The 56936-nt window shown below is 67.9% G+C and carries 49 protein-coding genes and 5 pseudogenes (1 of these 54 running past the window's edge); 27 read left to right on the top strand and 27 right to left on the bottom strand.

Translation table 11 applies throughout. The features are described 5' to 3' along the window. Positions 1-160, bottom strand: the 5' end (the start) of a protein-coding gene (locus ACFVYF_RS16280) for a DUF1360 domain-containing protein (protein ID WP_389455863.1). 242 nt of this gene lie to the left of the window's left edge; the window shows 160 of its 402 coding nt (coding positions 1-160); the start codon lies at positions 158-160; its stop codon lies off the left edge, out of view. Positions 161-914: 754 nt separating this feature from the next. Here ACFVYF_RS16280 and ACFVYF_RS16275 point away from each other — a divergent pair. From ACFVYF_RS16275 to ACFVYF_RS16250, 6 genes and pseudogenes are all read left to right on the top strand, one after another. Further along, positions 915-2285: an APC family permease gene (locus ACFVYF_RS16275; RefSeq protein WP_389455862.1), complete on the top strand. Its 1371-nt coding sequence runs from the start codon at positions 915-917 to the stop codon at positions 2283-2285. Between the two features lie 578 nt (positions 2286-2863). Then, positions 2864-3262 (top strand): DUF4440 domain-containing protein, encoded by a 399-nt coding sequence (locus tag ACFVYF_RS16270; protein WP_389455861.1) that lies wholly within the window; start codon positions 2864-2866, stop codon positions 3260-3262. A gap of 91 nt (positions 3263-3353) precedes the next feature. Next, the gene (locus ACFVYF_RS16265; RefSeq protein ID WP_389455860.1) at positions 3354-3497 is read left to right on the top strand and encodes a hypothetical protein; all 144 of its coding nucleotides are present in this window, start codon (positions 3354-3356) and stop codon (positions 3495-3497) included. Between the two features lie 536 nt (positions 3498-4033). Then, a complete protein-coding gene (locus ACFVYF_RS16260; protein ID WP_389455859.1) occupies positions 4034-4579 on the top strand; it encodes a phosphatase PAP2 family protein in 546 nt (181 codons plus the stop codon). A 271-nt stretch (positions 4580-4850) separates the two neighbouring features. Continuing rightward, positions 4851-5795, top strand: a complete 945-nt coding sequence (locus ACFVYF_RS16255; protein ID WP_389455858.1) for a magnesium and cobalt transport protein CorA — start codon at positions 4851-4853, stop codon at positions 5793-5795. A 403-nt stretch (positions 5796-6198) separates the two neighbouring features. Next, positions 6199-6641, top strand: a pseudogene (locus ACFVYF_RS16250) (fibronectin type III-like domain-contianing protein); the annotation flags it as partial. Between the two features lie 203 nt (positions 6642-6844). Here ACFVYF_RS16250 and ACFVYF_RS16245 read toward each other — a convergent pair. Further along, positions 6845-7678, bottom strand: coding sequence for an oxidoreductase (locus ACFVYF_RS16245; protein ID WP_389455857.1), 834 nt, complete (start codon positions 7676-7678; stop codon positions 6845-6847). Positions 7679-7781: 103 nt separating this feature from the next. Between ACFVYF_RS16245 and ACFVYF_RS16240 the strand changes: the two genes are divergently transcribed. Then, on the top strand, positions 7782-8687 hold the full coding sequence (locus tag ACFVYF_RS16240) for a LysR family transcriptional regulator (RefSeq protein WP_389455856.1): 906 nt from the start codon (positions 7782-7784) through the stop codon (positions 8685-8687). A gap of 549 nt (positions 8688-9236) precedes the next feature. Here ACFVYF_RS16240 and ACFVYF_RS16235 read toward each other — a convergent pair. The 4 genes from ACFVYF_RS16235 to ACFVYF_RS16220 form a co-directional block, all read right to left on the bottom strand. Beyond that, a complete protein-coding gene (locus tag ACFVYF_RS16235) occupies positions 9237-9806 on the bottom strand; it encodes a GNAT family N-acetyltransferase (RefSeq protein WP_389455855.1) in 570 nt (189 codons plus the stop codon). Between the two features lie 137 nt (positions 9807-9943). Further along, entirely contained in the window at positions 9944-10924 is a 981-nt protein-coding gene (locus ACFVYF_RS16230; RefSeq protein WP_389455854.1) for a transposase family protein, read from the bottom strand. A gap of 79 nt (positions 10925-11003) precedes the next feature. After that, positions 11004-11354, bottom strand: a complete 351-nt coding sequence (locus tag ACFVYF_RS16225) for a hypothetical protein (protein ID WP_389456241.1) — start codon at positions 11352-11354, stop codon at positions 11004-11006. Positions 11355-11494: 140 nt separating this feature from the next. Beyond that, on the bottom strand, positions 11495-12448 hold the full coding sequence (locus tag ACFVYF_RS16220; RefSeq protein WP_389455853.1) for a zinc-binding dehydrogenase: 954 nt from the start codon (positions 12446-12448) through the stop codon (positions 11495-11497). A 76-nt stretch (positions 12449-12524) separates the two neighbouring features. On the opposite strand from ACFVYF_RS16220, the gene ACFVYF_RS16215 reads away from it, so the two are divergent. Further along, on the top strand, positions 12525-12923 hold the full coding sequence (locus ACFVYF_RS16215) for a winged helix-turn-helix transcriptional regulator (protein WP_389455852.1): 399 nt from the start codon (positions 12525-12527) through the stop codon (positions 12921-12923). A gap of 511 nt (positions 12924-13434) precedes the next feature. Here ACFVYF_RS16215 and ACFVYF_RS16210 read toward each other — a convergent pair. Together ACFVYF_RS16210 and ACFVYF_RS16205 are read right to left on the bottom strand one after the other, a co-directional pair. Beyond that, on the bottom strand, positions 13435-13878 hold the full coding sequence (locus tag ACFVYF_RS16210) for a hypothetical protein (protein ID WP_389455851.1): 444 nt from the start codon (positions 13876-13878) through the stop codon (positions 13435-13437). A gap of 391 nt (positions 13879-14269) precedes the next feature. Beyond that, a complete protein-coding gene (locus ACFVYF_RS16205; RefSeq protein ID WP_389455850.1) occupies positions 14270-14818 on the bottom strand; it encodes a helix-turn-helix domain-containing protein in 549 nt (182 codons plus the stop codon). A 53-nt stretch (positions 14819-14871) separates the two neighbouring features. On the opposite strand from ACFVYF_RS16205, the gene ACFVYF_RS16200 reads away from it, so the two are divergent. Both ACFVYF_RS16200 and ACFVYF_RS16195 read left to right on the top strand, forming a co-directional pair. Next, positions 14872-16179 (top strand): alpha/beta fold hydrolase, encoded by a 1308-nt coding sequence (locus tag ACFVYF_RS16200; protein WP_389455849.1) that lies wholly within the window; start codon positions 14872-14874, stop codon positions 16177-16179. 211 nt (positions 16180-16390) lie between these two features. Continuing rightward, a complete protein-coding gene (locus ACFVYF_RS16195; RefSeq protein ID WP_389456239.1) occupies positions 16391-16594 on the top strand; it encodes a DUF6415 family natural product biosynthesis protein in 204 nt (67 codons plus the stop codon). A 131-nt stretch (positions 16595-16725) separates the two neighbouring features. Here the strand turns inward: ACFVYF_RS16195 and ACFVYF_RS16190 are convergent, their stop codons facing one another. Next, positions 16726-17580 (bottom strand): sulfite exporter TauE/SafE family protein, encoded by an 855-nt coding sequence (locus ACFVYF_RS16190; RefSeq protein ID WP_389455848.1) that lies wholly within the window; start codon positions 17578-17580, stop codon positions 16726-16728. A 461-nt stretch (positions 17581-18041) separates the two neighbouring features. Here ACFVYF_RS16190 and ACFVYF_RS16185 point away from each other — a divergent pair. Both ACFVYF_RS16185 and ACFVYF_RS16180 read left to right on the top strand, forming a co-directional pair. Then, positions 18042-18533: pseudogene (locus tag ACFVYF_RS16185) on the top strand (nucleotidyltransferase domain-containing protein). A gap of 251 nt (positions 18534-18784) precedes the next feature. Beyond that, entirely contained in the window at positions 18785-19315 is a 531-nt protein-coding gene (locus ACFVYF_RS16180; RefSeq protein WP_389455847.1) for a hypothetical protein, read from the top strand. Between the two features lie 222 nt (positions 19316-19537). On the opposite strand, the gene ACFVYF_RS16175 is transcribed toward ACFVYF_RS16180, so the two are convergent. Both ACFVYF_RS16175 and ACFVYF_RS16170 read right to left on the bottom strand, forming a co-directional pair. Further along, positions 19538-19831, bottom strand: a complete 294-nt coding sequence (locus ACFVYF_RS16175) for a transposase family protein (RefSeq protein ID WP_389456237.1) — start codon at positions 19829-19831, stop codon at positions 19538-19540. A 215-nt stretch (positions 19832-20046) separates the two neighbouring features. Further along, entirely contained in the window at positions 20047-20298 is a 252-nt protein-coding gene (locus tag ACFVYF_RS16170) for a hypothetical protein (RefSeq protein ID WP_389455846.1), read from the bottom strand. Between the two features lie 1648 nt (positions 20299-21946). Here ACFVYF_RS16170 and ACFVYF_RS16165 point away from each other — a divergent pair. The 3 genes from ACFVYF_RS16165 (at position 21947) to ACFVYF_RS16155 (ending at position 24228) form a co-directional block, all read left to right on the top strand. Further along, complete coding sequence (locus ACFVYF_RS16165; RefSeq protein WP_389455845.1) at positions 21947-22576, top strand: hypothetical protein; 630 nt, start codon at positions 21947-21949, stop codon at positions 22574-22576. Between the two features lie 87 nt (positions 22577-22663). Next, positions 22664-23269, top strand: a complete 606-nt coding sequence (locus ACFVYF_RS16160; RefSeq protein ID WP_389455844.1) for an SdpA family antimicrobial peptide system protein — start codon at positions 22664-22666, stop codon at positions 23267-23269. Further along, positions 23263-24228: a sporulation-delaying protein SdpB family protein gene (locus ACFVYF_RS16155; RefSeq protein WP_389455843.1), complete on the top strand. Its 966-nt coding sequence runs from the start codon at positions 23263-23265 to the stop codon at positions 24226-24228. The genes ACFVYF_RS16160 and ACFVYF_RS16155 overlap by 7 nt, the downstream gene beginning before the upstream one ends. On the opposite strand, the gene ACFVYF_RS16150 is transcribed toward ACFVYF_RS16155, so the two are convergent. The 3 genes from ACFVYF_RS16150 to ACFVYF_RS16140 form a co-directional block, all read right to left on the bottom strand. Further along, positions 24141-24497, bottom strand: a complete 357-nt coding sequence (locus ACFVYF_RS16150) for a GntR family transcriptional regulator (RefSeq protein ID WP_389455842.1) — start codon at positions 24495-24497, stop codon at positions 24141-24143. The genes ACFVYF_RS16155 and ACFVYF_RS16150 overlap by 88 nt on opposite strands. A gap of 1 nt (position 24498) precedes the next feature. Then, entirely contained in the window at positions 24499-25473 is a 975-nt protein-coding gene (locus tag ACFVYF_RS16145) for a DUF1648 domain-containing protein (RefSeq protein WP_389455841.1), read from the bottom strand. A gap of 896 nt (positions 25474-26369) precedes the next feature. Continuing rightward, a complete protein-coding gene (locus ACFVYF_RS16140) occupies positions 26370-26621 on the bottom strand; it encodes a hypothetical protein (protein ID WP_389455840.1) in 252 nt (83 codons plus the stop codon). Positions 26622-26789: 168 nt separating this feature from the next. On the opposite strand from ACFVYF_RS16140, the gene ACFVYF_RS16135 reads away from it, so the two are divergent. Both ACFVYF_RS16135 and ACFVYF_RS16130 read left to right on the top strand, forming a co-directional pair. Next, the gene (locus ACFVYF_RS16135) at positions 26790-27215 is read left to right on the top strand and encodes a hypothetical protein (protein WP_389455839.1); all 426 of its coding nucleotides are present in this window, start codon (positions 26790-26792) and stop codon (positions 27213-27215) included. Positions 27216-27298: 83 nt separating this feature from the next. Further along, on the top strand, positions 27299-28021 hold the full coding sequence (locus tag ACFVYF_RS16130) for a DUF6766 family protein (RefSeq protein WP_389455838.1): 723 nt from the start codon (positions 27299-27301) through the stop codon (positions 28019-28021). Positions 28022-28139: 118 nt separating this feature from the next. Here the strand turns inward: ACFVYF_RS16130 and ACFVYF_RS16125 are convergent. Next, positions 28140-28422, bottom strand: a pseudogene (locus ACFVYF_RS16125) (aminoglycoside phosphotransferase family protein); the annotation flags it as partial. A 471-nt stretch (positions 28423-28893) separates the two neighbouring features. Here ACFVYF_RS16125 and ACFVYF_RS16120 point away from each other — a divergent pair. Together ACFVYF_RS16120 and ACFVYF_RS16115 are read left to right on the top strand one after the other, a co-directional pair. Then, positions 28894-29634 carry an alpha/beta hydrolase gene (locus tag ACFVYF_RS16120; protein ID WP_389456236.1) on the top strand — a complete coding sequence of 247 codons (741 nt, stop codon included), beginning with the start codon at positions 28894-28896 and terminating at the stop codon, positions 29632-29634. A gap of 478 nt (positions 29635-30112) precedes the next feature. After that, positions 30113-30292, top strand: a pseudogene (locus ACFVYF_RS16115) (transposase); the annotation flags it as partial. Between the two features lie 248 nt (positions 30293-30540). Here the strand turns inward: ACFVYF_RS16115 and ACFVYF_RS16110 are convergent. The 3 genes from ACFVYF_RS16110 to ACFVYF_RS16100 all read right to left on the bottom strand — a co-directional run bounded on the left by ACFVYF_RS16110 (position 30541) and on the right by ACFVYF_RS16100 (position 34105). After that, positions 30541-32079: a glucosidase gene (locus tag ACFVYF_RS16110; RefSeq protein WP_389455837.1), complete on the bottom strand. Its 1539-nt coding sequence runs from the start codon at positions 32077-32079 to the stop codon at positions 30541-30543. Between the two features lie 151 nt (positions 32080-32230). Continuing rightward, a complete protein-coding gene (locus tag ACFVYF_RS16105; RefSeq protein ID WP_389455836.1) occupies positions 32231-32482 on the bottom strand; it encodes a hypothetical protein in 252 nt (83 codons plus the stop codon). A 792-nt stretch (positions 32483-33274) separates the two neighbouring features. Continuing rightward, the gene (locus ACFVYF_RS16100) at positions 33275-34105 is read right to left on the bottom strand and encodes a DinB family protein (protein ID WP_389456234.1); all 831 of its coding nucleotides are present in this window, start codon (positions 34103-34105) and stop codon (positions 33275-33277) included. On the opposite strand from ACFVYF_RS16100, the pseudogene ACFVYF_RS16095 reads away from it, so the two are divergent. Beyond that, positions 34050-34318: pseudogene (locus ACFVYF_RS16095) on the top strand (hypothetical protein); the annotation flags it as partial. The gene ACFVYF_RS16100 and the pseudogene ACFVYF_RS16095 overlap by 56 nt on opposite strands. Positions 34319-34796: 478 nt before the next feature. On the opposite strand, the gene ACFVYF_RS16090 reads toward ACFVYF_RS16095, so the two are convergent. From ACFVYF_RS16090 to ACFVYF_RS16080, 3 genes are all read right to left on the bottom strand, one after another. Further along, the gene (locus tag ACFVYF_RS16090) at positions 34797-35780 is read right to left on the bottom strand and encodes an SDR family oxidoreductase (RefSeq protein WP_389455835.1); all 984 of its coding nucleotides are present in this window, start codon (positions 35778-35780) and stop codon (positions 34797-34799) included. 183 nt (positions 35781-35963) lie between these two features. Continuing rightward, positions 35964-36881 (bottom strand): alpha/beta fold hydrolase, encoded by a 918-nt coding sequence (locus ACFVYF_RS16085; protein WP_389455834.1) that lies wholly within the window; start codon positions 36879-36881, stop codon positions 35964-35966. Between the two features lie 220 nt (positions 36882-37101). Further along, a complete protein-coding gene (locus tag ACFVYF_RS16080) occupies positions 37102-38016 on the bottom strand; it encodes an SDR family oxidoreductase (protein ID WP_389455833.1) in 915 nt (304 codons plus the stop codon). A 349-nt stretch (positions 38017-38365) separates the two neighbouring features. On the opposite strand from ACFVYF_RS16080, the gene ACFVYF_RS16075 reads away from it, so the two are divergent. Both ACFVYF_RS16075 and ACFVYF_RS16070 read left to right on the top strand, forming a co-directional pair. Next, a complete protein-coding gene (locus tag ACFVYF_RS16075) occupies positions 38366-39799 on the top strand; it encodes a PP2C family protein-serine/threonine phosphatase (protein ID WP_389455832.1) in 1434 nt (477 codons plus the stop codon). Next, positions 39796-40167, top strand: a complete 372-nt coding sequence (locus tag ACFVYF_RS16070; RefSeq protein WP_389455831.1) for an STAS domain-containing protein — start codon at positions 39796-39798, stop codon at positions 40165-40167. Before ACFVYF_RS16075 ends, ACFVYF_RS16070 begins: the two co-directional genes overlap by 4 nt. Before the next feature lie 232 nt (positions 40168-40399). On the opposite strand, the gene ACFVYF_RS16065 is transcribed toward ACFVYF_RS16070, so the two are convergent. After that, positions 40400-40678 (bottom strand): hypothetical protein, encoded by a 279-nt coding sequence (locus ACFVYF_RS16065; RefSeq protein ID WP_389455830.1) that lies wholly within the window; start codon positions 40676-40678, stop codon positions 40400-40402. A 159-nt stretch (positions 40679-40837) separates the two neighbouring features. Here ACFVYF_RS16065 and ACFVYF_RS16060 point away from each other — a divergent pair, with 159 nt between their 5' ends. Continuing rightward, on the top strand, positions 40838-40999 hold the full coding sequence (locus tag ACFVYF_RS16060; protein ID WP_389455829.1) for a hypothetical protein: 162 nt from the start codon (positions 40838-40840) through the stop codon (positions 40997-40999). A gap of 557 nt (positions 41000-41556) precedes the next feature. Here the strand turns inward: ACFVYF_RS16060 and ACFVYF_RS16055 are convergent. Next, the gene (locus tag ACFVYF_RS16055) at positions 41557-44652 is read right to left on the bottom strand and encodes a glycoside hydrolase family 2 TIM barrel-domain containing protein (protein WP_389455828.1); all 3096 of its coding nucleotides are present in this window, start codon (positions 44650-44652) and stop codon (positions 41557-41559) included. Positions 44653-44718: 66 nt separating this feature from the next. Between ACFVYF_RS16055 and ACFVYF_RS16050 the strand changes: the two genes are divergently transcribed. Beyond that, the gene (locus tag ACFVYF_RS16050) at positions 44719-44970 is read left to right on the top strand and encodes a hypothetical protein (RefSeq protein WP_389455827.1); all 252 of its coding nucleotides are present in this window, start codon (positions 44719-44721) and stop codon (positions 44968-44970) included. A gap of 85 nt (positions 44971-45055) precedes the next feature. On the opposite strand, the gene ACFVYF_RS16045 is transcribed toward ACFVYF_RS16050, so the two are convergent. The 4 genes from ACFVYF_RS16045 to ACFVYF_RS16030 are packed head-to-tail and all read right to left on the bottom strand — an operon-like array spanning position 45056 to position 51036. Then, positions 45056-47839, bottom strand: a complete 2784-nt coding sequence (locus ACFVYF_RS16045) for an alpha-mannosidase (RefSeq protein WP_389455826.1) — start codon at positions 47837-47839, stop codon at positions 45056-45058. A 41-nt stretch (positions 47840-47880) separates the two neighbouring features. Further along, positions 47881-48687 (bottom strand): carbohydrate ABC transporter permease, encoded by an 807-nt coding sequence (locus ACFVYF_RS16040; RefSeq protein WP_389456232.1) that lies wholly within the window; start codon positions 48685-48687, stop codon positions 47881-47883. 47 nt (positions 48688-48734) lie between these two features. Further along, positions 48735-49691, bottom strand: a complete 957-nt coding sequence (locus tag ACFVYF_RS16035; protein ID WP_389455825.1) for a carbohydrate ABC transporter permease — start codon at positions 49689-49691, stop codon at positions 48735-48737. A gap of 7 nt (positions 49692-49698) precedes the next feature. Continuing rightward, positions 49699-51036, bottom strand: coding sequence for an ABC transporter substrate-binding protein (locus ACFVYF_RS16030; RefSeq protein ID WP_389455824.1), 1338 nt, complete (start codon positions 51034-51036; stop codon positions 49699-49701). Positions 51037-51354: 318 nt separating this feature from the next. On the opposite strand from ACFVYF_RS16030, the gene ACFVYF_RS16025 reads away from it, so the two are divergent. From ACFVYF_RS16025 to ACFVYF_RS16015, 3 genes are all read left to right on the top strand, one after another. Continuing rightward, positions 51355-52356: a LacI family DNA-binding transcriptional regulator gene (locus ACFVYF_RS16025; RefSeq protein ID WP_389455823.1), complete on the top strand. Its 1002-nt coding sequence runs from the start codon at positions 51355-51357 to the stop codon at positions 52354-52356. 313 nt (positions 52357-52669) lie between these two features. After that, the gene (locus ACFVYF_RS16020; RefSeq protein WP_389455822.1) at positions 52670-54145 is read left to right on the top strand and encodes an alkaline phosphatase PhoX; all 1476 of its coding nucleotides are present in this window, start codon (positions 52670-52672) and stop codon (positions 54143-54145) included. 705 nt (positions 54146-54850) lie between these two features. Then, entirely contained in the window at positions 54851-56815 is a 1965-nt protein-coding gene (locus ACFVYF_RS16015) for an RICIN domain-containing protein (protein ID WP_389455821.1), read from the top strand. The last annotated feature ends 121 nt before the right edge of the window (positions 56816-56936 follow it).

Below are 56936 nucleotides of genomic sequence, written 5' to 3'. Positions count from 1 at the left end.
CCTGACGACGGGTGAAGGGGGCCCGAAGGAAACTCGTGACTTTTCCCTTGGTCACCAGCCGGGAGATCTTGTACGTGGCTGTGCCGAGCACCAGCAGGTCCCACGGCGGGATGCCGGGGGGCAGCGGACGCCCCGACCTGCGCAGGGACAGTGCAGCCACACCTGTCGCCGCGCAGTAAACGCCCGCAAGCACGGCATAGCCACCGAGAGGAACAGCCTCGCCCGGCGCGTACGTATGACCGCCTTTCTCCCCGCGCACGCCGTCTACTGGTTGCGCACGGGATGTGGACGGACCGTCGCCGGTTTCGCCGTCGTTTGTCGAGCCGGAATACATGGGTTCTCTCCAGGTTCGCTATGCGCCGCCCGACGCCGCAGAAGGGGAACGCGGACGGAAGTAATGCCTGCCAGGTGTCGAGTACCCGGATCGGCACAATGAAGCAGGCTCCATGCAGGGACTGATCGCGGGAGCGGTGGGTGCGGCGCGCTGACGCTCTGCGAGAAGACCGGGAACCAATTCGCCCGCCGACCCGAATTCATACGTCCCGGGTCGGACCAAGCAGCGGCTACGACCGTGGCGGCGAAGTGGACCATGCACGTGGGCCAGGCCGTGGCGATGAGCCTCCTACGGTCGGTCTTGGCCCACGCGGGCGTGCGCGTGCCGCTGTCCTCGGGCGACTTCGCGGTCGTTTTCGGGGTGCTGCCAAAGGGCCGTCGGGCTGGGCGTGGCTGTTCTTCTGTCGTAGGCGCGACCTGGGTGTGCCGCTCGGTCCGGAATGCGCCCGTTGGCCATCGGGCCACGCCGCGCGGGTTCCGATCGCCGGCGGCAAACTCATCATGAGTCGGCCCGAGTGTCGGCTCGCTCATCCCAGCTCCAGGTGAGCGTGGTTTTCGTCCAGCGGGGGACTTGATGCGCTATGTCGAGAGTCATTGAACCAACGCCAGTGGAGGCGGGCGCCCCGGGACTCAAGCGCGTCCTGACCACACCGCTCCTGTATTTCTTCATCCTGGGCGACGTGCTAGGCGCTGGAGTGTACGTTCTGGTGGGCCAAGTGGCCGCCGACTCCGGTGGGGCGGTATGGGTTCCGCTGCTCGTCGCGCTGCTCCTGGCGTTGCTCACCGCCGCCTCCTACGCGGAACTGGCGACCAAGTACCCGAGGGCCGGCGGAGCCTCCCACTACGCCACACGCGCATTCGGACCGTTTGCAGGATTTCTGGCGGGCTTCTGCATGCTCGCCGCCGGTATCGTCTCGGTGGCCGCACTCGCCCGTGCATTCGGAGGCGACTATTTGTCGGCCTTCGTGACGCTGCCCGTTGGGCTCGTCGCCGTACTGTTCCTCTTTCTGCTTGCGCTGCTCAACGCGAGGGGTATCGAGGAGTCGACACGCGCCAATGTCGTCGCCACGATTGTCGAGGTGGGCGGACTGGCCGTCGTCATCGTACTGGGGGCGTGGCTGCTGCTGCGCGGTGACGGCGATGTCGGCCGGCTCACTCAGCTCGGCACTCCTGACAAGGGTGCGGCGACAGCCGTGCTGAGCGGGTCGGTGCTGGCGTACTACTCCTTCGTCGGGTTCGAGACGTCCGTGAACGTAGCGGAGGAGGCCCGTAACCCCCGGAAGTCTTACCCCTGCGCCTTGTTCGGCGCGCTGGCCACCGCAGGCACCGTCTACGTACTCGTGGGCCTCGCCGCGTCCGCAGCCGTACCGACCCATCGGCTCGCTGAGTCGAGCGGTCCACTGCTGGAGGTGGTGCAGGCGGCCGGCGGCGTACCGGCCCGGCTGTTCAGTGCCATCGCGCTCGTCGCCGTCGCGAACGGTGCGCTGCTCACCGGCATCATGTCCTCTCGCCTGGCCTACGGTATGGCCCGGGACGGACTGCTGCCCGGTGCCCTGACCAGGGTGCTGCCCGGCCGCCGAACCCCTTGGGTGGCGATCGCGGCCACCACCGTTCTGTCGATGCTCCTGACTCTCACCGGGAGCGTCGCCACCTTGGCGTCCACCCTGGTCCTGCTGCTGCTCGTAGTGTTCTTCATGGTCAACGTGGCTGTGCTCGTCCTGCGCAGGGAATCCAGCGATATCGACCACTTCCGGGCTCCAACTGCCCTCCCCGTGCTGGGCGCCCTGTCGTGTGTCCTGCTCGCCACACAGATCGAGGCGCAGGTGTGGCTGCGTGGGCTGGTGGTCCTGGCCGTCGGTACCGGCATTGCGGCCCTCGTCGCCGCTCGGCGGACCCGCGCCACTGGGGGCAGCGGGGAAGGGCGGGGGGCGGACACCGGTCGAGCGCAATAGGACGATAAGGCGGCAGCCGCTGGGAGAGAGGCGATGCGTAAGGCGGGCCGAACGGGAAAGGTGACGCCCGCAGTGTTCATGTGACATAAGTGAAGGACCGGTATGGGAGACCGGCGTTTCGCCGCCCACCTTTTCGCCGCCCATGTTTTCGCCGCTACGAACGACAGAGCAATTCTGTGGCAACAGCTGTTCTTTCGTCGGCCATCTCGGGTGGCGGACCTGCCTCCCGGTGTGATGAGGCATCGCGAACTCGACGGCACGGTGCGGTGAAGCGGATGAGCGCAATGCCGACTCGTCCAGAGCAGAGCATCAGGTCTTGGTCATGGGGGGCGCTCGTAGATGTGCTGTTTCCGGTATCGATGTTCCAGTCTCGGGCTGAAGCAGTGACTGCGTGCGTGCGTGCCGCCGCCGTCGAGCTCGGCAGCCGGGCCGGTGAACGGCTATGTCACAAAATCCAGATGGGTATCCTTCCGGCTCCTCCGCATCCGGATCCGCACCCGGCCACGAGGTTCACGGAACTCCAGACAGAGCCAAAATTCGAGATCCGCACGGCGGCCCCTCGCTGTTACTGTCGCGCCATGTCCAAGGTCGAGATAGATGTCGTGACCGCCGAGTTCTTCGGTGCCTTTGACAACCGGGGTGGCAAGGCTGCCGACGTGGCCCGGATCCGCCGGCTGGTTCTTCCGGGTGGTGTGATCGTCAAGGCCGGCCCGGAGTTCACGGTGTACACCGTGGACGAGTTCATCGAGCCTCGCCGGCGGCTGCTGACCGACGGTCGGCTGGTCGAGTTCTCCGAGTGGGAGACCTCTGAACGGACAGAGATCGCGGGCGATATCGCGTCGCGGTTCGGCGAGTACCGCAAGTCCGGGGTCTTGGATGGTGAGCCGTTCGAGGGAGGCGGGACCAAGACCATCCAGTTCGTCCGCACCTCCGAGGGCTGGCGGATCGCAGCGTTTGCCTGGTACGACCAGCCCTGAGCTTGTTCTTTTCTTCCGGCCTCGAACAGCATCCCGAACTTGATCGCACAGGAGGGGGGTCCAGGCCCTTGAGGGGAGGGGCTTCGAGGTCGTGGGAAATTTCTCCTGCCGGGCGTATGACACGTGGACCCCGCTCAAGCTGGTCGGGGGGATCCGCAAGGGGCGGCCCAACGCCGACGACCTGGCCGCAGCCCGCGCATTCGCCGAGGGCCTGCGGACGCAGGTCGGATCCTGAGCTTGTTGTCTATCTACCAGGACCTGCCCGGTTTACCGATGGCCTTGAGGTTCTCGGGGCGTTTGACGGTCTTGTCGATGTCGTAGTGGGGGAGGGGCGGCGTGCCCTGTCTGAGGGCTGGGTGGCGCTGACTTTACGCCAGATGCAGTCGTCGCCGTCCCTGAGCAGCGGTTGAAGCCGCGGGTGTCGACGAAGAACCCGTCATCGTCCAGCAGCCGCCACACGCTGGGGTGGAGCTTGCTGAACGCGCCCTGGTTCTGCGCGGAGTCGATCGCCGCCCGTCCGCAGCGTTCGGGGCCGTCGGGGCCGTTCGTCGCGGTGCGGTGTCGGCGAACAGACCGAACGCGTCGACCCGTCACCGACGCCGTGGAACGCCCAGTCCGTGCACAGCTGGGCGCACTTGCTGCCGTCGGTGACCTGGTTGACGCCACCGGGGAATCCGCCGCTCTCGTGGGTGGACGCGCGGCGCCGCCTCGAATCAGGTAAATGCCGAGGTCATCGAGTTAGGTGCTGCTCAGGCCGGGAAGTCGCAGGTCATGAGAGTGCTGGCGGATCTTCGTGAGGGTGACTACCGGCTGACGCGGTGGGTGGCGTCGTGGCCGTCGACCTGCGTACGCCGGGTGCTGCCGGCGGTGGAAGAGATGGCCGAGCACACCAAGTTGTGGTGGGGCTGCGCTGCGGCCCTGTCCGCCGCCGGGTGGCGGGGGCGCAGGGCCGCAGCCGCCGGCCTGGCGAGCATGGCCGTGGCGGAACTGTCCTCGAACTGTGTGCTCAAACAGGTGTGGCAGCGGCGTCGGCCGCCGAAGGAATGGATCTCGCACGAGGAAGTCCATGACCGCCCGGACTCTTCCTCCTTCCCTTCTGGGCACACCGCCGCGGGGGTGGCGTTCAGTGCCGCGGTGGCAGCGGTGTGGCCGTTGGCGGGCGCGGCGTGTGCGGTGCCGGCCGCCGTGGTGGCGGCCGAACGCGTACACACAGGCGCCCACTACCCCTCCGACGTCGCCGTGGGCGCCGCGGTCGGTCTGGCCGCAGCCGCCGTGGTTCATCGTGCTCCCCGCCTGGCCCGGCGCTTGCTGCTGTGACAGCCACAAGCGACCGAAAGCGCGGGTCCCTGGGTGGTGTGTGCGCTTCCGGGTACCCGGGGCGCTTTCGTGCCGGGCAGCCGAACCGTCCGGGTAGCCCCGCCCGGCCAGACGGAAAGCCGGGCGGCGTGGAGGAAGTGTGGCCGTCAGGTGCGGGCGGCGTGCCAGCGGCTGGCTGTCGGTGGACGGCAGGCATGTAATCGCCGCGGCGGTGCAGGCGGGAAGTATGAGGTGCGTCATCTACCGTGAGTCAGCGGGCGAGCCCGAGCAGGTGGACTTCCGACAGGTCGATGGTGGCCGTACGGCGGTGCTGGACAGCCTGAAGCGGGTGGGGGAACGCGAGTTCTGCTGGGTCCATCTGGACGACCCGGGCCCACGTGATCTTGAAGAACTGGCGGACCCTCTGGGTCTGCATCCGCTGGCGGTCGAGGACGCCGGCGAGGCGCACCAGCGGCCCAAGCGGGAGCGGTACGGGGACGTGCTCGCGGTGGCGTTGAAGACACTGTGGTACGTCAAGGACGGCTGCGAGGTGGAGACCGGCGAGGTGATGGTCTTCACCGGTCCGCGTTTCGCCCTGACCGTCCGTCATGGCCCGGCCGATCCCACCGGCGAGGCTGCCCGGCGGCTCGGTGAGGATCCGCAGATGCTGCGGTTCGGGCCCGTCGCCGTGCTGCACGCCGTCCTGGACACGGTCGTCGACTCCTACACCGAGGCCGCCGTCCAGGTCCGTACCGACCTGACCGCGCTGGAGCGGGGCGTATTCTCCACGGAACGCGAAGACTTCACCGAGCCGATCTACTCCCTCAAACGGGAGGTCCTGGAATTCCGCGACGCCGTCCAGCCCTTGGTCCCGGTGGTGCAGGACTTCACCGGCCCCCACGCCGGGTGGCCCGAGGAGATGCTGCCGTACTTCCGCGATGTCGCCGACCATCTGCACCGCACCGACACCGAGGTGCGGTCGCTGGACGAGTTGCTCAACTCTGCCCTCGACGCCCACCTCGCACGGGTGGGAACGTGGCAGAACGACGACATGCGCCGCATCTCCGCCTGGGCTGCGATCCTGGCCACCCCGACCCTCGTCGCCGGGATCTACGGCATGAACTTCGCTCACATGCCGGAACTGAGCTGGACGTACGGATACCCGCTCGCCGTCGCGGTGATGGCAGGTGCCTGCGCCCTGCTGCACCGGACCTTCCGGCGTAAGGGTTGGCTGTGAACGCCGGGCACCGCCTAGGCCGACGGCCATGAGGTAACACCACTGTCGGCGCCGCCCTCAAAGCGGTCAGCCCGGGACGAGCTGATCGGCCAGACGGCGGGCCTGGGCCGGCAGCGCGCCGTGCCGTCGCCAGTGCCTCAGGATCGTCGGTCACGGAATCGGGTAGCCGCCGGTGGAGTTCGTCCAGGCTGCGCGCAGCTGCTTGACAGCCTCGTGCAGGGCCCCGTCGGTGGACTGTTCAGAGCCACTGCCTGTGAACCTGGCGCGCGGGATCAGGCCGGCGCGGGCCGCCGAGCTGCGCCCCTCGACGGCCACCTTGAACCTGATCGGCGGTCAGGTCGGATCTCCTCGAGCACCTCGCGGCAACCGGCAAGACCGTGATCGTCGTCGTGATCAGCTCGACTACAACCAGATCCGTGGTCAGCACGGAGACCGCTATGCGGATCTCACCCAGGCCCCCGGTCCGCCTTCGGTGAGGGGCTCTCGCACACCGACATCTTCTACACGGACCTGCGGATCCACACCCCGGAACTCGGCTCTGCAGACCAGGTGCGCGCAACCGTCACCCTCGCCAGCACCGGCCGTCGCCCCGCCCGCGAAACCGTCCAGGTCTACCTCCGCGACCTGGTCACCTCCGCGGCCTGGGCCGACAAGGAACTCAAGGCCCACCGCGAGGTCGAGCTACCCCCGGGCGAGAGCATCGACGTGGAACTCGCCCTGCCCGTCGCCGACTGCACCCTCGTCATCACGGACGGCCGCCGGGTCGTGGAACCCGGTTCGTTCGACCTCTTGGTCGGTTCCTCGTCCCGCGACCGGGGCCTGCTGTCCGGCGGCTTCACGATCCGTTGGCCAGGGGCAGTGGCGATGACGAAGCCGATCACCGGTGGTGCTCGTGGGACCGGGCGTCGGGCCCCGTGCCACGAGCCGCTGGGAGGGCTGCCGTGGCAGCCGACGCTGGTGACGCCGTCCCGGCCGGCAGCCCGGGTACGGACGGCTGCCGCCAGCGCTTCGGATACGTGAAGACGTGGCCGTTCACGCCGATGGAGGTGTCAGTCCTCGAAGTCGGTGGAGCGGGTCAGCTTTTCCCAGGAGCGGAGTTCGGTGCGGGCGCGGTCGAGGTGGTCGGTCATCGCGTCTGCGGCGTCGTTGCCGAGCGGCAGACGCAGCGGCGGTTCGTCGGCGTCGAGAGCGGTGAGGATGGCGGCCGCGGCCTTGGCGGGGTCCCCGGGTTCCTCGCCGCTTCCGCCCGGCAGCCCAGAACGGACGGGGCCCACGGTGTCCTGGTAGGCCTCCATGGTCGGAGCGAGCTGCAGTGCTGCGGCGCCGGCGAAGCCAGTACGGAACGCGCCGGGTTCGACGATCAGCACCCGAATACCGTGCGGGACGACCTCTGCGGCCAAGGCCTCGGAGAGCCCCTCCAGGGCGAACTTGGTGGCGCAGTAGGCGCCGACTCCGGCGAAGGCGAACCGCCCACCCATGCTGGTCAGTTGCACGATGGCGCCCGAGCCCCGGCGGCGCATGTGCGGCAGCGCGGCCCGGGTGAGCGCGGCCGGGCCGAAGAAGTGCAGGTCCATCAGGTCCCGCAGCTCCGCGTCGGTGGTCCCCTCGACTGCCCCCACCATGCCTCGTCCGGCGTTGTTGACCAGGACGTCGATCCGGCCGTGCCGGGCTGCCACGCCGTCGACCGCGGCTTGGACGCCGGCGATGTCTGTGACGTCCAGCGGTAGCGCCTCGACCTGGTCCGGGTGCGCGACGACCAGGTCGTCGAGCAGCGTGGTGCGGCGGGCGGCTGCGACCACGATGTCGCCCGCAGCCACCGCCGCCTCGGTGATCGCGCGGCCGAACCCGCTGCTCGCCCCGGTGACCAGCCATACCTTGTTCACGTTCTTCTCCTCGCGACGGGTGATCCGCTGCTCTTCGCGGTCCGTGTGTGAACTACCGTGCGGGACACACCGGTTGCCCGTCCAAGATCTGCTGTGATAACCGATGGTTGTGGACGTTCACGGACGGGACCTGCGGTACTTCGCCGCAGTGGCCGAGGAACTGCACTTCACGCGAGCTGCCGAGCGGCTGTACGTCTCTCAGCCCGCGCTGAGCAAGCAGATCAGAATGCTGGAGAGACAAGTGGGGGCCGCGTTGTTCGAGCGCGACCGGCGCCACGTGCGCCTGACCGCAGTCGGTACAGCGCTGCTGCCGCATGCGCAGCGCATTCTCGCCGAGTGGGAGGCAGCCCAGGCGACAGTCGCCCGGGTCGTGGCCGACCAGGCGGCCGTCCTCGTCGTGGGGATGAGTACCAGCCCGGGACGCGGCGGTGTGCTGCCGGCGATCCGCTCCCGCTTCACCGCCGCGCGCCCCGGTGCCCGCATCAGACTTCGCCAGGTCTCCTGGCACGACCCGACCGCCGGACTCGCCGACAGAACGTCCGACACAGCGTTCGTATGGTTACCGCTGCCCGATTCAGACCGCTACCGGTGGGTGGTGGTCGCCGAGGAACCCCGCCTCGTGGCCATGGCCGATAGCCACCCGCTCGCCGACAGGGAGATCATCGACTTCACCGACCTGCTGGACGAGCCTTTCCTTGCGCTGCCTGACAGCGCCGGGCCGCTGCGGGACTACTGGCTCGCCACCGACGCACGCGCGGGGAAGCCGGCACTTATCGGCGCGGAAGTGGCAAGCACCGAGGAGACGTACGAGGCGCTCGTCGCGGGTCTCGGCGTGGTCCTCCTGGCAGCCGGGAACACCCCGCTGATCACCCTCGGCGGAGTCGTCACCCGAGCGGTGACGGGCATCTCGCCCAGCCGCTTCGCCCTGGCCTGGCGCGCCGACGACCGTCGCCCGCTGGTGGAGGAGTACGTGCGCGCGTGTGAGCTGGCGACCAAGACAACGGACTGAGCCGGGGCGCTGCCCCTGACGGGTCGGGAAGGTTCGGTGGCGCTACGAACAGTCCGGACAGCTCACGCAAGAGCGCGTACAGCAAGTCCGCTTCCGTAGTTGGCAAGTTGGCAGGTTGGCGATGCGCAGGCCTTCGTGTTCCCAACGCCCATTCGGCGTCCACACCCGCGGTCCCCGCGCCACCGCTTCGGCCAGCGCCCTAGCAGGGCCGGATTCGCCGTGTCTTCCGCCAACAGGTCGCCGGACTCCTCGAACGCTCACAGCTCGCATGATCGCCGAACCCGAACTGTCAGTTCGCCCGAAAGTACAGTTCGGGTTGGTCGGCCCGAGTGGGTCTACGGTCGCGGAACCAATCTGCGACGACGAGGTTCGGCGTGTTCGACGACGCAACAACCATGCAGACCGCGGCCGGCATTCGGCTCGCACAGTGGCCTTCCTGGACCGGGTGTTGAAGGTTTCGGTGCACGAGCCGGACAGTGCAGGTGCGGGCGGAGGTTCCGAAACTCCCGGCGGACACGAGCCGGGGTGACGAAGCGGAGGGAACATCGCTCAGTCAACCGCGTCGACGAAGCCCATCTTCCGATTCATGGCAATCGCGCTCGAGTTGGCCGGATGATGAAAGGTACGGACCCTGCTCGCTCCGCACTCCTCTACGAAAGCCATCCCGAACGTCTTCATGGCAATCGAAATGCCCTGACCTCGATACCCGGCTCTCACACCAGTCATCTCGTTGAACATGAAATCCTCATGCCTCGACGTCGCCGCCATACCGACCCAGGCCTCGCCGTCCAAGGCGATCACGACGCCCCGCGGGTCGTAGGACGCCACCTCAAAGCGCCGCTTGGCATACTCATCAGAGGAGTAGAAATCTCCTCTTTCCGGTATATCGGCAGAGCACTCCTTGTTGAGCTCATACAGCGCCCTACGATGCTCCGGCGTGTCTCCCAGATCTGCGAGAGTCGTGAAGCGTAAGCCCTGAGACTGGCACTTCGTCACATACCGCTCGAAGCGGTCCTGATCGAAACCGGTAACGTCAAGTTCGAGTTTCACCCAATGAACAGCCATAATTGCCCGCCCTCCGCTGAACTCTGCCAGGCCCATCCTGCTGGCAGTCTTCAACTGGCACAAGATCGCTGATCCTCAGCGGTGCCCTCGTCAGGCTTTCCTCTCGGCGCAGGATCAAAAACACCTACTTACGAGGTTGTGAGCGAATGCGTTCGGGGCGTGCTGGCCTGAGCGTTCGGCTGATGGGCGGTTCAGCAGGCCGTCATGCTGACGGGTACGAGTTCGGTGCTCGGCTTGCGTCGGGTGGCGCGCTGGGCAGCGCGGTCGGAGACCAGGGCGGCGATGGCACGGTGGGTCGCTGGGTAGTGCTCGCGCCGTCCGAGGAAGCGTTGCAGTGGGCGCCATTGCTTGTGCTCGGCGTTGGCGTGCTCGACGCAGATCCGCGCTGATGACTGGCGGCGTCGCATCTCGCGGCAGGCGTACTGCTCGCCGAGTGGGGCGCCCTCCTTCGGTTCCTTCGGCGGGGCGCTGACCTGGTCGGGGAACTCGTTGGCCAGCCCTCGGTAGCCCTCGTCGACCTCCGCCTTCACCTGCGAGTGCAGGCGGAGCTGCTCGGCGATGCCCTCGGTGCGCATCGCGGTCTGGTCATGCATGCGGCCGGGCGGGTCGGCCCCGGACCACAGGGTGCGGCCCTGGGAGTCGCTGACGGTGGTGGTCTTCATGGTGTTCTGCTTCCTGTTGCCGGAGACGAACGCGCACCGGCCAGGCCGGTGGGCCTTCGGGCGGCGGACCTGGGTCTCGGTGCCGTCGATCCGCAAGGTGACGTTCTCGGCGGCGGCGTAGGCGAACACGTCTGTCAGCGTGCGCAGCCGCACCCCTGGCCGGTCGGGGACGGCGAAGCCCCGCTCGGCGAGCAGCGGGCGGATCTCCGCGATCGCCCGGGTGATGGTGGACCGCTCCAGGCCGTAGAGCTCCGCAAGAGCGGCGTGCGGGAGCTGGTGACGCAGGTGGACCATGGTGACCAGCACCCGGTCGGTGAACACCAGATCGCGCTTCGGCCCGGCGCCCGGCTGCTGCCTGCGCTTTCCGCCTCGCCGCTCCTGCAGCGCGGACTGACGGCGTGCAGTCCATGGAGCGGCCAACTCCTCGATCAAACCGCCGAGATGCGCATGAGAAATACCCGTGAAGGTTGGATGGGACAAGGCCGCACGGGCCCATTCCTTCGTCGTCACACACGAGGAACCCGTGCGGCCGCCTCCACGTCGCGCCCGACTTCTACCCCATCTCAGTTGATCTTTGCCGGGCTGGGGATCATAGCCACCGCATGGCTGCCTCGACGCTGTCGTCGATGCTGGTGTTGAACGCGATAGCGGCCCCCGGTGCATGCTGCCGGACCAGGTTCACGACCTGCTCGAAGAACGTCAGCAGAGGTTCAGGCTTGCGTATCCCACCCCCGATGACGACGACGTCCCAGTCTCGTTCGGACAGCGCCGCGACCACCATGGACTCGGCTGATTCGTCCGGCGCAATCAGCGTCATGGAAGCATCGACGGCATGTTCGCCAAAACGGGCCAGTTCCTCGTCCAGGACTGCGCGCATGGCGTCCCCGTCCATACCAGGCACTGCGTGCGGGTCGAAACCAAGAATGTGAGCAGAAGGCATGCTCTGCATGACGATCAGCTGCCCGTGCCGGTTCCCGTTGCATGAAGCTGCCATCTGGGTGGCGACATCACCTGAGACTCCAGGCCCTACCCACGTCGGCGACGACCCCGCGTGAGCCGGGAACTTCGCTCACAGCCTCGTTAGTCCTGAGGAGAAGGTACCGGGGTGTGCAGTTCACCGGATCCCAGCTCCAGGATCGCTTTTCCGGGGATCCGACGTCCGCGAAGCGCCTCGGCTGCCTCGTCGAAGCGCTCCCACGACCCTTGCCAGCCGATCTCGACGATGAGGGCTCCCTCTGCAGCCAGCTCGGTGAGAATGGCCAGGTCCGCGCCGACATCGCCTTCGATGACGAAGGAGGTCAGCGACTTGGCAGGCCCGACGGTCGCATACGGCGGAAAGACCGCCGGCTCCCCGGATGTCCAGCCGACGCTCTGCACGCTGCCTCCGGGAGCGAGCAGGTTCCATGCCGCGACCAGCTGAGGGCCGCCGATGCTGTCGATGACCACGTCGACCGGTCGCCGGAGTCCTGCCAGCCCGATCAGCACCTCGTCGGCGCCGAACTCGGCCAGCCCCTCGCCCCGGGCGGTCGAGCCCACGGACGCGATCACGTGGGCACCGGCCCGCGCCGCCAGCTGGACGGCGAACCGGCCGACCCCGCCGGAGGCCCCGGTGACCAACACCCTCTTGTCCGGTCCGAGCCCGGCCGCCCGCAGCGAGCGCAGCGCCGCTACTCCGGCGACCGGCAGCGCCACCGCCTGCGCCAGGCGCAGTCCCTTCGGCACCTCGGCAAGCGCACCCACGTCGATTGCGGCGCGCTCGGCGAACGCCCCCGCGGTGAGGGCCACCACCTGGGTGCCCACCGCCGGGCCGGTTCCGTCCGCTGCGGCCTGAATGACCACTCCCGCGGCGTCCGCACCGAGCACCGCCCCCACAGGGACCCGACCGGAGCGGGCATCATTGAGGTCGCCATAGTTCAACGAGGCGTGGGAGACGTCCACCAGAACCTGCCCATGGCCGGGCACGGGATCGGGCACCTCGGCGAGGCGGACGGCGGCGGATGCGGACGGATCGACGACGAGAGCGCGAACAGGCATATCTCCCCCTTGGGTTACGACTTGTTACAGCAGCCATCATCGATAACCTTGCCGCTCATCGGAAGGAGGCACCTTCATGTCACGCAGTCACACCCGTGTTACCGAAGCACTGAGGGACGAAGCCTGCCCGGTCACCGAGGTGCTCGACCGCGTGGCGGGCAAGTGGAGCATCGGGATCCTCATCGCCGCCGCCCACGGCCCGGTCCGCTTCACCGAACTCGAACGCGCCATCAATGGCATCAGCCGACGCATGCTCACCCTCAACCTGCGCAGGCTGGAGCGGGACGGACTACTCGTTCGCACTGTGTATCCGACCGTGCCACCCAAGGTCGAGTACGGCCTCACGCCCATAGCCCAGGAGCTCCACGCGTCGCTGACCGGTCTGGTGGGCTGGGCCGAGCGGCATCGGTCCGCCATCACCGAGGCCCGCGCCGCCTACGACACCGCGGCGGAGCAGAGAACCGACACCGACTGAGAGGACGTTAAGCCCGTTTCTGGTAGCGGCCTCATCCGGGTTGGGCGAGGAAGCCTTGGCGGATGGGCGTCCGAAGCAGCTGCGGGTGACGTTGATGGATGGTTTCGTCGGTGCGGCGGACGACCTCGACATCGAGTTGCCGGCAGGGCGCCGTGGATGACGACCTCGTCCTTGAAGCCTGGTCCACGAGAGCTACGGCGGCCGGGGCGAGCTGGCGGCGGAGGCGATCTGGCTGGGACGTGTGCTCGCCGAGCTGATATCTCCAGCTCTAGTGCCTGACGCTGTCGGGGATCTTGATTGCCTGCTGCTCAAGCCCCGGGGCCGTGCGCTCCGCCGTGTGTGATCTTGATGAGTGGGGTGGGCATGGCCCGGTCTTCGGCGGGTAAAGGACGGAGGCTGGCCGGGGAGGCGGCGGGACACCTGGGGAGGTCGACCGCCTCCTCCTCGTCCAATTCAGATCCGGCGTGTCGCAAGAGGATCCGGACTCGGTCCGTACCTTCGCCGTATCGCGTCAGCGCACCTCTGGTTGGATTCCGTACTCGGCCAGCCACGCCACCAAGTCCTCCCGTGAAGCCCCGACCAGTCTCCCGCCGGTGAAGCGAGCGTCGTCCGTGACCTCCGCCACGCACTCCGCAGGAGGCACGAATGCCAGTGCCTCTTCATCGCTGGTGAACTCGGCCTCCGCCAGGACCAAGCCCTGCAGAGGACCGTCGAAGACATCAACGCCCAAGGGAGGCACGCTGAACCGCGACTTGGACAACACCGCGGCCGACAACGAGGCAAGCAAGTCGTATTCGGCTGGAGACAAGTACGTATTCGTGATCAGCCCTTGCACGGCACCCGGCCGATCGGCGGGGATTTTCTGGGTGAGTTTGAGTTCACAACCACCGACGTCCGCGCGCTCGGCCCGTCGCAGACGCAGACGTGTCCCCACGAGATACCGGTCAGTGATCACACGGGTGACAGTGACCGACGAAGGAGTCGGAGGGCCGGCCAGCAAGAACCGTCTCTCCCGCTCGACACGCGCATACTTCCCCTGGCTGACGACCTCACCTTGCACACGACCGGCCCGCTCCATCATGAGCCCAGCTTCTCAGCCCGCCCTGATTCGCACAGGATGTCCACGATCATTTGAGACAGGTACCCGCGCTTGTCTCATCCGATCGTGGGTACCCCAGGCCAACGGCCCGCTCTGCCCACGATCGCTTGAGACAGGACAGGCCACAAAGCCGAACTCCCTGAGCGCGCCTGTCCCGTCTCTGTCGACCTGGCCCCCGTCCCAAGTGATCTGGTCTGATTCGCTCGTCATCTCAGATGATCTGGTTCATGGTGATCGGCGGTGTCGGCTACAGCGAGTCTTGCTGTTCGGCCTGTTCGGCGGGGAACAGGATGGGGCTGAGGAGGTATCGGGTACGTTCGCCCGACGCTTCGTTGGCGAGGAGAGGCGCGATGGCGGCTTGCATCGCGCCGATCAGTGCTACGAGCTCGTCCTTGCTGAGCCAGATTGCGTGCTGCCGATAGCCGACGAGGTCGTCTACGGGATTGCTGCCTTCGCGCTCCAGGTAAGCGCCGAACTCCGCGACCAGGGCGGCCATGGCGGCAGCGAATGCCCGCTCGTGGTGCTGCGGGGTGAGCGCACGCGCGGTTTCCGCGTCGATGCCCGCGCGTTCCTGCCGCAGCCGATATCGGCGTTCGACGGCGCCCCGCACCCGCCGTTCGTCGGCGACGTCGAGGATGCCGCCCGCGGCGAGAAGGTCGACGTGCCGGTAGACGGTCGCCTTGGACACGTCCGGGATCAGAGCGCACAGCTGCCCGGTGGTCAGGACCCGCCTGCCGCGCAGTGCGTGGACCACGCGGAGGCGGACAGGATGCGCCAGGAGTTCCAAGGTGTTCATCCCCTCACTTTCTCATGCATGCTACCTTTCTCAAATCTAAGAAAGGTGAGGGGATGCAGACTGCGGAAGCGACCGCCGTGATGGTGGTCGCGTGGGCGCGCGATGGCCGTTTCAGAGAGATCGCTGCGTTGTTCGCCCCGCTATTGCGTGCTGCGCTGACCGCCGAGACCCTCCAGGCGGCCTGGCTCGCCGAGACCGCGGGAACCGGTCCGGTCACGGACCTCGGCGAACCGTCGAGCGAGAGCCTGCGGCCGGACCTGATCCGTGTCAGTGTTCCCGTGGTCTGCGAGCGGGGACAGTTCACCGCCGTCATGTCGGTCGACTCCGCTGGCCTGCTGAACGGGCTGCGCCTCGCGCCCCCTGTCGGCGAACCGTGGGCGGCGCCCTCCTATGCGGATCCGGACGCCTTCGAGGAGCGCGACGTCAAGGTCGGAGCCGGTGCTCTCTCAGTGGCCGGCACCGTCACCGTTCCGCGTGGCGACGGCCCGTGGCCCGGGGTCGTGCTGCTGAGCGGCGGAGGTCCCTTCGACCGGGACGCGACCAGCGGACCCAACAAGCCCCTCAAGGACCTCGCCTGGGGTCTGGCCAGCCGCGGCGTGGCGGTGTTGCGCCACGACAAGGTGACCTTCACGCACGCGGCGGAAGTGACTGCCGCGGACGACTTCACAATGACACGCGAGTATGTCCCCTACGCCGTTGCCGCCGTGCGTCTGCTCCAGGAGGAGACGCACGTCGATGTCGGCCGGGTGTTCGTCGTCGGGCACAGCATGGGGGGCAAGGTCGCCCCGCGGGTCGCCGAGACCGAGCCGTCCGTCGCGGGCGTCGTGATCCTGGCGGGTGACGCCGAGCCCATGCACCGGGCGGCCGTCCGGGTCGTGGGCCACCTCGCCGCCCTCGACCCTGGCCCGCACTCCGAGGCGGTCCTTGAGGAGATCACCCGTCAGGCCGCGACCGTCGAGACCGCCTTGTCACCTCGTACGCCCCGTGAGGACCTGCCCTTCGGCCTTCCTGCCTCGTACTGGCTGGACCTGCGCTTCTACGACCCGGTTGCCACCGCCGTCCGCCTGGACAAGCCGCTCCTGATCCTTCAGGGCGGCCGCGACTACCAGGTCACCGTCGAGAATGACTTGTCCCTCTGGCGAGAGGGACTGGCCGGGCGTCCGAACGTCACCATCCAGATCCACGAAGCCGACGACCACCTCTTCTTCCCAGGGACGGAACCGTCGACGCCCGCCGGGTACATGGCACCTCAGCACGTCGACGCGGCGGTCATCGCGGACATCGCCGCATGGCTGGACTGCCAGCTTCAGCACGGACCCTGCATCCGGGTGGAAACGCCCCAGGCGAACCAGATCAGCTGAGACGGACACAAGTATCTGCTCTCCCCGGACCAGATCATCCGAGATTTTCAATGCCGCCGCGTCTCACTTGAACTGGTCAATCCAAGCAAGAGCAGGTCTCGGAGACCAGATCCTTTGCGACGGGACAGCGCCGACCTGATGAGTCGCATCACGCAGTTACGCGGACACCTGATGCTGCTGATCCCGCGGGTCGAAGACCTGATGCGAGCTCCTGCCCAGAGAGGCTGACCTGCGTACCGCTGCCTTCGCTGCGATCGGAGAGGCGCGCCGGCGCCTGGACCTCGCTCCCGGAGCTCGATACATCAGCGAAATCAAGTACGTCCAGTATCTGGCGCGCTCGGTGATGGCCCTGTCCGCCCATCTCGACGGCCGCTCGCCACGTGGCTCCGCGAAGACGTCCAGCCCGGCGGGCTGATCGGTTCGTGAACCTTGATCGCTGCCGATGATGATGCGGCAGGCGGCCTCGAATGGGGGTGCCCTGGTCGACGAGTTCGCAGGCGCGGGCGGCGATGCGAGGGGTACTCGCATCCCCACCTCGTTCTGAAATCAACTGGGGCCGGGTGCGGCCGGTCGTGGAGTATGTGCGGCGGCGGCGTGGCGGGCGGTCTTGAACGCCGAGACGAGCAGGATCACCGCGAGGGCGGGGATGAGCACGACATCGGGGACCGCACCGAGAAGCAGTCCGCCGAGTAGCGCCCCTGCCATGGAGCCGGCCGCCAGGACGAGGGTGAAGCGGAGGCTGGACCGCAGGACAGTGAAGCTGCCATCCCTGCTGTAGCGGGCGAAGGCAACGAGCATCGTCGGCAATGACACCAGCAGTGACAGGCTGCCCGCGGTCTTGATGTCCACCACGTACAGCAGCACGATCGTGGGGATCAGCAGCTCACCCCCGGCCACGCCCATGATCGCGGCGACCACACCGATCCCGAAGCCGGCCACCACTCCAGCCACGATGCGCGCTGCTCCACTCAGCCCTGCACTGCCCAACTCCAAGGTATGGGTGGCCACCAAGGCGGCGGCCATGAGGACCATCAGTACGGCGAGCACCCGGTAGAGGGTGGCGGTCCGCATCCGGACCGCCCACGACGCCCCGACCCAGGCCCCGAGCAGGCTCCCGGCCAGCAGGTTTACCGCGATCGACCAGTGCGCGCCCAGGTCGGAGAAGGACACCGAGGCCAGCCGGGCAGGCAGCGCGGTCAGCACCACGATCAGGCTCATCGCCTTGTTCAGAATGACCGCCGACAGGGCCGCGAACCCGAACACGCCGATGAGTAGCGGCAGCCGGAACTCCGCTCCGCCCAGGCCAATCATGCCGCCCAGCACCCCCACCGCAGCCCCGCAGGCGAACGTCAACGGCAGCGAGCGCACGGCTCGGCCAGGCAGAGCATCGGTGGTGGTCATGACGAACGAACCCTCTCCACGGCGGCCCCCTGTGCGTCGGCCGGTCGAGGCCAAGCATGTCCGCCCCGCCCCCGCATGCCCACCCCGAGCGTCTTGGATCTCAAGTTCCTCCAAGAGCTCCGTACTGCTCTCGTCGGTTCGACCGACACGGGGGCGAGGAGGGGAATCGAGGTAAGCAGGTCTGGTGGCTGTGTTCGTGAGTGGTGACACCGTCTGTCGGTCAGCGACGACACAGCCGCTCTCATCGGGAAGCGGTATTGAGGGCGCGATGGCCGGCTGCCGGGTGAAGTACGTACTGGCTACCAAGACCTCCACCGACTCCTTCCGCCTCGCCCAGACCCGGGCCAGGACCGAACAGGCCACTCACTGACGATCGCGGCGGCCCCTCCTCGCCTGTCCTTGTCTCATCCGAGGGAAATCGTTCGCAGCCCGGGTCAGGCGCTTCTAACCTGCGTCGGGTGATGACAGCTGATGACGTGTTGTTCGTCGTGGCCCTGTTGAGGCAGGCGAAGGCAGATGTCTGGATCGGCGGAGGATGGGGGATCGACGCGCTGATCGGCGAGCAGAGCCGAGACCATCGCGACCTGGACTTGATGCATCGCCAGGACCAGGAAGCCGCTGTGCTGACGGCCCTCTCCGCGGCGGGTTTTGCGGAGAGCCTGAACTGGAGGCCCATCCGATTCGTCGTGACCGCTCCGGACGAACGGGAAATTGACCTTCATCCGCTGGTCTTCGCTGATGACGGCTCAGCAGTGTAGGTGTCACCCGAACCACAACGTCCCTTCACTTACCCCTCCGCGTGTTTCGTGACGGGCACCATCAAGGGGACGCCTGTCCCATGCCTTTCCGCCGAGCAGCAGGTGTACTTCCACCAGGGATACAAACCATCGGAACGGGATCGGCACGACATGGCAGAAATCCGCCGCGTCTTCGGGATCGCCACACACTTCTGACCCACCCTGGCGGATCGAGACCCCCGATTCCCAAAAGTCCCCCAGCAAACCGAGGCGGTGTCAAAACTCACCGAAATTCCCGGACTCACGAAGCAGAAACCGCTGTCAGAACTCATCGGCAGGTGCGGTTCGTAGTCAGGCTCTGGCCCCACTTCTGTGGAGCGGTAACGCTCAATGTTGCTGAACAGCTTCTGTGCCTGGTGCCACCACGACCGCCGGTGGTGTCGGTGGGGCGGTCGATAATGTCGGACGTGGCAGATCGCAGTTCGCTCCTCCGGATCATCACCTCAGCGGCGCGGGAGCCCCTGAAGCCGCTCGGACTGGCCCAACGCGGACGGTCGCGGCTGTGGATTGATGATCACGGGTGGTGGCTCGGGGTTGTGGAGTTCACCCTGCCGCGGACGAGCGGCAGCGGTCTGTACGTCGGTGCAATGCGGTTGTGGCGCTACGTGGTCCACCTGGCCTTGCACGTGGACGCAGTCCACACCGCCCCCGAGCTCTTCCGCACCGAGGGCCAGTTCACACCGCTGGCGCTCGACCTCAACCGCCAGGCGGCTACGAACGTGACCGCGCTCAGGGAGAAGGTGCCGGCTCTGCCGAACGTTGCCCGATACCTGACGTTCAGGCCGGTGCGGCGGGGATTCCTCTGGGACAGCTGCGACGCGGGGATCGTATCCGCCCTCACCGGGGACCCGGACACGGCCCGCGATCACTTCGAGCGAGTACCTAGGAGAGGGCGCGTTGTCGCATTGGATTGTCGAAGCCCAGGAGAAGACCCGTGAGCTGCACGCGATCGCGGCAGATCACGACGCCGTGACCGCCTGGGTAACGCGGGCCGTCGATTCATGCCGACCCAAGCTGGGCTCGATCCCTTGGTGCTTGTGATCAGCTGAGCGGACAGCGAGTGCCAGCACCGGCCGGCCAGGGCGACGCCGACCTCGGCCACCACCGACCGCATTCGCGCAGTGCGTTGGCTGCGTCGGCACGTTAGTCGCGTCACCTGTTCAACAAACGTCCGCTGCCCGCACGAAACGTTCCTCGCAGGTGAATCGTCGGACACGAAGCTGCAGCATTACCCGCCGTCCCACCACGGGGAGGCCCGCAGGAAACCTCAGATAGGAGTCGTGCACCCGCCCCGACCAGCTCCCGCAGCCCGGATACCCAGCCCGGACCGTCCGACATCTGAGACCGACTCGGATCACCTCGCCGTCGTCCGTACCAACACCGCCGTGATCTCCGGAGCAAGCCAGCTGCGATACCACGTCGATCTCGTGCGCGAAGACTCTCTTGACGGTCATGCCGTTCTGGAACAGGCACGCCTTGTACACCGTCTCTAACCCTCTTGATCCTTGCGCTCAGGGGATCACGACATCTGGAAAGACCATCAGAAGTCAGCTACCTCGGCATCACGCGATCCCAGCCTGGCACCTGGGGGCAACCTGGGACAGCTGCTGCCTTTGCGAGTGCGCGTAGCGACCCGCCGTGCGTCATGGCTGCGGTGAGCATTTGCCGCTCATTCGTAGTTCCTCGCCGCTTGAAGGGCTCGCGCAAAATAGGTCCAGTCTCCAGCAGCAGGCAACTCCTTGCCAAAGTTTCGATACCAGCCCGCCGAGCCGTGGAGCCACCCGACGAGCCCTTCCAGGAAGGCATCGAGAGTCTGGTTCTCCCACTCACTGCCATCGCGGAGGTATTCCTGGTGAAGCGCGCTGACGAACGCGACCAAGTCCTCGCGACTGTGGATCTCGTCATCTGGGCTAAGTGACATGTCGGCAACCTATCCCTCTAGCCGCGCTCCATGAACGGTCGTTCTTCAGTGGGATGTTGGGCCGTCCGCGCCGCTGTCCCGTTTGCGCCACCCTCTCCCGTGTTTCGGGACGTTGCCAGTGGCCGGCGATACGTTCCGCATCATGACGGCCATCCCTCCTCCGAATACCGTGCGGTGGCTGCTGGAGGCCATCGTCGCCGCCGCCCGCAGACTCCGCCACCGTCGAAGCGCAGAGGCAACTGCTGCGATCCGTCGCCGCATTCGACCCCGACTCGCGGACACGGTTTACGTACGTCGGCGCGCTGGACGTCCGCGCGCTCGGGAAGCCGCAGCACCTGTACGAGGCCGCGTGACGGTTCGGAACTCAGGTACGGGTACAGGCAATCGTCGCCCGAGACAGCCGGAAAGGTCCCTGCTTCACCAACGCCGGCGAACCGGCGGCCGTAGCGGCCGCGTAGGCAGACCGGGGCCGGAAGTTGGGACACTTCCTGACGCGGGCGCGGATCGTCGGGGTTGTCGGACGCCGCCGCCCGAAGTGGAGGAGGCCAGGTCAAAGGGGGCTGTCCCGAGGGAGGAAACGGGCAGGGGGTGGTGCCGCTCCTGAGCGGGACGAACGCCGATACGTCCGACGCCGGCGCAGGGTCCGACTGAAGGCCGCTCTGTTGAGGCGCTCACGGGGCGGGCAGACGTCAAAGGTCCATCTGCCGCCGTGGACGCCTTTGTTTCCCCTGAGGCGCCGCCCAAGGTTTACGGACAGCTCAGAAACGATTCAGCGGATAATTCGCATCTCGAATCTGTGGTTCCGAGGAGCGGCAGCTGGCCTAGGACAACCTCTCAACCAGGGCATATTTTTTCAAGTTTACTCAATTATCTCCAAGGCCGGGGAATTACAGTCGAGGCCATCGGGCCCGTCATGGCTCGGCAACCCCAGTTCAGGGAAGTCCGGTTCGCGGACCATGTAGCTGTGGAAATCCTGTGAGATTGAGGTTGCTAATACCCGAAGTGCGGGCCTGCCGTAAGGGGTTGCTGCCGCCCCTGAGACAACTTTGCCAGGAGGCGCCCCTCGGGCAAACTCGCAGGTCATCCAAGCTAAAGGGTTACTATTCTAGCGTTGAAGTGGGTCCGATGTTGTCTGAAAATGCGCGGCTCATGAGTGCAGGCGTCGAGAATTTGCCGTTGATCGGATAATTTCAGTCAGTGCAATATCCAAGAGTAGTTCACGGAATGAAAAATTCCACCCATTGCGTGGGTCGACTCGCGCATTGATGTCCGTATTCATCCCCGGAAAACGGTGGGGCTGATTCCTGCTCATGCACATATGCCGCCCGTGTGACAGCTTGTGAGGCCTCGGTAACCGCTGAGGTCGCTGACTCGTCTTCCGTGGGGGGAAGCTGATGCAACGCGTGTTACGTGCACGCCGTTTTGGCCTGCTCGTAGAACCCGCGAATCCGCTTTCTCGGTGCCGATACGGCCGCTGCGGTGGTCGCGACGGCACCTGGCCTGGCGGCGACTGCGGAATCCGGGATGCCCGCGCCTGACCACCCGCTGAGGACGCCGTCGGACATCTAGCACCGTGCGACACCGACGGAGTCAACGGCAAAGGCCGGGCCGATCACAAGGCGACGATCCAAGGAGAAAGGTACGCAACGTGAAGAGAGCCATTCTGGTCTCGGTGGCCGCAGGGTCACTTCTGGTCGGCGGTGCTTTCACGGCAGCCCACGCGGCTGACGCGCCCGCCGGCTCGACAGTGCACGCCTCGGCCCCGGTGCACGTGCCCGATGCTCGAGCAGACGGCAAGGCGCTGTTCACCGGCCTGTACTTCGGCCAGGGAACCGTCGGCGAGAAGCTGTTGAAGAGTGACGCCTTCATCGGGGATCGCAGCGGTCAGCTCAAGAAGAACAACACCCCTGAAGCACGCAAGGCGATCGCCGAGCTGACTACTGCGGTCGAAAAGGCTTCACCGGGATTCTTAGCCAAGTTCTCGGCGGACGTCCGCAGCGGCAATCCGTTCCGGGTCAAGGACGCTGTCGATGCCGGTACGGCCCAGATCGAGAAGATCAGCAAGGTGCAATCGGAAGACGGCACGGGCGTTGGCACGTGCGCGGTCACCGTGAACGTCGTGGCGTTCGTCAACGTGGTCGGGGGAATCAACGTGGCTTCCCAAGTCAACGTGGTGGTCGAGCTTGCCCTGTGGTGGTCAGCGCCCGGCGGCTCCATCGCTCCGGTGAAGGGTGACGAGCAGATCGCCGCATTCACCGAGCAGCTCCGCACAATCTGACCCACTCACCACCGCGCGGCAGGCGGCAGTCCGGCTGCCTGCCGCGCTCCACGCCCGCCCCCGGCGAGCTGGAAGGACACATGGGGTATGCCAACAAGGCACAAGGACTGGCAAGAGCGACTACCGCTGATGGTGGAACAGCCGCGTTCTCTTATCGGCTTTTCCCGCTGCTGGGTGATGCTGACAACCGTGGCCTGGCTGCTGCCCGCGCTGTACGTAATTCAGATTCATCTGCCCGGCAACACCCTCACCTTCCCTGGGCAGGACGCCATTGCGACCACGGTGAGCCGACTGGTGCCTGAAGGCTGGAGCTTCTTCACCAAGTCGCCCCGCGACAGCGAACTGCAGCCCTACGTACTGAATGACGGTGCCTGGGAGGACCGGCTGCTGGCCCCCCACGGGGCCCCGCACAACGCCTTTGGCCTGGACCGGCGCTCACGTTCCCAAGGCATCGAGATGGCACTTCTGCTCGCAGACGCTCATGGGCTGCGCTGGACAAAATGCGACCTCGACCTGACGGCGTGCCTGAGCAAGGCGAAAGCACCGCGAGCGGTCGCCAACCGCGTTCCCGAACCGACCCTGTGCGGCCGGGTGGCGCTCGTGGAGCAGAAGCCGGTGCCCTTCGCCTGGCGCGACATCATGCCCGCCACTCACACCCCCGACCGCCTCACCGTCCTGGACGTCACATGCTGAGCCACACACCGGTGCGCACCCCTGCTCCCTGGACGAACGTGTACGGTCTCGCGCGCACGCTGCTCGCGCTCGGGACACTTCTTACCCTGGCTTTCAGCGACTCAGCAACACTGTTTCGTCCCGTGGCCTTCCAGGGCAACCACCCCACCTGCCACGGCGTCGAGGCCGGCGGGGCCTTCTGTCTCGTCCCCGGCGATGAACTCGACGCAATGCGGTGGGCCTGTGTGGCGATCCTGCTCATCGTGGCCAGCGGCTGGCGGCCGCGGCTGACGGCGCTTCCTCATGCGTACATCAGCTTCAGCGTCTTCACCGGCATCGCGATCGGTGACGGCGGCGACCAGATGACCGCTGTCCTGACTCTTCTGCTGATACTGCCCGCTCTCGGCGACCGCCGTCGATGGCACTGGAACGCTGCCGACCCGAACATCACACACCCGCGTTGGCTGCTACTGGCCGGCGTCAGTGCGCTGGTCGTGGTGCGGCTGCAGATGTCGTTCGTGTACTTCCAGGCGTCCGTGTCGAAGATGCCCCATGCAGAGTGGGCGGACGGCACCAGCATGTGGTACTGGGGTAACAGCCTGGCCTTCGGCGCACCCGGATGGCTGCATACGCTGGTCGGCCCGGTACTCGCCAACCCCGTCGGCGTAGCCGTCCTGACATGGTCTCCGCTGTTCATCGAAATCTCCCTGGCAGCTGCCCTACTGGTACCGCAACGGGTGCGCTACGCGCTGCTCGCGGCCGGTACGGGGTTCCATTTGTGCATCGCCGTGATGATGGGGCTGTGGAGCTTCGCTCTGGCGATGTGGGCCGGCGTGCTGCTGCTGTGCCTGCCGCTGGGCGGGGAGTTGCGCATGCGTGAGCGGCCTACGGGTCACACCTCCTCCGTCCAGCGGGCGCGCACCAATGCGACGACCCTGGACTCCGAGAATCCGGCCTCACGAGCTGCCGCCACCAGCTGAGACGCGGCTTCACGCAGTCGAGCCTGCGCCGGGACAGCGGTCACCACAGCGCCCCGGCCACGCCGTAGATCGATCAACTCTTCATCACGTAACTGCTGGTAGCCGCGCAGGACGGTGTGCACATTGACCTCGAGAAGCCGCGCCACCTCGCGAGCAGCAGGCAACCGGTCGCCGGGTGCCAGGGCGCCCTCGGCCAGAGCCCGTCGCACAGAGGCCGCGACCTGTTCCGCCAGCGGGAGAGCAGAGCCGGCGTCGATACGAATCAGCATCTCAGCGGTCCCGCCGAGCGTTCCCGGCCAACAGGTCGCCCAGCAGTCCGGCCGCCGTCGCGGCATCATCCACGGCGACGACGAACTGCACGCCGTCGTCCAGCTCGAGCCACACTGCCTGCCCGGACCGCAGCGCAAGTCCGCGCCTGCCCTTGGCAACCCGGTAGCCCCAGCCTCCCAGGTCTGCCAACGGATGAATCTCCCCGGCCCACGCCCGCTCTATCCGCTGAAGCGGGATGTGAATCCGGGGTACACGGAGCAGCGGCAGCCGGACGGTCAGCCCGCCACCGTGGATGATCACCTGGGCGCCGGCCATCACTGCGAACAACAGCCCCACCGGCCACAACCAGAAACCGGGAGCCCATCCGAGGACACCCGCAGTCACGCCGGCCGCCGCGCCCAGCACTCCGGCTGCCACCAGCCACCGCGGGCCCACACTGCGCACCCATACAGCCTTTTCGCCCGGCCGCAGGCCCACGGATCCCGAGGCTGCCCGCTGATCTGTGCCAGCAGGGCCCCTCCGGCCCATCAGTACCCGTACCCCACCGACGGCGGCCACAGCCAGTCCCGCGGCAACGGCGAGGTGCCACAACGGCAGCCGCACCTCGACAGCGGTGCTGGCGCCAGCGTTCACCAGAACCGCCACCGTGAACAGATACCCCAGGAAGACGGCCGAAGCCGCCGAAGTGGCATAGAGCATCCGCAGTGCGAGCGTTCCCCGCACGGCGCTCCGGGACAGCCCCGCGCCCACCGTGAGCAAGGTCAGCTGGGAGATCAGCAACATCTGCACCGGGGAGGCAGAGCGGTTGACATCTCCCCCCTCGTTGAAGTGCACGGCCATAGGATTCGGCAGGTTCGGCCACGACACGGTGAACACCACAGCCACCACCAGCGCGGCGACCAGGCAGGGGAGTCCGACGAACCACCGCTGCCGGCCCGACTGCTGGACGCGAGAAGTTTGATCGGAGCGATCCATTTTCCACCTCCTTGACGAGAGTTGTTCGCTTACAACTAGAACAACTAGACGATAGCTCGGCCAACTTGAGGCTGTCCGCCGTGTTCCGGCCACATTCAGCCCGTCGTAGCGTGCGGGCTGTGACGGGCTGCCAGTGATCTTCAAGGGCTGAGGCGTTCTGGTCTGGTGTCCTGTCTCTTCATTAGGATTTGGAGCCGGGGGAGCGGTCTGGTTTGGGTGTGATGCGCGTGGCTTGTTGGTCTGTTCGGTTGGGTTGTTCGGGTGGTTGGCCTGCGATGCCGTAGTTGTGTAGGAACGATCTTGGCTTTCCCTTGAGTGTGGTGGCACGTCTATAGGTGGCTGCACGTATCCGCTGGGCTGGAGGGGGACCTGCGCTGGTCAGCGGCGTGTGTGGGTGAGGAAGGCGGAGCGGGACGTTCGTGCTGGGGGCCAGATGGGCCAGACCGATTCGGCGGGCAGATGAGGGTGAGGGCGCCGTTGGCGGTGTGGTGGTGCCCGCTCGGCAGGGTGGTGCGTACGAGGGCGACGGGTTCGGGGTCGGTGGTCAGGTTGCGTGCCAGGAGTGCGGGGGAGGCGCTGCCCGTCGTGGTCATGTGGGGGTTGGTCGCGCGGAGCTGGGTCAGGCGGGTGCGCTAGCGGTGGGTGAGGTGTTGTTGATGGTCGTACCAGCGGGTGGTGAGGGCGCGCGCTGTAATCCAGGCGGTGGCGGCGCGGGGATGCCGTAGCAGGCGCTGGTGGGCGTGGTGCGTGGCGGCGAGCTCGGGCACCTCCCGGGTGCGGACGGTGGAGGTGAGTCGTGGGTCGGGGGCGGCTTGCTGGTGGCGTGGGCACACCAGCTGGTGCGGCGATGGGTGGATCCAGGCGGTGTCGGCGGCGTTTTGGCTTCGGTGGCGGGTTCACAGCGTCCAGGCGCGGACGGGTTGTTGCCCTGCTTCGAGTCGTTTCCAGTACGCGATCGCCTCGGTGTCGTGGGCGGCGTCGCTGAGAGGGAGGTGGCACAGGGCGCACGTCAGCTGGGGGAGCGGGGTGCGGGCCAGGACGGCGAGGCGCCTGGCCGCGCCCGGAGTGAGGATGAGTTCGGCGCTCGGTGGCGTGCCGTGGCGATGGAGAGTGATGCCGGCGCCGTCGAGGAGCTGGGCAGCGCTCACGCTGCAAGTACGAACTGCTCAACCATCTCCACGCTTGGTCCCCTCTGGCAGGTCAAGGCACAGCAGCGCAAGTGTCACCGGCCTCGAGATGGGCGTGTCCAGCAGCGTTTCGGGTAGGCGGCAGCCACGATGAGCGCAGGGAGTGTGTTGCTACGAGAGGAAGCCAGCGTGAGCGGACAACGGCGGCGCATCACACGGGTGCCCATTCCCCTGGGTGTACTTCTGCTCTTGCTGGGCTTGTCCGCCTGCGGCGGTACGGGAGAGCGTGACGCGAGCGCGTCCGCTGCTGCCACGGCCTTCGAGCAAGCCCTGGCCGGAGACGACCGGGCAGCACTTTGTGCGGCTCTGGCTCCGGAGACACTCAGCGAGGTAGAGGATTCCGAGAAGAAGGCCTGCGACGAAGCCATCGGCGCACAAGATCTCCCGGCTGGAGGCCCGGTCCGGAACGTGGACGTCTACGGTCGTCAGGCGCGGGCGGTGCTGGCATCGGACACGCTGTTCCTGTCGCAGTTCCCAGCCGGTTGGAAGGTCGTTGCCGCCGGATGCCAGCCACGCTCCGGTCAGCCATACCAGTGCTCGGTCAAAGGAGGCTGACGCATGCGCACCATGTTCGTCCTGTGTCTGACCGTCGTCCTCGGCGGTCTGGCCTACTTCATTGCTGTGGGGCTGATGCGGCGATGACTTCATCTGGGCCTCCGCAACGCGGCAACGCAAGGAAGCGCGATACGCGCCGTTTCCTACAGGACAACGGCATAACTCTGGGTTTCGGTATCGCGTTCCTGCTCGCTCTCGCAGGGCAGGCGATCGCGGGCCGCGCGGAGTTCAACAACCAGCTCGCCACCGACGGGCTCGCGCAGATCGGCTTTCTCGACTATCTGACGTCCTCGGACTTCGCCGTGGACGTGACAGAGAACTGGCAGTCGGAGTACCTGCAGTTCTCCCTGTACATCTTCGCCACCGTCTGGCTGCTGCAACGCGGCTCGCCCGAATCGAAGGAAATGCACAAGGCCGGCACTGAATCGGACAAGGACCAGCGAGTGGGTGAACACGCGGGCCCGAACGCACCACGCTGGGCACGGGTGGGCGGGGTGCGCCAAGCCGTGTTCTCCCGATCGCTCGGCCTGGTAATGGCCGCGCTTTTCCTCCTGTCCTGGCTGGCCCAGTCCATCGCCGGTGTCGCCGCCTACAACGAGCAGCAGCTCAGGCAACTCCAGGCTCCTATCGACTGGACGCACTACATCGCGTCCGCTGACTTCTGGAGCCGCAGCCTGCAGAACTGGCAGTCCGAGCTTCTGGCCGTCGCCTCCATGGCCATCCTCTCCGTCTATCTACGCCAGCGCGGTTCCCCCGAGTCCAAGCCCGTCGGCGCCCCGCACACCTCCACCGGCATCGAGGGATGAGCTGAGCCGGCCCTGTCCGGCTACTGGTGAGAAATCGGGGCGGTGCCAAATCGCCGGTGAGTGAATGCGCCGCAGGTCGACTGGAAGCCGGGCATGGCGCCCGGCGCGGGCACCGCGCCGAGGCCTGCGCCGAGTCGACGACGCCGGTGATCCGACACCCGCCCGCCTTGAGGGCGAGAGATTGAACAGCGCGTTGCCAGGTTGCAAGTCCCGGTGCAGGAATCGCCCTTATAGGGTGGCGCGGGCTGGCGGATCACGGGGATTGCCGCGGGCCATGCCGCCGTATAGGCGCCGTTCGCAACCACGGCGGTGTCAGCGGTCGTCAGCGCCTGATACTCCCGGGGCCGCTCGGCGGGCCGGAACGCGTGGATCGCCACGAGTTGATGGGCCAGCAGTGGAAGAGCCCGCATTGCGGACGTGATGCCACCCTGCAGGGCCGCGGTTCTGACGATCCGTTCTGACGACGCAGCGCGTCAGCACCACTGGGCCTCCGCTAACTTGAAGTCACAGGTCAATGGGCTGGCGTGACCGGTGCTCAGGGTGCTCACGCTGGTCATGGGCGGCTGTCTGCGCAGTAGATCGTCCGTCAGTGGTTGGTTGCCGGTTTTCGGTGCTCTAATCGGTGGCGGACATGTGCTTCCCGACCAGTGACAGGCGTGACTCCGACGCCGTGGTGTTCGGCCACAGAGCCCCCCCCGCAAAAACCCGTTGGCGGAACCACGACAGCCACTGCTACGTTTCCGGAGGCCGTGCAATGGAGCGAGGAGGTGGTACCCGTGAACGTATCGACATGGGTGCTCCCCTCCGGGGTCGCGGTCGGGCGATAGGTCGTCCGGGAGCGCCGTTCCATGGCACTTTCGAAAGGCACGACCATGCAGTTCATTTCCCAACAGCGTCTCGACGACGCTGTCCTTGAGCGCGAATTCACCCTCGGTGAGATCCCCGGAATCCTCTGGACGCCCGGATCCGCATCCACATCCGCACCAGCGCCGCTGATCCTGCTCAGCCCCCCGCCGCTCGGGATGCGCAAGGCGTACTCCCGACTCGTGGGCCGAGCCCGGCACTCCGCGGCGAACGGCTTCGCCACAGCCACCATCGAGCTCCCCGGAAGCGGCGACCGGCCCCGCCTGCCCGCCGCCGAGCAGGCCGTCACCAACCTGCGCCGGGCCATGGAGGCCGGCGAGCCGGTCAGCGACGAGATCATCGACGCCCTCATCCTCCCCTTGGTCGACAAGGCGGTCCCGGAATGGCAGGCCGCCCTGGACGCCCTCCTGTCGCTGCCCGAGATCGGTGGCCCGGTCGGGTACTCGGGGGGAGTGATCGCCATCGGGACCCGGCTGGCGGTGGTCGAGCCGCGTATCTCGGCCGCTGTTCTGTTCGCCGGGAGTTTCGTCCCTCGCGCCATGTTCGAGGAGGCCCGCCAGGTCACCATTCCGCTGCACGTCCTGCTGCAGTGGGACGACGAAGGAAACGACCGGCAGGCGGCCCTGGACCTGTTCGACGCCTTCGGCTCCAAGGAGAAGACGCTGCACGCGAATATGGGCGGGCACACCGGCGTCCCGCAGTTCGCGGGGGACGCCGCGGCCCAGTTCTTCACCCGACACCTGAAGTGACGCCGGGCTGTCAGGCCACCAGCAGACGGTAGCCGTGTTGGCCAGGATGCTGCTCATCCAGGGACAGGTCCCGGGCCCGCCTCGGCTCTCTGCAGCACGGCCCCTGCCAGACTCTTGGCAGGGGCCGTGCTGCCCGAAGCCATGAATTGCTCGACGTCTGCAGAGTTTCGAGTGCTGCCCAAACTCGTGTGCAAAGTCACTCGATCACACCCTTTTCCGAAAAACCCCACCAACGGGCTTCTACGATCTGTGCATCCTGGATCCCGAGCTGCTGGAACCGATCACCGCGCGCCTTGCGGAACTGGACGAACTCGAAGAGCGGCTGGCCAGGCACGGATGCGCCGGGACCTGCAACCTCTGCAGGAGGGGGACGAGATTGCGCTGGACCTGAGGATCCTCACCTATCGCCGCTACGCCCCGGCGGCCGACCGCGCGTGGCGCTGGGCTAGGGGATAGCCGGCATCAGCCAGCGGTCGCCGCCCGCTTTCGCGAGCATCGCAACGCGGAAGTGATCGTCAGCATGCCCGGAATGGGCCCGCTGCTGGGCGTGGAGTTCATCGCCTGCACCGGAGGGGACATGGACGCCTTCGGCATCACCGGGCATCTCGCCGGAGCCGCCGGTCTCGCTCCAGTCCCACGGGACTCAGACCGGATCACTGTTGGTCAGGTTGCCGCGGCAGGCGTCGAGCACTGCGGCGGTGAGGCTTCGGGCGGCTTCTCGTGGGTGCAGCGCGCGGTGGCGTGAAGGACGGCGGAAAGGTCGACGGCGGCCGCGCCGCGCTCCTCTCTCGGGCCCGGCATCGGGAAAGGCCGCCGCCCGGCCTCAGCACCTCGTGCTCGACCACGGACGCGGCCAGCGGGGTTTGGCGTCTACGAAGCCGGCCGAACGTACCGGCCGGCAGTTGCCTACCAGCGGTAGGTGGCAAAGGACCCCGCCGGTACGGTCGCCACGAACTTCCGTCCGCCGACGGTGACGCGGACCGTGCGGTCGGCACCGGAGCTGTTGCCGAGGACGGCGACATAGCCGCTCCTGCCGGAGCGGTAGACGACGTTGCTCACGCCGTTCTGCGCGGCGCTGGACTCCAGGCGTACGTCACCGGGCTTGAGGTATTTCGCGAACTGGCCCATGGCGTAGAGCTCGTCGCGGACTGTGAAGTCCTTGGTGTTCGTGTTCACCTTCACCAGCCGGTCCGGCCACTTGGTGGTCGCCGCGACCTGGTCCCAGTCGATGTTGTTGTCGCGGGCGGGTGTCCAGTGCAGCGTGCCGCCGTCCTGGTCGGTGGTCTGGGCCCACAGGATGTAGGAACCGGCGTCGAGTCGGAAATAGTCGAGGATGGTCGACGGCGACAGGTCGCTCGTCTCCGTCATCTCCACCGGCTTGCCTGTCTGTTCGTAGGCGTCGCGCATGACGGTGGGGTCGCCCCAGTAGGGGTGGAAGGCGATGGCGTCGGCGGCCTTGCGTACCTGCTCGCCCTTGACCGAGCCGTCGGGGGCGTCGTCGAAGATGCGGTGGTAGTTCTTGGTCGCGGTGCTGTTGGGGTCGCGCCAGTCCCAGAAGTTGAAGTCGTGCACGTACAACTGGGTCTTCAGCCGGGCCGACTTCAACTCCCGCTTTATCGCCAGGGCGAGCTTCTGCTGCTGGGCGACGCTGATGTCCATGGCCGGGTAGACGACGTCCATGCCGGGCTCGTTGAGGAGGGTCAGCGCGTCGACGCGGATGCCGTGCCGGGCGTACGCCTGGACGTACTTGACGTAGTAGCGGGCGAAGACGTCGATGCAGTCGTCGCGCAACTTGCCGACCTGGTAGTAGTCGGTCGTGCTGCCCGGCTTGAGCGCGACCTCGCCGGTGAATTGGTTGTTCGTCTTCATCCAGGCCGGTGCGCTCCACGCCGACGCGAAGAACGTGGCGCGCGGGTTGTAGTGCTGGATGAGCTTGATCGTGTCGATGATGTGCAGGTCGACGTCGCGCTGGACGGAGAAGTGCTTCAGGCCGAAGTCGTCCTTGACGCCCGCGGGCAGGTCGTCCTCCGACCAGAACGGGAGATGCTCGATGAGGTCGGGGCTGCCGATCGTCAGCCGGAACCGGTCGAGACCGGCGCCGTGCACGGGGTCGACGAGCAGCCGTATGGCCTCACGGCGTTTCGCGGGCGTGAGTTTCCAGAGGTTGGACACGCTTGTCTCGTCCAGGGAGAAGCCGATGCCCTCGTACTTCTGCCGCAGGTCTTTCGGGTCGGCGGCGACGGTGGCGTCGACCGGTCCCGATGCGGCGCCGCCCGTCCGTACGGCCGGCAGTGACTGCCAGGCGTGGGCCGCTCCGGCGGAGAAGGTGCCGGTCACCGCCTGGGTGTGGGTGCTCCGGTCCGCCTGTGCGGCCGGGCCCGTGCCGATCAGCACGGACAGTGTCGTGGCCGCGACGGCCGCCATGGTCGTGAATGAACGTCTCACAGCTCACAACTCCCCACTCCGGCAACATCGTTGCGCAGCGATCCAAGCAATGTCCGTAGTGTTAAGTCAAGGCTTGAATAAAGAGTTGATGCCTTTCCGGTCGAGCCGTCGCGACCCGCGGGCGTTCCCGGTGCCGCACGGTAGTGGCGGGTCACCGAGCGAAGCGGTAGTCGCTCCACGTCAGCGGGGTGCGGGTGTACTTCGCGTACGGACGTCGCCGGAGCGGGCGTGGCTGGCTCCAGGTCCAGCCCTGGAACAGCTCGACCCGCGCCGCCCGGCCCCACAGCCTTCCCAGGGCCGCGCTGCTCAGCTCGTCCAGTACCTCCTGGTACGTCACCGTCTTGAGGTACTTGCCGACCCACAGGTCGTTGGTGCAACGGGCGGCTCCCCGGGTGGGCAGCACATCGTTGGTGCCGATGACTTTGTCGCCGTAGCGCGAGGGGGAACGCTTTCTTCCTGCGCAGCGCCCGCTTGTTCGTCGTCCGGTACCGCCCCAGGAGCAGAACGGACGGACTGTTGCCCTGCTGCTTCCCGGGCGGCATGGATGTCCGGATCAGTGACATGCCGCGCGCCACACCCATGCGTGCTTGACGCGGGGACACCGCCGAGTCCGCCGCCGGCAGCGAGCGAGGGGTGGCGTCCGTGGCGCGGTCTCCATCTGTATTAACTGTTCCAATCAATTGACTCAAACACTTGCTCTCCGATCGGCCGCCGGAACGAACCGCCGGTGCCGCCCCTCAATCTCGTTGCCGACTACGGCGGTGGCGCGATGTTCCTCGCCTTCGGCATCGTGGCCGCGCTGTCCGAGCGGGAGACTGGCGAACCAGGCCGGCGGAGCGAACGTGAACCAGCTGATGTCCAGCGATCCCGCGGATGTGGAGGCGCTGGCAGGCATGGCCTGGTTGACGGGTGTGCCCGTCGAGGTCGAGCGTCTCTGAGCCGCTACTTTTCAAGAACCGCCGCAAGCAGCGGCTGGCCCGCGCGGCCGTCGTACCGCAGTCGCGGCTTGCCCCAAGCCTTGGCCGAGTAAAAGGTCGAGCGGTAACCCCGCACGGATGCTGCGAGCTTGATCTTGCACAATGCCTGCCGCGCCTGCGGGGCGCCGCCATCTTCTACGGGCGGCTGCACCCCCGACCGATCAAACGTCTGCAGAACCCAGGACACTGGGTTCCGACCTCTGAGTCCGTAGCCGGCCCTACTGAGCGTCCTGTGCCTCGATCAGGTCGAGGTCGCGGACGCAGAAGCGGTGGTGTTCGAAGGTCTCGTTGAGCACCGTGCCGAGGCACTGCCGCACCAAGCGGCCCCGGGCGTACGGCGGCCAGACATCGTCGTCGGGTACCGGCGCTCGCGTTGCGAGTTGCGCAGCGGTGACTTCGTCGAGCCAGGCCTCGAGCTCGGCGGCCTGTGCGTCACGCACGCTCACGATCTCGTCGAGGGCCGGATCGAGCGAGAGGTCAAGCCCGTGCGCTCCATGGTAGGGCTCGACGGTCGTCCCGATACCCATCGGCGTGAACAGCTCCGTCGAGCCCAGGCAGCAGCGGCGGAACCACGAGTCGTGGACGAAGACCAGGTGACGCATCGTCTGCACCGCCGACCACTCGTCGTTCACGCTGCGGCGCTCGATGCCGGGCGTACGGCGGATTCGCTCGATCGTGGCGGCCCAGCCGGCATGGAGCTGACGCGACGCCTCGCGCAGATCGGCAGGGTCCTCGGAGCGGATCAGCACCCGCACCGGATGACGCCGGTCGAGCTCTGCCTCGACGTACTCGGTGACCTCGACACCGTTCACCACGAGGTTGGTGACGAGCCCGTCGATCACGGCATCCTGCATGACAACGCCGATCAGGCGTGCCCCGGTCAGATCGCACTCGCGGAACTCCGCACCGTGCAGATCCTCGTCGACATATCGCGTCATGCTCCGCATACTAGGTCCGAGCACCGACAAGCCAGCCTGCCCGGCTTGAGTTGGCCTCTTCCAGGTTCTGACCGAGCGCGAAGAATGCAACAGCGTCGCGAGCGTTGCCAAGGAATCTCCCGGCTGGACCAAGCCCTTCACCGAACCGCGCTGGTGCGCGGGCCATCGACGACCGGCTCGCCCAATAGCGGCACCATCTTCGAGTTCGGCACACACTCCTACCGCCTCGCCCGGACCCGCTCCCGCCACGAGGGCCAGCAGGTCAAGCAGGTCAAGGGTGGGGCCAAATCAAGCCGTCAGCCGGGCCAAATGAGACCGTCATAGCCAACCTGGCTGTTGCGGCAAGGTGGCGGTAGCACGTGCGCGCCCTCCGGACCGCCTGTGCGCGGGTATGGGCGCGTAGTGACGTGATCGGGGTCCGCGGCGCGAGCCTGGCGAGGGCTTCGAGGACCCCTTCGACGTCGCTGGTTGCAAGGCGGTAGTAGCGATGACGGCCCTGCTGCTCGACGGTCACCAGATCGAACCCATCCCTCTAGCCGCGCTCCATGAACGGTCGTTCTTCAGCGGGATGTTGGGCCGCCCGCGCCGCTGTCCCGTTCGCGCCACCCTCTCCCGTGTTTCGGGCCGTTGTCAGTGGCCGGCGATACGTTCCGCATCATGACGGCCATCCCTCATCCGAATACCGTGCGGTGGCTGCTGGAGGTCACCGTCGCCGCCGCCCGCAGGCCCCGCAACCTTCGAAGCGCAGAGGCAACTGCTGCGATCCGTCGCCGCATTCGACCCCGTCTTGCGGACAGTGGGGTCATGATGCCCACGGCGCGCAGCGTCGCACGTTGTGGCGGAGGGCTTCGAGTACGTCGGTGCGGGTCACCTGGGCGGGGAGCAGGCGGTTCAGGTGGGAGGGCATGTCCGGCTGGTCGGGCGGCAGGAAGCCGAGTTGGGCGACGCGGGCCATGCCGTGCGTCCGGGGTTGCGGTGTGGCGGGATGGGCCAGCAGTGGTCCGCCGGCCGGGCGGCCCGCTTCCTCGAGGAAGTCGATGCAGGCTCGTTCGAGGTCTGCTGCGGTCAGCCGAGCCGGGCCGGCGGTGACCCAGTGCAGGCCGGGGGCCGTGGCGTCGCCGCGGATCTGGGCTTCGGCCAGTGCGGTGATGTAGTCGACGAGGGTCTCCATCGGGAGGATGTCGGTCCAGTGGTCGGGCTGGACGGGCAGTCCGCCGGGTCGTGCCTGCAGCATGACGGTGAACAGGGCGTGGGGGAACTGGTGTCGGGGTGCGGTGGGGGCGCTGCGGGCGGCGAACAGGAGGGCGGTGCGCACGATCGCGACGGGCTGGCTGCATTGGGCGGCCAGTTCCTCGGCTCGGCGCTTGGACTGGCCGTACGCGCGCATGGAGCGGGCGGCGAGATCGTCTCCGGGGACTTCGAAGGCGGCTGAGGCGGAGGAGAGCAGGACCACCGGCACACGGGCGTCTTCGGCGAGTTCCAGGATCCTGCGAGTGCCGTCGGCGTTGACGTTGTCGAAGGCGGTGTGGTCGCGCGGGGCGAAGTCGGTGAGACCGCCGCAGTGCACGATCAGGTCGATGCCGGCGGCCAGTTCGCTGCGCTGGCTGGTGTTCAGGCCCAGGCCGTCAGCCGTCAGGTCGGCCTGCACGCAGGTGGTGGCGCCTTGGGGCCGACGCCGGTGAACCAGTGCAGTGACATCGTGTCGGACGGCGAGTGCTGGGAGGAGGTTCGCCCCGATCACGCCGGTTGAGCCGGTGAGGAGGATGGTGGGACGGGCTGCGGTCATGGTGGCCTCGGTGCTGTTGGGTAGGGGGCGGGGCAGCCCTGTGGGGTGCCCGCGACTGGGATGGGGAGGGCCGAGTCGGTGACTGCGGTCAGTTCACGCGCCGCCCGAGGCAAGGAGCCGGTCGTGCTGATGCTGGCAGTGGGCGCAGGGAGGGGCGGCGGCCCGCGGCATTACGGATTCCAGTCATCGCCGTGCGTCCGCTTCCCACATCCCGGAACCGGGCGGTAACGCGTCCGAGTACTCCACCGGGTGGCAGTAGGCGAGGCCATCGAGGGACTCTCCGGCCGCGAAGCGGGTCAGCAGGTCGCCGGCCTGTTTGGGAAGCTCCAGGTGCATCGCATGGTCGGCGTCGTGGACCAGCGTGAAGCGGGCGTCGGGACAGGTCGAGGCGATCTCGCGGCACAGGTCCGGTGGCGTGAAGAGGTCGTGCTCGCCTGTGGCCACCAGGACGGGCGCGGCGATCGCCGGCTGCGGCGACGGCGCCTGCTGCAGCAGCCGCAGGGTGTTGTTGCGGTACTTCGCCCGGTCCGCGTCGTCGATGTCGCGGAACAGGGAATGCAGGATGCGGCGCACTGCCGACTGGCGATTTACGCGCGCGCCCGGCCTGGAGTGAAGGATGATGTCGGCGCTGAGTTCGGCGAACTCCTCCATCCGCTCGCCATCCAACAGGTCCACGGTGCGCCGCAGGTCCTCCCGGATTCCGTCGGGGACCCACAGGAGCGGTCCGGCCAGGGCGATGCTGCGCACCCCCTGGGGATAGCTCTGGGCATAGCGGTAAGCGATGCCCGAACCGTACGAGGCGCCGAGCACGTGCACCTGCCGGTGTCCGGCCGCCCCCAGCAGGTCGTGCAGGGCAGCCGCGAGGAAGTCCACGCCGTAGGAGGCGGGCAGCGTATCCGCATCACCCCACCCGGGCAGGTCCACGGTGAACACGTGAAACTTTTCGGCAAGTACCGCTTCGAAGCGGCCCCACGCCGTCTTGCGCTGGAGGGCCCCGCCGATCAGCACGATGGTCTCCGACGCGGGGTCACGGTGGCGTAGCGTGCGCCCCTCGGACTTGTATCCGCCGTAGCCGGACACCACGAACTCTTCGAAGGCCAAGACGCTCCCCTGCTCCTGCGGTCCTTTGACGGCCCGGCCTCACCGACCGTGACGTCCACACCGCCAGTGCAACGATCACAGCGGCGTGGCGACACGCGGATGGCGTACAGAAGCGCCCTGCCACGACGTGAGATCGAGCCGGGTGGGTTCGTCGGTTCGGGCTGCATCGCGTGAACGGGCCGCAAGGGTGCTCGCCAGGCTCTGTGACCCTGGAGAACTGTCAGCTCCCGCTCGCCTGCGCGACCCCGGTGGGATCCGCGGCAGCCGGGGTGTGGAGGGCGAACAGGCGGGTCTTGATGTGGTCGCTGAGCCATAGAGGTGCCGCGTATTGCAGGGCGGTGCCCAGGTGGGCGTCGAGGCCGACGGTGTACCTGCGACGCGGGCGCGGGACGCCGAGAGCCTTGGCGATGGTGCGGGCCACTGGCTGCGGCCCGCCGGCCGACCTTTGGATGCGGGAGAAGAGTCTTGCGGCACGGTCGTTGAGACCGGCGTCGCCATGGGCCGTGGTGAGGGCGGACAGGTCCTCCTGGGCCCGGTCCCAGAACGGGGTCGCGACGGTGCCGGGCTCGACGAGGACCACCTGCACGCCGTAGCGGCGGGTCTCCATGCGCAGGCTGTGCGTCGCCGCGCTGAGCGCGTGCTTGCTGGCCGCGTACCAGCCGCTCATCGGCGACGGGATCCGTGCGCCGGCGGAGGAGACGGTCACGATCCGCCCCCTGCCTCGCCTGCGCATCGCGGGCAGCACCAGCGTGCACATCCGCAGCGTACCTACGACGTTGACCTCCAGTACCTCACGGATCCGGTCCTCCGAGAGGTCTGTGATCGCACCTGTCAGCGGGATGCCGGCATTGGCCACCAGTGCGTGGGGGCCACCGTCGGTGAGGTCGGCTGCTCCCGCGACGGCCTCCCGGCAGGACACCGGGTCGGTGAGGTCCATGACCACTGCGTCCAACGCCAGACCCTGGGCGCGGGCGGTGCTGACCAGCGCGTCGGCCTTGTCCTTGGAGCGGGCCGTCCCGATCACCTGCCGGCCCTGGCGGGCCAGGAGCAGCGCAGTGGCCAGCCCGATTCCGCTGGTCGCACCCGTCACCAGCACGCTGGCCGGCCAACCGGCGCCGCTTGTCCGCTCATTCACGACTTGTTCGCTCCAGGGATACGCCAGTAGTTGTCCCGCTGTGAACCCAGCCTCGGGCAGTCCCCGGTCCCGGCACGGGCGGTGGCGGACGCGCCTTCGGGGGGCAACGACCATGGACCAGCTCGGGTCACGCACCTGCTCCTGTTACGGAGTTGCCGGTCGCGCCGAGCGCACTGTCAGAGGCAACCAGTGCAGAGGAATCACAGTGGGCACATCAGCACGCTTGCTGCCCTGCCGCTGAAGCTGCTTTGTGGTTACTCTCCGGATTGGTTTTCTTGACGCCGGGAGGCTGGACTAGGCTGCCGCAGTCGTTGGCCACCGAGGTCGGCGGGGCAAGGAGAGGTACACGATGCCGCAAGCGGAATTCGCGAATGGCCCGGCGGGCCCGCCGGGCCGGCGGACGCTCAGTGCGGTGGAAGAAGCGGCCAGGATGGACGCGGTGCGCCGCTACAACATCTTGGACACCCCGCCGGATGGCGCGTTCGACCGTGTTGCGGCGATGGCGGCCCGACTGTTCGAGGTGCCGGTGGCGAGCGTGACGATCGTGGACGAGGACCGGATCTGGTTCAAGGCCGCTCATGGTCTGGAGGGCGTCAGCGAGATCAGCCGGGAGCCGGGTCTGTGCGGTTCGGCGATTCTGTCCGACGAGGCGCTGGTGATCCCCGACACTCTCACCGACCCCGTCGCCTTCGGCAACGCTCTGGTCACCGGGCCGATGGCGGTCCGGTTCTACGCCGCCGCGCCGATCATCACCGGCGACGGGCACCGGCTGGGCACTGTCAACATCCTCGACACCAAGCCCCGGCTGATCACCGAGGCCGACACCGCCACCCTCGCGGACCTGGCCGCGATCGTGCTGGACGAGATGGAGATGCGCCTGTCGGCCCTGAACGCCCTGCGCATCGAGCAGGAGCGGCGCCGGGAGCAGGAGGAGGCCCGACAGCGCACGGAGCGGGACAAGAGGGCCATCGAGGCGTTCGCCTCCACTCTCCAGCGCACCCTGTTGCCGCCGGCGCTGCCGGTGGTACCGGGGCTGGAGCTGGCCTGCCACTACGCCACCGCCTCCCCTCAGAACGTGGGCGGTGACTTCTACGACGTCTTCCCCCTCGACGGCACGAGGTGGGCATTCTTCCTCGGAGACGTGTGCGGCAAGGGCCCCGAAGCTGCCGCCCTGACCTCTCTGACCCGCTACACCCTGCGCGCCGCGGCCCTGATCGACCCCGACCCGGACAAAGTCCTCACCTCGCTGAACACGGCGCTGCTGCTGGACCCGGCTGTCGGCACCCGGTTCTGTACCGCTGTCTTCGGCGTCCTTGAACCGCACGAGAAGGAGGGGTTCACCGTCATGGTGGCCACCGGCGGACACCCCCCGGCCTATCACCTGCGGGGCCAGGCGGCAGTGGAACCGGTGCACCCCAAGGGAGGCATGCTCATCGGCGCCCTCGCCGACGCACGCTTCGCCTCCCACAGCATCCATCTGGCCCCGGGCGAAGGACTGCTCTTTTACACCGACGGGCTGACCGAGGCCCGCACTCGTGGCGGTGAAATGATCGGAGAAGAGGGCTTGATCCGTTTCCTTGCCGCACGCACCGGGCCCGCCGGCGCGGCGGCAGTCATAGGGGACACCGTCGACCTCATCGACGCCACGCCCCACGGGGCCGGTGACGACGTCGCCCTGCTAGCCCTGTCCGTCCCCCTCGCCGACGCCGCAGACGGCCTCACCGCGACCGCCACCGCCCACACCATCGCCACCGCCGGCGAGACGCGGGAGAGCCGACCGTGACCGACTTCCGCCTCACCGCACAGCACACCGACGGCGACCTCGCCCTGGCCCACATCGCCGGGGACCTCGACAGCACCACCGCCCCGCAACTGCGCACCCAGGCACTGGCCCTGATCGAACAAGGCCACCGCCACCTGATCCTGGACCTTCAGGCCGTCACTTTCTGCGACTCCTCCGGCTTCAACGCCCTGGTCGGCATCTTCCGCTGCGCCAAGACCGCCGACGGCACCCTGGTCCTCGCCGCCGTCCCCGACCGCCTTGAGCGGCTGCTGGACATCACCGGCCTGAGCACCCTGCTGCCCGCCCACCCCACCGCCGCCCACGCCCTCGTCGCGCACACCCGCAGCCAGGACACGGCCACCGCGTAACCCCCTGCGGTGGCCGCCAGACAAGGCGGTCACCGCAGCGTCGAGCGAGGGCATGATCGACACGCGGACAGCCTCACCGGCGCCCTCAGCACAGTGACGGCCCCCTGGACGCGTTCCCGTTCCCGCCCCATGCGACCGAGATCCGCATCGCCACGCCCGCGTCCCCGCCACCGGGCAGAAGCTCGATCGGCAGACGGACGCGCTCACCCCCGTGGCTTGGGCCCCTGAGGGCTCAGGCGGTCATGAGTACGCCTTCCGCCACCTTCGCAATGTTGACCAGGGCGACATTGGATTGGTCAGCGATATTGTTGGCGAGGGTGTTGCCGTTGTTGCTGCCATGGCTGCTGGTAGACCCGTCGTTCCCGGCGTTGGCGCCTTGGTTCTGGCTGCCGATCAGGAGGGCACCGATGTCGTCCCCGATGGTGTTGGCCGACGCGGGGACAGCAGCGGCAATGAGAGCGGCGCCGGCGACGGCCGCGGTTCCGATGGCTCGGCTGAAGATCTTGGTCATGCACGGAGAACGACTGCTGCGCGCGGCCGGACACGGGCGTACGGGAAGAGGACCCGCTATCGCATGGCTGGCTCGTTGGACCGGCCATGACGACGACGTACGACACGGCTCCGCGGCCCGCCTCGAAGGCAGAGGGCGCCATCCCGACGACAGTCCGTCGTGGCCGGCCACATCGCCTTCCTGCGCGAAGCCGACCTCGTGGCGCTTGCCGCGTCGCCCGTCACTGAACCGGCCCAGACCTCGTCGATCGTGCGTGACAGCTCCCGCAGCCACCGTGCAAGGACGCTGTACGCCTCCTCGGTGCGCTCCTGCACCCGCTGAGCACGCTCGGCCTGATACCGCAGCTTCTGCTGGCCCTCGGCAAGTCGTAAGTGCCCGGCAGTGGCGCGTTCCAAGACTTCTACATCACGCTCCGACTGCCGGCTTGCACCGGTGCAGCCAAGCCACGTACCGACGGCCAACAACACGAACATGCCCATAGCCGTCCAGATTTGAGCACCGATGTGTGACGCCATGGCCGCAGCTTGCCCTCGCGCAGGCGTGCCGACAACGCGGCGTGCCAACGGTAGTCGGGTGCGCTACGTGGCGTCGGTCACGCCGTGTCGACGCCGGGATCCTCGCATGTGCAGCTCGGCTAGGCCGGCGAGGGCGAATTTGGCGGAGGGCGGTCAGTGGCCGATCGATAGGCCTCACGCTTCCTGCGGCACGAGAAGTGCTCGCGCAGTCCTTCGGGTCCTTGGAGGCTTGCGGGCTCTCCGCAGCCGAAGCGGCAGAGTGGGATCGCTTGCCCTGATGCGTGGACCGGAACCCTGGCGGTCTCGGTCTCCTCGGGACGGGACTCGAAGACGATGGCGCGTCTGCCACGCCCCTGTCGTGGTTCAGCCGGCACCTCCGAAGCCGGACGGTCCTCGGTGCACCTGTCGCGCCGGTTCCCCTGCCGTACGGACGGCTGGCTCTCCGTCCGCCCGGCGCGGCAGTTGATGCCGCGACAGAGCGGGCACGGAACCCTTTATCCGGAGCCTGATCGTGCGTGCCTGAGGGCGCAGTGCGAACGGGGGCCATACGTCGGGGCCGCAGGCGCGGGAGCCGAGGCCGTGCTGGGCCGCGTCGATGATCAGGTGACTGGTCGTCGAGTCGGGGAGCTCGAAGGGGTGCCGGGCCTCGGTGATCTGATGAGGGGTGTGGCGGCTGAGAGTGAAGCCGGGGCGCCGGCCCTGGGTGTCGGGCAGGGCGGTGATGCGCAGCACGCGCTCCGCGCCGCTGGTCAGCGTCAGGTGCCGTAGTCCGGAACGGTGCCCGGTTTCCTGGGGGCGCGCGTAGTCGACCGAGAGATCACCGACCGGGGCGGCGAAGAGTCCCGTGCGTGCCGCGTGGAGGCTGTCAGGGTAGGACTCGAACGGGCCCAGCCCGAACCACTCGGCACCGTCGACGGGAGCCGTGCCGTCGGGCAGGCCGAAGTGCACACCGATCCTCGGCCACACGGTCCGCCAGCCGCTCGACGGTTCGATCTCCACGCGCAGTTCGAGTTCGTCCCCCTCGACCGACCAGAGGGTCTCCACCGTCACGGACAGGGCGGAGTGCGCGGCGGAGACCTTGTCGACGGTGCGCAGGGCGTCGGCCGCGTGCTCCAGGGTGACCCTCCGTGCGGTGAGCCGGTCCAGGCCGTCCCCGCGCCACAGGTCGGCGCTGGACACCCCGGCGACACTGTCGTCGCTGCCTTCGAGGCGGTCTCCCGGGGCCTCGTCGTTGTCCGTGGGGGCGCGGAACAGTTCCAGCCGCGGTCCGGTGACGGCGCGACCGGCGAGACGGGTGAGCGACCCGTCGGCGAACTCGGCGATGCCGAGGGTGAGGGTGCCGTCACCCGGCCGCCAGTCGGCGCGCGGACGGGCGCGGGGGACCGGCCGCCGCACCGAGTGGTCGTACTGCGCGGTCGCGACGACGTGTCCCTGCGCCGCCCAGGCGGTGTCCGTCGCCAGTACCGCGTCGATCGTGAGCCAGGTCTCGGCGTCCGGGGACACCGTGACCCGGGGAAGCGTCACCCGACCCGACTCGCCCGCCGCGACCACGGGGACATCCAGTTCGCCCGAGTCCACGGACACTCCGTCGTGCTCGACCCGCCAGCGAAACCGCAGATCCGACGTGTCGGCCGAGTGCCGAAGGTTCGTGATCGCGGCCTTCTCGCCGTCGAAGGCGAAGCGCAGCGGCTGCACGACCGCCTTGAACTCGTGGAGGCTGGGCGTGGGGACGTCGTCGCTCAACAGCATGCCGTCCATCACGAAGTTGCCGTCGTGCACGACCTCGCCGAAGTCGCCGCCATAGGCGTAGTACGGAGTTCCGTCCGGGGCCGTCGCCAGGAGGCCGTGGTCCCGCCACTCCCAGACGAAGCCGCCGTGCAGCCGCGGATACTCGTGTACGAGCGCCTCGTACTGATCGAACGCGCCCGGCCCGTTGCCCATCGCGTGGGCGTACTCGCACAACAGGAACGGTTTGCCGCGCTGACGGGCACTCTGCGCCGGGGTGCAGTCCAGGAGGGTGGACGAGGCGTCGTCGGTGCAGACCCGCTCGATCTCCGGGACCGTCGGGTACATGCGTGAGTAGACGTCCGTGTACTCGCCGGTGTGGTCGCCCTCGTAGTGCACCGGCCGTTCGGTGTCCCGGGCGTGGACCCATGCCGACATCGCGGCGAGGTTGCTGCCGGTGCCCGCCTCGTTGCCGAGGGACCAGATGACGACGCTGGGATGGTTCTTGTCCCGCTCGACGGTCCGCTGGATGCGGTCGAGGTAGGCCGGGCGCCACGCCGGGTCGTCGCTCGGGTTGCCGACCCAGCCGATCTTGTCGAAGCCGTGGGTCTCCAGGTCGCACTCCAGGACGACCCAGAACCCGAGTTCGTCGGCGAGGTCGAGGAGCCGGGGGTGCGGAGGGTAGTGGCTGGTGCGGATGGCGTTCACGTTGAACCGCTTCATCCGGGCGAGGTCCTCGCGCGCGTGCCGCTCGTCGAAGACCCGGCCGCGCTCGGGATGCGCCTCGTGACGGTTCACCCCGTGGAAGACCACCCGGCGGCCGTTGACCAGGAATTGGTCGCCGCGGATCTCGACCGTGCGGAAACCCACCCGTAGGGCGATGCTCTCCGCCGCCGAGGAGACCGTCGCCTCGTACAGGCGCGGCTCCTCCGCAGACCAGGGCTCCACCCCGGCCACGTCCAGCGGGGCCACCTCGGCCGCGGTCGCCCAGACCCGCTCGACGCCGAGTTCGGGGATCCGCAGGGTGACCGGGAAGGCCGACGCGTCGGCGGTGACCTCCGGGTCGATCCGGCCCTGCCCGGCGGCGTAACCGGTCCTGAGCCAGACGTCCTCGATGCCCCCGGCCGGCCGGGCGAGAAGGGTGACGTCACGGAAGATCCCCGGCAGCCACCACTGGTCCTGGTCCTCGAGATAGCTCGCCGCGGACCACTGGTGCACCCGCACCGCGACGACGTTGTCACCCGGACGCACCGCGTCCGTCACATCGAACTCGTGGGCGAGCCGGCTGCCACTGGCGCCGCCGGTCTCCACGCCGTTGACCCACACCGTGAAGAGCGACTCGACCCCGTCGAACCGCAGCACGATCCGCTCGGCGCCCGACCAGCCGTCGGGTAGGTCGAAGTGGCGGCGGTAGTCGCCCGTGGGGTTCTCGTCCGGGACATGGGGCGGATCGATCGGGAACGGGTACTGGATGTTCGTGTAGATGGGCCTGCCGTAGGCGCCGTCCCCCTCCAGCACCCAGTGCGCGGGCACCGCCAGGGTGTCCCAGCCGTCGTCCGAGAAGTCGTCGGCTACGAAGTCCGTCGCGACCGACGCCGTGGGGGACAGCCGGAATCGCCAAGCCCCGTTCAGGGAGAGGGAAGGAGCGTCGGAGTGCAGCCACGAGCGCGCCGTGCGCAGTGCGCCGCGCCCCGGTGCCGGGTCCGAAACATACGCGGAGAGCTCGGAGAGCAAGAGGTCACGTCTTTCTTCGTGGGGGCTCGGTGGACGTCGCCCGTGCCGTGACGGGGGCGGGGATCGGTGACGGCCGGCTCGTACGGCTGGTGGCGGGTGTGGGGGGCGGTCGTGGTCGGCGTGTACGGCCGGTGGCGGACCGGGGGGCAGGCCACGGTCGGCGTGTACGGCCTGTGGCGGAGCAGGGAACAGGCCACGGTCGGCGTGTACGGCCTGTGGCGGACCGGGGGGCAGGCCACGGTCGGTGCGGACGGCCTACGGCGGGTGTGCGCGCCGGTCGAGTGGAGTTCGTACGACTGCCGCCGGAAAGCGGCGTAGGTCACGCTCGGCTCGTCCGGCCCAGGTCGGGACCCTCCGGCGTTCGCGTCCGGTCCGTACGATCCGCCGCGGGACCAGGTGACGGTCACGGCCGGCTCGTGGGGACCGTGGGGTACTGCCTCAGCACGACCGTGCGGATCTCCCAGGGCGCGAGGGCGAGTTCGAGGCCCTCCTGCGCCGGCGTGGTGGAGAGCGGCCGGCCGAGCAGGTCGACCGTGGTGGCCTCGGTGAAGTCACCCGTCAGACGGGCGGTCGATCCGCTGTCGCTCAGCGCGGCGAGCCGCACCTCGATGCCGTTCCCGACTCCATGCTCATCCCCGTCGGCGGGGACCCGGCGGATGCTGGAGACGAACACGTCCTTGCCGTCGACCCGGACGCCGCTCATGTCGGCCGGCAGGGCGCCCCCGGCGGGTGCGGTACCCCGCGTGACGAGCACGTCGTTGCGGAACTCCTCGGCGAGGGCGACCGCGTCCGCCTCCTGCCAGCCGGCGGCCGAGGGCAGGACGGCGAGCCGGCTCTCGATGCGCATACCGAGGTCCTGCGCGCCCGGGGCGGGGATCTCGCTTGCCGCGGGCTCGTCGCGCAGGGGGTGGATGTTCACGCTGATCGAGCCGATCGCGCGCAGCAGCGTGAGGGCCAGCGCCGAGCCGCCGTCGACGAGTTCGTACTCGCTGGAATGGTCGAGGAGGACGGTGGCCGGCCCTGCCGACACGAAGGTGCTCGCCGGGAAGGTCGGGAGCGGGTACTCGCCCCAGCCGCCCTCCGCCGTGAGTCCACGCTCGGTGACGGCGAACTGGCCGGCGGAGGCGGACGTGGTCACGGGCCGGGGGAGCGGCACATGGAACCGCAGCCGGTGGTCGGCGGACCGGTTGAGGAAGGCGGTCGAGATGCGCACGAACGGCTCGCCCGTGCGCAGCTCCACCAGCATCTCCACCGGGGTCGGGACGGTGGTGCCGCCGCGCACGTCACGGTCGGCGGCGAGTGCGGCGGGCCACTCGTAGACGCGGGTGACGCGCAGCCGGGCACGCAGCGGCCCGTTCTCGACGAGCTCGACGGTGATCCGGGTCGGCTCCGACACCAGCTTGTCCCGGGCCGGGGGAGCGTAGTTGTAGCTGTCGCCGCGGTCACCGCCGTCGACCAGGCGGCCCACCCCTGACAGGACTGTGCCGTCCGCGCCGGTCACGATCAGGGTGCCGTCGTCGGCCACCACCACCTCGACCAGGCCGTTGGACAGCGCGTCCGCCGCAGGCGTCACGGTGGCCGTGGCCGGCGTGAGCCGCGGCGCCGGGGCGGTGTCCCCTTCGGCCGCCGAGACCCGGACAGCGGCCAGCCCGGAGGCGGGCACGTGCACCGGCACCAGCGCCGTCGCCCGCGCTTCGGCCAGCGTTCGCACCTGCCACTCGCCCGGATGCGCGGCCGCCGCGGCGGCGACCTCGCGACGCAGGATCAGCAGGTCGAACGGCCCGCCGGCCGGTACCTCGGCGAGGTGGAACACCAGTGATCCCGGGGTGAGTTCGTAGCGGTCGATCAGCAGTCCGAACAGTTCCCGACGGTGGATACGGCGCAGTACGCGTTCGAGCTGCGAGGCGTCCATGCGCTCGTCGCTGAGCACGGTCGGGTCCTCGGAGATCAGCTGCACGGGATGCGTCGATCCGTCGGCGCCGGTGGCCACGAGCGCGGTCCCGGCAGCCGGGGCCAGGACATCCACCTCCACCAGTGCCGTGCGTGGCGCCGGCAGCGGATTGGCCACCAGGTAGGCGTCGCTCGGCACCCGGGCGGCGGGCTCGGCGAGCGCCGCGTCCCGCACGGCACGGGCGGTCTGCGCGGCCTCGGCGAGCCGCGCCGCGACCTGGTCGCAGGTCTCGTCGGTGCCGGAACCGACCACCGAGTCGTGCGCGGTGGACTCGATGATCTTGTGCCAGGCGAGGGAGAGGAAGGCAGAGTCGTCGCGTCGCGACCACAGCGCGTTCACGCGCTCGGCGTGGTCGACCGTCCGCTCGGCGACGGCCATCCGCTGCTTGAGCCCGAGCCGCACGGACAGCACGCCCGGCAGGATGTTGCCCCGCACATGGCTGCGCAGCTCACCGGTGACGACGGAGGTCACCTCGTCGCGTACATGCCCCCGGATGTACTCGTCGAGCGTCGCGACGGTGATCGGCAGCTCCGCGCCGGACGCCTTGCGGAGCCAGGCAGCCAGCTGCGGGTCGGGCGCGTTGTGGTCGGTGCCCGCCATGGCCAGCACCGGGTCGCCGCCCCACCGCTCGGCCGTCATCTGCGCGTACTCGCCGAGCGCGCGGCCGATCTGGTCGGGCACCAGGAGGACGTCCAGACCGTTGTCGTAGCCGTCGAAGAGGAACTCGGTGCGCACCTCGGAGCCGTCCGGGGCGCGCCAGTGGAAGGCGTGCCCTTCGACCGAGCCGGGTACCCCGCGCCACAGCGCCGCGTGCTCGATCCCGGCGCGTGCCAGGATCTGCGGCATCTGCGCGACGTGGCCGAACATGTCCGGCAGATAGCCGATGGGCATCGCGCCGCCGAGCCGCTCCGCCGCGGCCCACCCCATCTGGAGGTTGCGCACGATGGTCTCGCCGGAACACAGGAACTCGTCGAGCAGGATCAGCCAGGGGCCGATCGCCAGCCGGCCCTCGCGGACCAGGGCCACCACCCGGTCGCGGTTCTCCGGACGCATCTCCAGATAGTCCTCGACCGCGGCCATCTGACCGTCGACGGTGAACCGGAAGTCCGGGTTCGCCTCAAGCGTCTCCAGCACGGTGTCCAGGGCGGTCACGAGCCGGTGCCGGAAGACCTGGAAGGGCTCGTACCACTCCCGGTCCCAGTGGAAGTGGGGGACGAATACTGCGGAGTTGGGCATGGCGGGGCGGACCTTCTGTACGGAGTGGGGGACGGCGGCGGTCACTTGAGGGAGCCGGCGGCGAGCCCGCTGCGCCAGAACCGCTGGAGGACGATGAACAGGATGATCACGGGCACGATCGACACCAGCGAGCCCATGATCACGGACTCCTGGAGGAGCGGGGTGCGGGCGGTCTGCCCGTTCCAGGTGAAGAGGCCGAGCGTGATCGGGAAGAGCTCCTCCTTCTGGAGCATCACCATCGGGAGGAAGAAGTTGTTCCAGATACCGACGAACTGGAACAGGAAGATGGTCACCAGCGCCGGGGACATCAGCCTGAACGAGACCGAGAAGAACGTGCGGAACTCGCCGGAACCGTCGAGGCGCGCGGACTCGATGAGTTCCTGCGGCACAGCGGCGTTCGCGAAGATCCTCGCGAGATAGACGCCGAACGGACTGACGATGCTGGGCAGGAAGACCGCGAAGTAGGTGTTGACGAGTCCGACTTGGGAGAACAGCAGGAACAGCGGCAGCGCCAGCGCGGTGCTGGGGACCAGCACGCCGCCGAGAATCACCGAGAACAGGAACTCCCGGCCGCGGAAGCGGAACTTGGCGAGCGCGTAGCCGCACAGCGCCGAGATGAGGGTACCCACGGCCGCGCCCAGCACGGCGTAGACGACCGTGTTGAGGATCCATCGGGCGAAGATGCCGCCGTTGAAGGTGAACAGGGTGTGCAGGTTGTCGAACAGCTGGAAGTTCGAGAATGCCAGGCCGCTGGTGGAGGCCAGGTCGCCCTGCGGTTTGGTCGCCGCGACGATCAGGAAGTAGAGCGGCAGCAGGAAGTAGATGGCCAGCACGAGCATCAGGGCCATGAGGGCCGTACGGCTCACGCGGCTTTCCTGGACACGGGATTGATTGGTCACAGTCCCGCCCTCTTGGAGGTCAGTCGCATGAACCCGAAGCTCAAGACGAAGGTGATGACGGCGACGACCACCGAAATGGCGGCGGCCTGCTGGTAGTTGTTCCCGATGGCCACGGTGTACGCCAGCATGTTCGGGGTGAACGTGCTGGAGATGTTCGAGGAGATCTGGCGCAGCACGGCCGGCTCGGAGTACAGCTGGAGTGTGCCGATGATCGAGAACACCGTGGTCATGACGATGGACGGGGCGATGATCGGGACCTTGATGCGCCAGGCGATGGACCAGTTGCCGGCCCCGTCGATCCTCGCGGCCTCGTAGAGTTCCTGCGGGATGGACTGCAGCGCCGAGAACATGATCAGCATGTTGTACCCGGTCCACAGCCAGGTCGAGATGTTCGCCGCCGACCACAGCACGGCACCCGGGCCGAGGAAGTCCGGCTTGAGACCGATGCCGTTCAACAGGTCGACGATCGGGCTGAGTTGCGGCGAGTAGAGATACGACCACATGATCGCGGCGATGACGCCGGGCACCGCGTACGGCATGAACGCGGCGGTGCGGAAGAACCCCTTGAGCTTCAGCAGGTGGGTGTCGAGGAGCAGTGCCATGATCAGCGCGGTGAACAGCATCACGGGCACCTGCACGATGCCGAACAGGCCGATACGGCCGATGCTGTTCCAGAACTCGTCGTTCTGGAACACCTCGACGTACTGCTCGAAACCGCCGAACGTCGTGTACGAGGTGCCGTACTGACCGCCGGAGCGGCGGACCACGCGGAAGCTCTGCCAGAGCGCGTAGCCGATGGGCACCAGGTAGAAGAGGACGAACGGCAGGAAGAAGGGCGTCAGGAACGCGGCGATGGTGCCGGCCCGGGGGCCGCCGACGTCCAGACGCGGACGGCGGCGGCCCCGGGGCGGTGGCGACACCGCATCGGTGGGGCGGGTGGCGATGTCGGTCATTCCGTGGTCACTTGCCCGCCGTGGCCGGGATCGCCAGGTCGTCCATCGACTTCAGCGCGGACGCCTGGGCAGCCGCGAGCGCGTCGGTCAGCTTGCCGTCGCCGGCCACCGCCTTGGACATCGCGTCCTGCAGTGCCAGGTTCACCGTCTTCTGGGTGGGACCCCAGCTGAAGTCGGTGTCGACCTTCTTGGACGACGCGGCGAAGACGTCGAAGATCTTCTCGTTGTTGTAGTACGGCACGCCCTTGGACAGCGCCGGCATGTCCAGCCCGTCGGTGGACGCCGGGTACAGGCCGCCCACGTCGTTCGCCATCGCGAGTGCGTCGGGGTCGGTGTTCAGCCACGTGTTGAACTCGGCAGCCTCGTAGAGGTGCTTGCCGCCCTTCATGAACGCGACGGTCGAACCGCCCCAGTCGCCGGAGTTGCCGTCCGCACCCCAGGTCGGCATCGGGACGATCGACCACTTGCCGGCCTGGTCGGGAAGGTTGTCACGCATCCCCGTGTAGCCCCAGGCCGCCCCGATCTGGGTGGCCATCTGGTTGTTCTGGTAGGCGGCGAACATCTGCGTCGACCCGTTGGCGAGGTCGGTACGCACGAGCTTGTCGTCGATCAGCTTCTGCCAGTAGTCGGCGACCTGCTTGCTCTTGTCCGACTCCACGGTGACGTGCCACTTGTCGTCGGAGTAGCTGTACATGTTCGCGTTGTTCTGCCAGAGGAGCCCGTTGAACCATTCGGCGTTGTTCGGGTCGAAGAACGTCATGGTGAGCTTCGGGTTGGCCTTGTGCAGCTTCTCCGCGGCGGTGGTGTACTCGTCCCAGGTCGTCGGAATCGGGACGTCGTACTTCTTGAAGATGTCGGTGCGTACGTACATGGCCATCGGGCCCGTGTCCTGCGGAAGGGCGAACACCCCTTCGCCGCCGAAGCTGGCCTGCGACCAGGTCCACGGAACGAACTTCGACTTGGCGCCGGCGGCCGTCTTGCAGGCCGAGGCGTCAACGAAGGCGTCCTGGGAGCGGAGGGTGGGCAACTGGTCGTAGCCGACCTGGGCGAGGTCCGGCGCCGTACCGGCCTTGAGGGCGTTGCCGATCGCGCCGTACTGGTCGTTGGAGATGTTCTTCGACTCGACCTGGATGTCGGGATGTTCCTTGTTCCACAGGTCGACGACCTTGTCCATGCCGTTGACGGTGTTCCAGTACTGGAGGGTGACCTTGCCCTTGGAGGGCTTACAGGAGGCGGCGGACGCGTTGTCGGACGACGAGTCGGACGACGAGCACCCGGCGAGGACGACCATGCCGGCGGCCGCGGCTGCGATGACGAGGCGAGTACGTGTGACTGTGCTGCTCATATCTTCCGTTCCAGAGAACGACTAGCGACGGTGCTAGGCGGGGTCGACGTTGACACCTGGAGGCGGATGCCTTCTGGTTGGAATGTGATTCCGTGAGCGGTACCGTGAGCGCTCACGGGAGCGGTAACGGGGCGCTGATGAGAGGGCTTGTCGTGAAGTGATTGGGATTTTGCGCTTCGGTTGGGTCGAGTGTCAAGGCTCCGGAGCCAGGGGAGCGCGACCAACCGTTCGCACACGTGGTCGCACCACAATGGCGGCCCGGGGCATACTCAGTGACCCTTGCGACGCGCGCGCGTCGACAATAGGCGGAGGTGAACGATGGCGTCGTCCGGGACCGGACCCCGCCGGGTGACGATCGACGATGTGGCCCGCAGCGCCGGGGTGTCCCGGCAGACGGTGTCCCGGGCGCTCAACGACAAGGACGAGATCGGCGTCGCCACCAAGCAGCGCGTCCTCGATGCCGCCCTCGCGCTGGGATACCGGCCGAGCCGGTTCGCCCGAGGCCTCGTCCGCCAGGACACGATCAGCGTCGGGCTGGTGATCCCCGATCTGCTCAACCCCTTCTTCACCGAGGTCGCCGCCGCCTCGCTGGACGAGGCACGGGCCCGCGGCTGGCATGTCGTCGTGTGCGAAACCAGTGATCGCGTCGAGGAGGAGCGGGGCACCCTGGAGGCGATCGCCTCGCAGGTGGACGCTGTCGTGGGGTACATGAGCCTGGCCGAGGAGGAGATCGACCGGCTGACCCGGGGGATGCCGGTTGTACTCATCGACCGGGAGCACCGCACGGAGCGGTTCAGCGCGATCCGGATCGACGGAGAGCAGGGCGTTGCCTCCGCGATCCGCCATCTGGCCGAGTCGGGACACCGGCGGATCGGCATGCTCGATCACGCGGGTCGGTCCGAGCCGAGCAACCGGCACGACTGGTTCGCCGCCGCGATGGACGCCTGCGGACTCGACTCCGACGCGGTGTGCCGCGCCGAGCAGAGCGTGGAAGGTGGGGAGGGCGCGCTGAAGGACCTGCTCGCCCAGTACCCCGACGTCACCGCCGTGTTCACGTTCAACGACATCATCGCCATCGGCGCACTGCGTGCCGCCCGCCGGCTCGGACGCCAGGTCCCCCAGGACCTCGCCGTTATCGGCTTCGATGGCCTTCAGCTCGGATCCCTGATCGAACCGCCACTGTCCACCGTCGCCCTCGACACCCGGGAGCTCGGCGCGCTCGCCGTCGAACAGGCGGCGCGGCTGCTGACCCGCAGCGGCGGACTCAGCCGGGACGAGATGGTGGTCCACGGAAGACTGCGGTTGCGGGAGTCGGCGTAGGGTCGGCCGGCGCTCTCCGCCGGCAGGGCGCGCGAGCGGAGCCGTTCCCGCCGATGACCATCCGTCGTCGCCCTGGCCTGATACGAACCCGGCGAACGCTCCCGGTTGATCCACCGGCCTTGCCCGGACGCCCAGTTCGAAGGACGCGAAAGCTGCTCCAAGCGAGACAGAGCGATGAACGGGATACGGCCTGGCCGCATGTTCGGTATCTAGCGCATCTGTTGTATCCCGTTTACCTTTTGCTCGACGGCGCAGGGGGTTGTGCGCCGTGCCCCCAGTTACCCACAGGTTTCGTGCCACCCAGGAGATCAACGTGCCTACTACCCGAAGAGACTTCGCCAAGACCTCGGCCGGCGCGGGAATCGCCCTCATAGGTGCCGCAGGTGTGCTGTCCACCGCCAGTTCGTATGCGTACGCCGCCGAGACGGCCGAGGACGCCAGGAGCAGGGGCCAGGATCTCGACGCCACTGAGCAGGTCTCGCAGGCGCACCAGAGCAAGACCGGGTACGGACCGCTGATCGACGACCCCGACGGGCTGCTCGCGCTCCCCGCCGGGTTCTCCTACAAGGTGGTCACCCGCGCCGGTGTCACCAAGCTGGACTCCGGTGAGTTCACGCCGAACAAGAACGACGGCACGGCCACCTTCAAGGGCACCCGCGGTTCCACGCTACTGGTCGTCAACCACGAGATCCGCGACTCCCGCACGGACCCCCCGCACCCCGTACCGCTCACCCCGGGACTCGTCTACGACCCCAGTGCCCCCGGCGGCTGCACGGTCGTGGAGGTCTCCAAGGACGGCGAGTGCGTGGCCGAATGGGTCGGCGTCGCGGGCACCCAGCAGAACTGCGCGGGCGGCCGCAGCCCCTGGGGCACCTGGCTGACCTGCGAGGAGAACACCGCCAAGGCCGGCCAGAACGGCATGACCAAGGACCACGGGTACGTCTTCGAGGTCGACCCGTACGACCGCCGCGCCAACCAGAACCCCAAGCCGATCAAGGCGCTGGGCCGCTATGACCACGAGGCCGTCGTCGTGGACACCAAGCGCGGTCACCTGTACCTCACCGAGGACGCCTCGGGCCCCAACGGCCTGTGGTACCGCTGGACTCCACCGAAGGGCTTCAAGCACGGCCGGGGCCAGCTGCGGACCCTCTCCGACACCGCCGGTGTGCTGGAAGCCTTCAAGTGCTTCGACTCCGAGGGCCAGTACGTCGACGACCTGTCCCGCGCCACCAAGGCCGGCACCAAGTACACCGTCAAGTGGGTGCCGGTCGCCGACCGTGACGCCAAGACCGTCCCGGTTCGCCAGCAGTTCACCGGGTCGCAGGTCACCCGCGCCCGCAAGCTCGAAGGCATGTGGTGGGCCGACGGCGGCGCCTACGTCGTCTCGTCCTTCGCGCGCGAGGAGAGCCCGGTCCAGCACGACGGACAGGTGTGGTACTACGACCCCGCCCGCGGCACGCTGACTCTCAAGCTGATCTTTGGCGTCAACCCGGAGCCGGACGCGAACGACGGCGTCCTCGACGGCCCGGACAACATCACGGTCTCGCCGTACGGCGGTGTGGTCATCGCGGAGGACGGCGAGGGCATCCAGCACCTGTTCGGCGCCACGGAGGACGGGAAGACCTACCCGATCGCCCGGAACCAGCTGAACGACGGCACCGCGGAGGACCCGAACTACAGCGAGTTCGCCGGTGTCGTCTTCTCCCCGGACGGCACGACGCTGTACGCGAGCATCCAGAACCCCGGCATCCTCTACGCCATCAAGGGGCCCTGGCGCTACCAGCGCTGACCCCACGCTCCGCCTGCCTGCCAGGACTTACTCGGCCGACCCGTCAAGGCTCCCGCGTCCCCCGAGGAACCGGGACGAGCTGATGTCCCCGCCTGACTCCATCGGTGCCCCGGCTGCCCTCGGCGGCCAGGGCACCACATGGGCGACGTGGCCGAGCGCGTTGCCGAGGCCGCGCCGTGGTCGCTCATTGGCAGCAGGCGCAGCATCGCGAAGGCGTTCGTCTCAGCGAGATACGTCGGTCGCAGCAGCACGGTCGTCATGTTCCCGCAGTTCCCGGCACGCCACCACACTGCCTCCCACCAGGGCGGATGAGGTTCTCGGCAGGGGCACGCTCCGGTCGGGCCCTCTGCGTGCCAGGTTCTCGCGACGCACGCAGACAGCGACCGACCGGTCCCGAGACACCAAACCTGATGCGCCCGTTGAGACGCGAGGGTTGACGGTACTCAGTACCCCCTCTAAGTTCACGGCTTGTAAAAAGCCGTGAATCCCTGTGTTACCCCACTGATCGTCCACCACAGTCGCGTCAGCCTCCCGCCTTCGCAACGCCCCGCCCGATCCAGCGCCCGCACCGCACGCCTGGCGTCGGACGAGCGAGTCTCACCGGCTCACACCGAGCGGCAGGCGACATCCCCCACCCGATCAGGAGTTCCCGTGCCTCTGAGACACCCACACTGGTGGCGACCGCGCTCCCGGACCGCCAGTCCCGTGGTGCGCAGCCGTCGGGCCACGCTCGCGCTGACGGCGGTGGCGGTCGGCGCGCTGCTCGCACCCGTCGCTCTGACCACAGTGAACGCACCGTCGGCCCAAGCGGCCGACGCTCCCGTTCAGGTGTACTTCAGCTCGGAGTCGACCGCCTCGGGGTTCGGCCCGGCCAACGCGAACTGGTTCACCAATCCGGCGACGGGGCTCGCCTCGACGCGGTATCAGTTGTCGCGGCAGACCGACCTCACCGCGGTCACCGCCTCGGGCACGGCCACCATCACCGCTGACACGGCCACCCGTTACCAGTCCGTCCTGGGCGTCGGCTCCTCGCTGGAGGAGTCCACGATCTACAACCTGTCCCGGATGAGCGCCTCCGCGCGTACCGCGGCACTGCGCAAGCTCGTCGACCCGGTCAACGGTGCCGGGTTCAACATCGCCCGGATCCCGCTGGGTTCGAGCGACTTCACCTCGCGGCAGTTCTACACCTACGACGATGGCGCGGCCGACCCGAGCCTGTCGCGGTTCTCCATCCAGAAGGACATCGACTACAAGATCATCTCGGTCCTCAAGGAAGCGAAGGCGATCAACCCGAACCTGCTGTTGTTCGGCAGTGTGTGGAGCCCCCCGGCCTGGATGAAGAACAACAACAGCCTGATCGGCGGCACGCTTCCCGACGCGAACATCCCGGTGCTCGCCACCTACTTGCGCAAGGCCGTCACCGCCTACGCGGGCCAGGGACTGCCGCTGTACGCCGTCACGATGCAGAACGAACCGCTGTTCTCGCCGCCGGACTACCCGGGCATGACGCTCACCGCCGACCAGGAACGCAGGATCTCCACCGCACTGCGCGGCGAGCTGAACGGCAACGGCGCCTCGGCCACCAAGATCTGGGCCTACGACCACAACTTTGGCGACGGCCCGGCCTACACCGCCGGGGTCCTCGGCAACCCCGGCTCACCCAGCAGCGCGTTCAACTCGGTCGACGGCGTCGCCTTCCACGACTACGGCGGGGATCCGACCGCCATGGGACAGGTCAAGTCGAGCTACCCGACCAAGGACGTGGCCATGACCGAGCGTGCCGTGTGGGGCACCGCCGGCGCGGACAGGATCGTCCAGTACTTCCGCAACCAGTCGATCATGTACCAGGACTGGGTCACCATGCTCGACCAGAACCGCAGCCCGGAGCAGTGGTCCGGCGCACCCGACCCGACCATGTTCGTCCAGTCGCCGAGCAACCCGGACACGTACTGGGCCCTGCCCGAGTACTACATCGTCGGCCAGTTCTCGAAGTTCATCGCACGCGGTGCCACCCGGGTCCAGACGAACAACGGCACCAGCGGCAACGTCACCAACGTCGCCTTCCTCAACCCCGACGGCAGCCTGGTGACCGTCGTGGTCAACCAGACGGCTTCCAACCAGCCCTTCACGTTGCGGGCCGGCGGCAAGCAGGTCAGCAGCACGCTGCCCGCCAAGACGGTGGGCACGTACATCTGGCCCGACGTCGGCAGCGGCACCAGCGGACCCGTGGACCCGACGAAGTGGTACACGGTCACCAACGCCAACAGCGGCAAGTGCGTTGACGACACGGCCGGTTCGACCGCCAACGGCGCCGCCGTGCAGCAGTGGACCTGCGTGTCCGGCAGCACCAACCAGCAGTGGCAGTTCCAGCCCACCGACAACGGCTACTACAAGGTTGTCAGCCGCAACGCGGCAGGCGCCGTCTGGGACGTCACCGGCGGGACGGGCGCCGCCAACGGAGCGAAGATCCAGCTCTGGTCCTACGGCGGCGGTACCAATCAGCAGTGGAAGGCGATTCCTCAGGCAGGCGGCACCTACACCCTGACGCCACGCAGCAATCCCGCCCAATGCCTGGACGTCACCGATGCCTCCACCACCGACGGCGCCCGGCTCCAGCAGTGGACCTGCTCCGGCGGTACCGGCCAGGCCTTCACCCTCACCCCTCAGTAGGCAGGATCGGCGCTGCCCGGAGTGCGGCCCCCCCCGGGGCGGCCACCGGCGGGCGCGTATAAAAAAAAACCAGCCCCCCACACACAACCATATAGGGTTTTGCGGGGTGGGGGTGTAAATT

Source organism: Streptomyces sp. NPDC058274, from assembly GCF_042881375.1.
Taxonomy (GTDB): Bacteria; Actinomycetota; Actinomycetes; order Streptomycetales; family Streptomycetaceae; genus Streptomyces.
This window is presented reverse-complemented; position numbering and strand designations above follow the sequence as displayed.

What these genes read in the sequence shown, in the direction of transcription:
- ACFVYF_RS16275 (WP_389455862.1), top strand. Translation starts at nt 915, where the DNA reads ATGTCGAGAGTCATTGAACCAACGCCAGTGGAGGCGGGCGCCCCGGGA.
- ACFVYF_RS16270 (WP_389455861.1), top strand. Translation starts at nt 2,864, where the DNA reads ATGTCCAAGGTCGAGATAGATGTCGTGACCGCCGAGTTCTTCGGTGCC.
- ACFVYF_RS16260 (WP_389455859.1), top strand. Translation starts at nt 4,034, where the DNA reads ATGAGAGTGCTGGCGGATCTTCGTGAGGGTGACTACCGGCTGACGCGG.
- ACFVYF_RS16240 (WP_389455856.1), top strand. Translation starts at nt 7,782, where the DNA reads ATGGTTGTGGACGTTCACGGACGGGACCTGCGGTACTTCGCCGCAGTG.
- ACFVYF_RS16225 (WP_389456241.1), bottom strand. Translation starts at nt 11,354, where the DNA reads ATGCCTTCTGCTCACATTCTTGGTTTCGACCCGCACGCAGTGCCTGGT.
- ACFVYF_RS16220 (WP_389455853.1), bottom strand. Translation starts at nt 12,448, where the DNA reads ATGCCTGTTCGCGCTCTCGTCGTCGATCCGTCCGCATCCGCCGCCGTC.
- ACFVYF_RS16215 (WP_389455852.1), top strand. Translation starts at nt 12,525, where the DNA reads ATGTCACGCAGTCACACCCGTGTTACCGAAGCACTGAGGGACGAAGCC.
- ACFVYF_RS16205 (WP_389455850.1), bottom strand. Translation starts at nt 14,818, where the DNA reads ATGAACACCTTGGAACTCCTGGCGCATCCTGTCCGCCTCCGCGTGGTC.
- ACFVYF_RS16200 (WP_389455849.1), top strand. Translation starts at nt 14,872, where the DNA reads ATGCAGACTGCGGAAGCGACCGCCGTGATGGTGGTCGCGTGGGCGCGC.
- ACFVYF_RS16190 (WP_389455848.1), bottom strand. Translation starts at nt 17,580, where the DNA reads ATGACCACCACCGATGCTCTGCCTGGCCGAGCCGTGCGCTCGCTGCCG.
- ACFVYF_RS16175 (WP_389456237.1), bottom strand. Translation starts at nt 19,831, where the DNA reads ATGACCGTCAAGAGAGTCTTCGCGCACGAGATCGACGTGGTATCGCAG.
- ACFVYF_RS16170 (WP_389455846.1), bottom strand. Translation starts at nt 20,298, where the DNA reads ATGTCACTTAGCCCAGATGACGAGATCCACAGTCGCGAGGACTTGGTC.
- ACFVYF_RS16160 (WP_389455844.1), top strand. Translation starts at nt 22,664, where the DNA reads ATGCCAACAAGGCACAAGGACTGGCAAGAGCGACTACCGCTGATGGTG.
- ACFVYF_RS16155 (WP_389455843.1), top strand. Translation starts at nt 23,263, where the DNA reads ATGCTGAGCCACACACCGGTGCGCACCCCTGCTCCCTGGACGAACGTG.
- ACFVYF_RS16150 (WP_389455842.1), bottom strand. Translation starts at nt 24,497, where the DNA reads ATGCTGATTCGTATCGACGCCGGCTCTGCTCTCCCGCTGGCGGAACAG.
- ACFVYF_RS16145 (WP_389455841.1), bottom strand. Translation starts at nt 25,473, where the DNA reads ATGGATCGCTCCGATCAAACTTCTCGCGTCCAGCAGTCGGGCCGGCAG.
- ACFVYF_RS16130 (WP_389455838.1), top strand. Translation starts at nt 27,299, where the DNA reads ATGACTTCATCTGGGCCTCCGCAACGCGGCAACGCAAGGAAGCGCGAT.
- ACFVYF_RS16120 (WP_389456236.1), top strand. Translation starts at nt 28,894, where the DNA reads ATGCAGTTCATTTCCCAACAGCGTCTCGACGACGCTGTCCTTGAGCGC.
- ACFVYF_RS16090 (WP_389455835.1), bottom strand. Translation starts at nt 35,780, where the DNA reads ATGACCGCAGCCCGTCCCACCATCCTCCTCACCGGCTCAACCGGCGTG.
- ACFVYF_RS16075 (WP_389455832.1), top strand. Translation starts at nt 38,366, where the DNA reads ATGCCGCAAGCGGAATTCGCGAATGGCCCGGCGGGCCCGCCGGGCCGG.
- ACFVYF_RS16065 (WP_389455830.1), bottom strand. Translation starts at nt 40,678, where the DNA reads ATGACCAAGATCTTCAGCCGAGCCATCGGAACCGCGGCCGTCGCCGGC.
- ACFVYF_RS16045 (WP_389455826.1), bottom strand. Translation starts at nt 47,839, where the DNA reads ATGCCCAACTCCGCAGTATTCGTCCCCCACTTCCACTGGGACCGGGAG.
- ACFVYF_RS16040 (WP_389456232.1), bottom strand. Translation starts at nt 48,687, where the DNA reads ATGGCCCTGATGCTCGTGCTGGCCATCTACTTCCTGCTGCCGCTCTAC.
- ACFVYF_RS16035 (WP_389455825.1), bottom strand. Translation starts at nt 49,691, where the DNA reads ATGACCGACATCGCCACCCGCCCCACCGATGCGGTGTCGCCACCGCCC.
- ACFVYF_RS16030 (WP_389455824.1), bottom strand. Translation starts at nt 51,036, where the DNA reads ATGAGCAGCACAGTCACACGTACTCGCCTCGTCATCGCAGCCGCGGCC.
- ACFVYF_RS16025 (WP_389455823.1), top strand. Translation starts at nt 51,355, where the DNA reads ATGGCGTCGTCCGGGACCGGACCCCGCCGGGTGACGATCGACGATGTG.